At 55.2% G+C, this 57671-nt stretch carries 49 protein-coding genes, 1 pseudogene and 1 other annotated feature (2 of these 51 cut by a window edge); of the genes and pseudogenes, 35 read left to right on the forward strand and 15 right to left on the reverse strand.

Annotation, left to right across the window (positions count from 1 at the left end):
• The 9 genes from gspK to BLU11_RS06965 all read left to right on the forward strand — a co-directional run.
• Nucleotides 1-441 carry the 3' end of a type II secretion system minor pseudopilin GspK gene (gspK, locus tag BLU11_RS06925; protein ID WP_157718591.1) on the forward strand. It extends 519 nt beyond the left edge of the window, so the window shows 441 of its 960 coding nt (coding positions 520-960); the start codon falls outside the window, past its left edge; it ends in the stop codon at nt 439-441.
• Entirely contained in the window at nt 438-1655 is a 1218-nt protein-coding gene (gene gspL, locus BLU11_RS06930) for a type II secretion system protein GspL (RefSeq protein WP_090272661.1), read from the forward strand. The genes gspK and gspL overlap by 4 nt, the downstream gene beginning before the upstream one ends.
• A complete protein-coding gene (gene gspM, locus BLU11_RS06935) occupies nt 1652-2194 on the forward strand; it encodes a type II secretion system protein GspM (RefSeq protein WP_090272662.1) in 543 nt (180 codons plus the stop codon). Before gspL ends, gspM begins: the two co-directional genes overlap by 4 nt.
• Entirely contained in the window at nt 2191-4842 is a 2652-nt protein-coding gene (gene gspD, locus BLU11_RS06940) for a type II secretion system secretin GspD (RefSeq protein ID WP_090272663.1), read from the forward strand. Before gspM ends, gspD begins: the two co-directional genes overlap by 4 nt.
• A gap of 5 nt (nt 4843-4847) precedes the next feature.
• Nucleotides 4848-6296, forward strand: a complete 1449-nt coding sequence (gene gspE, locus BLU11_RS06945) for a type II secretion system ATPase GspE (RefSeq protein WP_090276305.1) — start codon at nt 4848-4850, stop codon at nt 6294-6296.
• A gap of 5 nt (nt 6297-6301) precedes the next feature.
• Complete coding sequence (gene gspF / locus BLU11_RS06950; RefSeq protein ID WP_090272664.1) at nt 6302-7504, forward strand: type II secretion system inner membrane protein GspF; 1203 nt, start codon at nt 6302-6304, stop codon at nt 7502-7504.
• 41 nt (nt 7505-7545) lie between these two features.
• Entirely contained in the window at nt 7546-7848 is a 303-nt protein-coding gene (locus BLU11_RS19220; protein WP_157718593.1) for a hypothetical protein, read from the forward strand.
• A gap of 375 nt (nt 7849-8223) precedes the next feature.
• Complete coding sequence (locus tag BLU11_RS19800; protein ID WP_197674261.1) at nt 8224-8604, forward strand: MarR family winged helix-turn-helix transcriptional regulator; 381 nt, start codon at nt 8224-8226, stop codon at nt 8602-8604.
• A 165-nt stretch (nt 8605-8769) separates the two neighbouring features.
• A complete protein-coding gene (locus BLU11_RS06965) occupies nt 8770-9645 on the forward strand; it encodes an alpha/beta hydrolase (RefSeq protein ID WP_090272667.1) in 876 nt (291 codons plus the stop codon).
• A 20-nt stretch (nt 9646-9665) separates the two neighbouring features.
• On the opposite strand, the gene BLU11_RS06970 is transcribed toward BLU11_RS06965, so the two are convergent.
• Both BLU11_RS06970 and BLU11_RS06975 read right to left on the reverse strand, forming a co-directional pair.
• Entirely contained in the window at nt 9666-10088 is a 423-nt protein-coding gene (locus BLU11_RS06970) for a hypothetical protein (protein ID WP_090272668.1), read from the reverse strand.
• Between the two features lie 236 nt (nt 10089-10324).
• Nucleotides 10325-11538 (reverse strand): IS3 family transposase gene (locus BLU11_RS06975; RefSeq protein ID WP_090272669.1). Its coding sequence is split into 2 segments (ribosomal slippage): nt 10325-11262 and nt 11262-11538, totalling 1215 coding nucleotides; the frame shifts between segments, so codons are not numbered across the junction.
• Nucleotides 11153-11269 (reverse strand) — a sequence feature (AL1L pseudoknot). (Overlaps the previous gene by 117 nt.)
• Before the next feature lie 124 nt (nt 11539-11662).
• Here BLU11_RS06975 and BLU11_RS06980 point away from each other — a divergent pair.
• From BLU11_RS06980 to BLU11_RS07030, 11 genes and pseudogenes are all read left to right on the forward strand, one after another.
• Nucleotides 11663-11878: a hypothetical protein gene (locus BLU11_RS06980; RefSeq protein ID WP_090272670.1), complete on the forward strand. Its 216-nt coding sequence runs from the start codon at nt 11663-11665 to the stop codon at nt 11876-11878.
• A 335-nt stretch (nt 11879-12213) separates the two neighbouring features.
• Nucleotides 12214-13095: a LysR substrate-binding domain-containing protein gene (locus BLU11_RS06985; RefSeq protein ID WP_090272671.1), complete on the forward strand. Its 882-nt coding sequence runs from the start codon at nt 12214-12216 to the stop codon at nt 13093-13095.
• A gap of 87 nt (nt 13096-13182) precedes the next feature.
• Nucleotides 13183-13478 (forward strand): annotated as a pseudogene (locus BLU11_RS06990) (TrbG/VirB9 family P-type conjugative transfer protein); the annotation flags it as partial.
• Between the two features lie 2 nt (nt 13479-13480).
• Nucleotides 13481-13753 carry a hypothetical protein gene (locus tag BLU11_RS06995; RefSeq protein ID WP_090272672.1) on the forward strand — a complete coding sequence of 91 codons (273 nt, stop codon included), beginning with the start codon at nt 13481-13483 and terminating at the stop codon, nt 13751-13753.
• Nucleotides 13754-14066: 313 nt separating this feature from the next.
• Complete coding sequence (radC, locus tag BLU11_RS07000; RefSeq protein ID WP_090272673.1) at nt 14067-14564, forward strand: RadC family protein; 498 nt, start codon at nt 14067-14069, stop codon at nt 14562-14564.
• Between the two features lie 253 nt (nt 14565-14817).
• On the forward strand, nt 14818-15390 hold the full coding sequence (locus BLU11_RS19805; RefSeq protein WP_090272674.1) for a disulfide bond formation protein B: 573 nt from the start codon (nt 14818-14820) through the stop codon (nt 15388-15390).
• 287 nt (nt 15391-15677) lie between these two features.
• On the forward strand, nt 15678-16100 hold the full coding sequence (locus tag BLU11_RS07010) for a TIGR03757 family integrating conjugative element protein (RefSeq protein WP_090272675.1): 423 nt from the start codon (nt 15678-15680) through the stop codon (nt 16098-16100).
• A complete protein-coding gene (locus tag BLU11_RS07015; RefSeq protein WP_090272676.1) occupies nt 16097-17047 on the forward strand; it encodes a TIGR03756 family integrating conjugative element protein in 951 nt (316 codons plus the stop codon). The genes BLU11_RS07010 and BLU11_RS07015 overlap by 4 nt, the downstream gene beginning before the upstream one ends.
• Nucleotides 17048-17054: 7 nt before the next feature.
• Nucleotides 17055-18446, forward strand: a complete 1392-nt coding sequence (locus BLU11_RS07020) for an integrating conjugative element protein (RefSeq protein ID WP_197674262.1) — start codon at nt 17055-17057, stop codon at nt 18444-18446.
• Nucleotides 18443-18787: a hypothetical protein gene (locus tag BLU11_RS07025; RefSeq protein WP_090272677.1), complete on the forward strand. Its 345-nt coding sequence runs from the start codon at nt 18443-18445 to the stop codon at nt 18785-18787. The genes BLU11_RS07020 and BLU11_RS07025 overlap by 4 nt, the downstream gene beginning before the upstream one ends.
• A 13-nt stretch (nt 18788-18800) precedes the next feature.
• Nucleotides 18801-20321: a conjugal transfer protein TraG N-terminal domain-containing protein gene (locus BLU11_RS07030; RefSeq protein ID WP_090272678.1), complete on the forward strand. Its 1521-nt coding sequence runs from the start codon at nt 18801-18803 to the stop codon at nt 20319-20321.
• 8 nt (nt 20322-20329) lie between these two features.
• Here BLU11_RS07030 and BLU11_RS07035 read toward each other — a convergent pair whose 3' ends face one another.
• From BLU11_RS07035 to BLU11_RS07050, 4 genes are all read right to left on the reverse strand, one after another.
• Nucleotides 20330-20701: a DUF3742 family protein gene (locus tag BLU11_RS07035; RefSeq protein ID WP_090272679.1), complete on the reverse strand. Its 372-nt coding sequence runs from the start codon at nt 20699-20701 to the stop codon at nt 20330-20332.
• Nucleotides 20702-20728: 27 nt separating this feature from the next.
• Nucleotides 20729-21187 carry a type II toxin-antitoxin system YhaV family toxin gene (locus BLU11_RS07040; RefSeq protein ID WP_090272680.1) on the reverse strand — a complete coding sequence of 153 codons (459 nt, stop codon included), beginning with the start codon at nt 21185-21187 and terminating at the stop codon, nt 20729-20731.
• Complete coding sequence (locus BLU11_RS07045; protein WP_090272681.1) at nt 21187-21504, reverse strand: type II toxin-antitoxin system PrlF family antitoxin; 318 nt, start codon at nt 21502-21504, stop codon at nt 21187-21189. The genes BLU11_RS07040 and BLU11_RS07045 overlap by 1 nt, the downstream gene beginning before the upstream one ends.
• 304 nt (nt 21505-21808) lie before the next feature.
• The gene (locus tag BLU11_RS07050) at nt 21809-22024 is read right to left on the reverse strand and encodes an RHS domain-containing protein (protein ID WP_090272682.1); all 216 of its coding nucleotides are present in this window, start codon (nt 22022-22024) and stop codon (nt 21809-21811) included.
• 26 nt (nt 22025-22050) lie between these two features.
• Between BLU11_RS07050 and BLU11_RS07055 the strand changes: the two genes are divergently transcribed.
• Nucleotides 22051-22263 carry a hypothetical protein gene (locus tag BLU11_RS07055; RefSeq protein ID WP_090272683.1) on the forward strand — a complete coding sequence of 71 codons (213 nt, stop codon included), beginning with the start codon at nt 22051-22053 and terminating at the stop codon, nt 22261-22263.
• A 413-nt stretch (nt 22264-22676) separates the two neighbouring features.
• Here the strand turns inward: BLU11_RS07055 and BLU11_RS07065 are convergent, their stop codons facing one another.
• The 3 genes from BLU11_RS07065 to BLU11_RS07075 form a co-directional block, all read right to left on the reverse strand.
• Entirely contained in the window at nt 22677-27170 is a 4494-nt protein-coding gene (locus BLU11_RS07065) for an RHS repeat-associated core domain-containing protein (RefSeq protein WP_157718597.1), read from the reverse strand.
• 75 nt (nt 27171-27245) lie between these two features.
• The gene (locus tag BLU11_RS07070; protein WP_090272686.1) at nt 27246-30080 is read right to left on the reverse strand and encodes an FG-GAP-like repeat-containing protein; all 2835 of its coding nucleotides are present in this window, start codon (nt 30078-30080) and stop codon (nt 27246-27248) included.
• A gap of 170 nt (nt 30081-30250) precedes the next feature.
• Entirely contained in the window at nt 30251-33076 is a 2826-nt protein-coding gene (locus tag BLU11_RS07075) for an FG-GAP-like repeat-containing protein (RefSeq protein WP_090272687.1), read from the reverse strand.
• A gap of 203 nt (nt 33077-33279) precedes the next feature.
• Here BLU11_RS07075 and BLU11_RS07080 point away from each other — a divergent pair, with 203 nt between their 5' ends.
• From BLU11_RS07080 to BLU11_RS07135, 12 genes are all read left to right on the forward strand, one after another.
• Nucleotides 33280-35703, forward strand: coding sequence for a secretin N-terminal domain-containing protein (locus tag BLU11_RS07080; RefSeq protein WP_090272688.1), 2424 nt, complete (start codon nt 33280-33282; stop codon nt 35701-35703).
• Nucleotides 35700-36155 carry a type II secretion system protein gene (locus BLU11_RS07085; RefSeq protein ID WP_090272689.1) on the forward strand — a complete coding sequence of 152 codons (456 nt, stop codon included), beginning with the start codon at nt 35700-35702 and terminating at the stop codon, nt 36153-36155. Before BLU11_RS07080 ends, BLU11_RS07085 begins: the two co-directional genes overlap by 4 nt.
• 2 nt (nt 36156-36157) lie before the next feature.
• Nucleotides 36158-36535 carry a type II secretion system protein gene (locus BLU11_RS07090; protein WP_269433240.1) on the forward strand — a complete coding sequence of 126 codons (378 nt, stop codon included), beginning with the start codon at nt 36158-36160 and terminating at the stop codon, nt 36533-36535.
• On the forward strand, nt 36510-36992 hold the full coding sequence (locus tag BLU11_RS07095) for a hypothetical protein (RefSeq protein ID WP_172828676.1): 483 nt from the start codon (nt 36510-36512) through the stop codon (nt 36990-36992). Before BLU11_RS07090 ends, BLU11_RS07095 begins: the two co-directional genes overlap by 26 nt.
• Complete coding sequence (gene gspG / locus BLU11_RS07100) at nt 36989-37405, forward strand: type II secretion system major pseudopilin GspG (protein WP_090272692.1); 417 nt, start codon at nt 36989-36991, stop codon at nt 37403-37405. Before BLU11_RS07095 ends, gspG begins: the two co-directional genes overlap by 4 nt.
• Entirely contained in the window at nt 37386-38606 is a 1221-nt protein-coding gene (locus tag BLU11_RS07105) for a type II secretion system F family protein (protein WP_172828677.1), read from the forward strand. The genes gspG and BLU11_RS07105 overlap by 20 nt, the downstream gene beginning before the upstream one ends.
• Nucleotides 38603-40264, forward strand: a complete 1662-nt coding sequence (locus BLU11_RS07110; RefSeq protein WP_197674263.1) for a GspE/PulE family protein — start codon at nt 38603-38605, stop codon at nt 40262-40264. Before BLU11_RS07105 ends, BLU11_RS07110 begins: the two co-directional genes overlap by 4 nt.
• 151 nt (nt 40265-40415) lie before the next feature.
• Nucleotides 40416-40982, forward strand: coding sequence for a hypothetical protein (locus BLU11_RS07115; protein ID WP_157718603.1), 567 nt, complete (start codon nt 40416-40418; stop codon nt 40980-40982).
• A 212-nt stretch (nt 40983-41194) separates the two neighbouring features.
• Entirely contained in the window at nt 41195-41515 is a 321-nt protein-coding gene (locus BLU11_RS07120) for a hypothetical protein (protein WP_157718605.1), read from the forward strand.
• Nucleotides 41505-42059, forward strand: coding sequence for a hypothetical protein (locus BLU11_RS07125; RefSeq protein ID WP_090272696.1), 555 nt, complete (start codon nt 41505-41507; stop codon nt 42057-42059). Before BLU11_RS07120 ends, BLU11_RS07125 begins: the two co-directional genes overlap by 11 nt.
• The gene (locus BLU11_RS07130; protein ID WP_090272697.1) at nt 42056-42559 is read left to right on the forward strand and encodes a hypothetical protein; all 504 of its coding nucleotides are present in this window, start codon (nt 42056-42058) and stop codon (nt 42557-42559) included. The genes BLU11_RS07125 and BLU11_RS07130 overlap by 4 nt, the downstream gene beginning before the upstream one ends.
• Entirely contained in the window at nt 42546-42995 is a 450-nt protein-coding gene (locus BLU11_RS07135) for a type II secretion system protein (protein WP_157718607.1), read from the forward strand. The genes BLU11_RS07130 and BLU11_RS07135 overlap by 14 nt, the downstream gene beginning before the upstream one ends.
• Before the next feature lie 166 nt (nt 42996-43161).
• Here BLU11_RS07135 and BLU11_RS19225 read toward each other — a convergent pair whose 3' ends face one another.
• From BLU11_RS19225 to BLU11_RS07150, 5 genes are all read right to left on the reverse strand, one after another.
• Nucleotides 43162-43377: a hypothetical protein gene (locus BLU11_RS19225; protein WP_157718609.1), complete on the reverse strand. Its 216-nt coding sequence runs from the start codon at nt 43375-43377 to the stop codon at nt 43162-43164.
• A gap of 80 nt (nt 43378-43457) precedes the next feature.
• Nucleotides 43458-43886, reverse strand: a complete 429-nt coding sequence (locus BLU11_RS07140) for a hypothetical protein (RefSeq protein WP_090272699.1) — start codon at nt 43884-43886, stop codon at nt 43458-43460.
• 379 nt (nt 43887-44265) lie between these two features.
• A complete protein-coding gene (locus tag BLU11_RS19230; RefSeq protein ID WP_157718611.1) occupies nt 44266-44835 on the reverse strand; it encodes a hypothetical protein in 570 nt (189 codons plus the stop codon).
• Nucleotides 44816-49363: an RHS repeat-associated core domain-containing protein gene (locus BLU11_RS07145; RefSeq protein ID WP_157718613.1), complete on the reverse strand. Its 4548-nt coding sequence runs from the start codon at nt 49361-49363 to the stop codon at nt 44816-44818. The genes BLU11_RS19230 and BLU11_RS07145 overlap by 20 nt, the downstream gene beginning before the upstream one ends.
• 75 nt (nt 49364-49438) lie before the next feature.
• On the reverse strand, nt 49439-52303 hold the full coding sequence (locus BLU11_RS07150) for a SpvB/TcaC N-terminal domain-containing protein (RefSeq protein WP_172828678.1): 2865 nt from the start codon (nt 52301-52303) through the stop codon (nt 49439-49441).
• A gap of 444 nt (nt 52304-52747) precedes the next feature.
• Between BLU11_RS07150 and mobH the strand changes: the two genes are divergently transcribed.
• Together mobH and BLU11_RS07160 are read left to right on the forward strand one after the other, a co-directional pair.
• Entirely contained in the window at nt 52748-54610 is a 1863-nt protein-coding gene (gene mobH, locus BLU11_RS07155; RefSeq protein WP_090272702.1) for a MobH family relaxase, read from the forward strand.
• Nucleotides 54611-54986: 376 nt separating this feature from the next.
• Complete coding sequence (locus BLU11_RS07160; protein WP_090272703.1) at nt 54987-55910, forward strand: LysR family transcriptional regulator; 924 nt, start codon at nt 54987-54989, stop codon at nt 55908-55910.
• Nucleotides 55911-57367: 1457 nt separating this feature from the next.
• Here BLU11_RS07160 and BLU11_RS07175 read toward each other — a convergent pair.
• Nucleotides 57368-57671, reverse strand: the 3' portion of a protein-coding gene (locus BLU11_RS07175) for a nitroreductase family protein (RefSeq protein WP_090272706.1). 545 nt of this gene lie beyond the right edge of the window; the window shows 304 of its 849 coding nt (coding positions 546-849); the start codon falls outside the window, past its right edge; it ends in the stop codon at nt 57368-57370.

Genomic DNA, 57671 nt, shown 5'->3' on the forward strand with positions numbered 1-57671 from the left:
TTAAGCGGTTTGCCCATCACAGATCAGGGCCCGCGGCTGCGCGTCATCGAGGACTTGCTCGGTACCCCTGGCCTTAATGCCGCCACCGTGACGCTGCTGCGCCCCTTCGTCACCATCTTGCCGCAACGCACCTGGATCAACTCCAACACGGCCAGGGCTGAAGTGCTTGCCGCACGGGTGCCCGGTTTATCGCTTGATCGCGCCCGGGCCATGTTGCAGGCCCGTGACAGTGGCCAGTGGTTCATCAACCGCGGCGATTTCGCCAACCGATTGCAAATACCCGATCTTGACGAAAGCGCTGTACTGATTGGTATTACCAGCCAATGGTTCCGCCTCTCTAATGCCTTGCAGATGCCACGTACTACGTTGGTCATGCAGGCGCTGATACATGACAGTAAAGAGGCGCTGCCGCAAATAGTCTGGCGTCGGGAGGGCGTATGAGCACCCAGCACGTTGATCTACTACGGCTGTTGCTGCCGCCATTGCGCGAAGCACCCTGGACGCAGATCAATTGCGTCTGGCGCACGGCTGAAGGCCGCTGGCACAGTGCGACACATGAAAGCCTTGCAGAGTTGAAGCGCCATTATCAGCCCAAACGCCTGGAGGCCTGTCTGCATCCCGTTGATCTTTCCATGGCCGAGCTGGCGTTGCCGCCGTTGCCGGTCAAGCGTCAACGGGTTGCCGTCTTGAGTGCCCTCGAGTTGCTGGCATTGGATGCACCGGAGAGTCTTTCGATCGGCTTTGGTCGGCGCGGCGACGACGGTAAAATGCCGGTCAGTTGGACTGCAGCCAGTAACGTGCAGAGGGTGTGGGAAGCCTTGCACCAGCATGGCCTTGCGGTACAGGCACTGTTGCCGGCACCGGCTTTTCTCCCGGTACCCGATAATGAGGGTGGCGAACGCAACGCCAGTGCTGCCTTGCACGACGGCTGGATAATCGTGCGTACCGGCACCGACCGGGGGTTCATGCACCCGTTGCCCCCCGGCGAGCACAGCGCAACCGCTGTCGAAGCCCGGCTGTCTCAGTTGCTGGAAGAGCCGCTGACGCTGCACTGGACTGGTGAGGGTGCGTTACCCTGGACTGGCGGCGACTGGCCATGGTCATTGCCCACCGGCAAGCGTACCTCCACTGAGCCCGATGTGCGTTGGCTGCGTCCCGCCATCGGCTGGGGTACGGCAGCGGTGGCGGTGTGGTTGTTGGGCCTGAATTTGTATGCTGGGCAGGTCACTGCTGAGGGTCAGGGCATTGCCCGCAGTATGTCCGCACAGGTTAAAGCGGCCTTTCCTGAAGTCAGTATCGTTATCAATCCGTTACAACAGGCGCGGCAGATGCGCGATGCCCGCCAGAGTGGTGATGGCGTCGTGGACGAACCGGCATTTCCTGCCCTGGCGCGGGCGACAGCCACCTTGCTCACTCAGGCCGATGGCCAGGTGCAACGTCTGGACTATCGCAATGGCCGGATGGAGATTCAGTGGCGCGAAGGGGCCGCGCTCCGACCGGCTGAATTACAGGCGCTGCAAACCCAGGCTCTGGAACGTGGACTCAGTGTGCAGCCTAAAGGCGGGGGTATTCAGTTGCAGGTGGACACCGAACAGGCCGATCCAGCTGACAGCATAGCTCCACTCAACGTTGCCCCTTCGGTAGCTCTGCAATGAAGGCCCCTCTGACCGCGCTGCAACCCACCCTGGAGCGGATGCGGGGGCGCTGGCTGGCATTGTCAGCCAAGGAGCGCAAACAGATCTTCGCGATGGTTGCTGTGGTGGGTTTGGCCATCGTCTGGTTGACGCTGGTCAAACCGGCTCTGGATACCCTTGCACACTGGGAGGATGAACTGCCGCGCCTGCGCACCCAGGCTAATACCCTGCAGTCGGTTTTAGCCGATGTCGGGGCGCACTCCATGGCCGCTTCGACCACGCAGACACCAGCCGAGCAATTGCGTGCGAGTCTGGATCATGCTGGCTTCGCTGATGCCTACCTGATCGATCAGCGCGAAAATACCTTGCATATCGATTTCCAGCAGCCAACCGACGCCGCACAACTGCTGGTCTGGTTGCTCAGTACCTCGGCGTCCCCCGGGATGACCGTGCAACAACTCACCTTGCAACGGCTGGATGAAGGTGGATCGCAACACCCACCAGGTCTCGTCCGAGCACAGGTGGTCATGGCAACGGAACAGACAGGGACTGGTTCATGAAGCAATCTACGTTAGCAGTAGCTGTTCGACGCCATACCTTGATTGGCTGCCTGGCCCTGGTGGGGTGTGCTACTACCAGTGAGGAGCAGCCGTTGTATCGCGAAGGTACTTACGTACCCAGCAGTACGCTTGAAGATGATCGTCGCTCGCAGGCCCAGACGCGGTCAGCCATCCCGGAAAAGCCGCTGTCTGACCGGGTTTCGGAGCATGTCACTCGCCCAGTGGGGCAGCGCTCGCCACGCGCCGGCCCTTCACTGGCTGGTCAACCGCAAACCGCCATGGAAGACCAGGCCGTACTGAATTTCATCGACTCGGATATTCAGTCAGTCATTACTGGATTGTCGCGTTTCCTTGGCCGCAATTTTCTCATCGATCCACGCGTCAAGGGCAATATCACGCTGGTCTCCGAGGGCGAAATACCCGCCGATACCGCCTACGATATGCTGGTCTCTGCATTGCGTATGCGGGGCTTTACCATCGTTGATGTTGGCGATGTCAGCCGCGTCGTGCCGGTGGCCGACGCCAGGATTCAGGGCGGCGCAGTCAATGCCGATCAGCCCGGTGGCGGTATTGCCACGCGCACCTTCCAGCTCGACTATGAAAGTGCCGAATCACTGGTTGATGTTCTTAAACCGATGATCGCTCCGGAAAACAGCATTCAGGCCTACGCTGCCAATAACACCCTGGTTGTCACTGACTACATCGACAACCTGGAACGCATCGCCCATATCATCGACAGTATTGACACGCCTACCTCGCTCGACACCGATGTGGTGAAAGTGCATAACGGCGTTGCGGTGGATATTGCCGGGTTGGCCGGCGAGCTACTGCAGGGCGAAAATACGAATGCCAGCAACATCACCGTGTTGGCTGATCCACGATCCAATAGCGTGATCATCCGCTCCAGCAGTCCTGCGCGTACCGCATTGGCGCGTGATCTCATCATCAAACTCGACAACGCCCAGGACGACCCCGGCAATCTCCATGTCGTGTACTTGCGTAACGCCCAGGCCACCTATCTGTCAGAAGTGCTGCGTGGTCTGCTCACCGGTGATAGCGCCGGGCAGAGCGCCTTTGGCAGTGGCACCGACTCTGCCCGAGCCGCGCTGGGTGGGGGAGGGATGATGGGCGGTGCGAGTAGTTCCAGCAATAGCAGCACGGCTGCCCAACCCGCTGCCAGCGGTGGCGTAGGTAACAGCCAGCGCTTCGGCGCCAATGCCAGTGGTGCGCAGCAGGGCATTCCGGGGAGTATTGATGGCGGTACGGCCTTCTCAGCCAATGGCGTTACGGTACAGGCTGACGCCACCACCAATACCCTGATCATTTCGGCTCCCGAACCCATGTACCGCAGCCTGCGGCGGGTGATCGACCTGCTTGATCAGCGCCGTGCTCAGGTACTGGTTGAGAGTCTTATCGTCGAGGTCAATGAGAACAATTCGGCCGAACTGGGTATTCAGTGGATGAAGAACAATGGTCGCTTCATCGGTGGTGCCAATCTCGGTGGCTCCGGCTTGAACATGAATGCCAGCAACACGCTTGATCTCCTGCCTTCCGGTCTCAACCTGGGCGTTGTCGATGGCACCATCAACATTCCCGGTGTCGGTGAAATCATGAACCTGGAAGTGCTCGCCCGCGCTTTGCAAACAGACGGTGGCGCCAACATTCTCTCCACGCCTAACATCCTGACCCTGGATAACGAGGAGGCGAGCATCATGGTTGGCAAGACCGTTCCCTTCGTCTCAGGCAGCTATGTCACCAGCGGCAGCAGCAGCGACAACCCGTTCCAGACTGTCGAGCGCGAGGATGTAGGGCTCCAGCTCAATATCCGCCCGCAGATCTCCGAGGGTGGCACGGTCAAACTCGACATCTATCAGGAAGTATCGAGTCTGGACATGACTGGCCTCAACATCGGCGGCATCGTCACCAACAAACGTGCTCTGGACACCAGCGTGCTGCTCGACGATGGACAGATCATGGTGCTCGGCGGGCTGCTGGAAGACAGTGTTTCCACTACTACCAACTCGGTGCCCTTGCTCGGCTCCATTCCCGGACTGGGCCACCTGTTCCGCTATGAAAATCGGGATCGGGTCAAAACCAACCTGATGATCTTCCTTCGGCCATACGTCATTCGCGATGCCGAGGCCAGCCGGGGGTTGACCCAGGATCGTTATGACTTCATGCGCATACAGCAAAGCCGTGCCCAACCCGGTAAGCATCCGCTGCTGCCGGATATCAACGCACCGATTCTGCCGCCGACCGGCGTTCCGGTTGCCGGTGAGGTGGATCTGCGTCCGCAGCAATGGCCCATCACCCGAGAACAGAATGCGCCTGCTACCGAAACCCGTAGCCAGGTACGGCAATTACCAGGGCAGAGCGTCAGTATCACTACCGACCTGGCTGCGCTCCATGCCACCCCCGATAACAACAAAACCGTGTTGCAGATAGCTGACGTCGCCAGTGAGGAAGAGGCGGTGGCTATCACCCAGCGCGTGCGCAGCAATGACTTGCCGGCCTACATTGTGCGCAGCATGAGCGGCAGCCGTTTTGCGGTACGTGTTGAGCTACCGCGTGATGCTGCCAATCTGGATGCCTCCACCGGTGTATTGCGGGCAATGGGCTATCAGCCGGAAATCGTGGTGGCGCCATGACCAGAATGAGCAGTCTTCTGCCCCATGGCTGGGCGCGCAGCCAGCGCATTGTTGCCTGTCGTGATGCAGGGGAGGACGCGGAGGGCGCCGTACTCCGCTTGGCTGTGAGCGCCCGCACGCCCGGCTGGGCCGTCGCTGAAGCCCAGCGCCAGACCGGTATCCATCTGCTGCGTGATATGGCTGAAGAGGAGCTGGATGCACTGCTCGCCGCCACTTACGCCGAAGGCGGTGATGCTGCCGCTCTGGTCGGCGCTGCCGAGTCGGAAGTTGATCTGGAACGCCTGATGCAGGACATTCCTGCGGTCACCGACCTGCTCGATGCCAAGGATGACGCGCCGGTCATTCGCATGATCAACGCGTTGCTGACCCAGGCCGCCCGGGAGGGGGCCAGTGACGTCCATTTTGAAGTGTTCGAGACCGAATCGGTGGTGCGTTATCGGGTGGATGGCACTCTGCGTGACGTTGTATCACCGCGCAAGGCGTTGCATGCGGCGCTGATCTCGCGGATCAAGATCATGTCCGAGCTTGATATCGCTGAGAAACGTATTCCCCAGGATGGTCGCATTACCTTGCGCGTTGGTGGTCGACCCATCGACGTGCGGGTGTCCACGGTACCCACGGTGCATGGCGAGCGTGCGGTGTTACGTCTATTGGAGAAGGATGCTGGTCGTCTACAGCTGAAAAAACTCGGTCTGGCACCGGATACGCTGGAGGCGCTCACCCGGCTGATCCGACAGCCCCACGGCATTGTGCTGGTTACCGGGCCTACCGGTAGCGGTAAAACGACGACCCTATATGCCGCCATTGGCCAGCTTGACCGCAGCACCAGTAATATCCTCACAGTTGAGGACCCGGTTGAATACGATCTGCCCGGCATCAACCAGATACCTGTGCATACAAAGATTGGCATGACTTTCGGCGCCGCCTTGCGTGCTGCCCTGCGTCAGGACCCGGATAACATCATGATCGGTGAGATTCGTGACCTGGAAACCGCGCAGATCGCGGTCCAGTCTTCGCTCACCGGTCACGGCGTACTGGCCTCGCTGCACACCAACGATGCTATTTCTGCCGTCACCCGACTGACTGATATGGGGATCGAGCCCTTTCTGCTGTCCTCTTCGCTGCTCGGGGTACTCGCCCAGCGTCTGGTGCGCTGCTTGTGCCCACAATGCAAACGCGCCGAGCCGCAGCCTGACGGCAGTACCCATTATGAGCCAGTAGGTTGTCCGCATTGCAACCAGTCCGGCTACAAGGGTCGAACGGGGATTCATGAGCTTTTCGTCATCGATGACGAGGTGCGCCGTATCATCCACGCGGGTGGTGATGAGCAGGCCATGCGCGTCGTTGCGCGCCAGCATGGTATGCGCTCGATGCGTGAAGATGGTCAACGCTGGATTGCCGCCGGGATCACCACGGCGGAAGAGATCCTGCGTGTCACCCGCGACGAGGGGTAGCAGACATGGCTCGCTTTCAGTTTGAAGCCGCAGACGCACTCGGCCAGATCCAGTCCGGTAGCATCGACGCGGAATCACCGCGCACGGCCCGCGCCCAACTGCGTGAGCGGGGGCTTACCCCTTTGGGCGTTCAGGAAACCGCATCCGCCAACAGTCTGTCGCGCTTCGGCCCAAAAATCACCGCCGCGGACCTGTGCTGGGCAACCCGCGAGCTGGCCAGCTTGCTCGGGGCTCGCCTGCCGTTGGAATCGGCGTTGCTGGCAACTATCGAACAGGCGGAACGCAAGGTGGTCGCTGACGCGCTGAGCGTGGTCTGCAACCATGTTCGCGAAGGCATGCGGCTGGCGGACGCTCTTGGTGAGCGGCCCAGAGACTTTCCGCCAATCTATCGCGCCCTGGTCAGCGCTGGCGAAGACTCCGGTGACCTGGCACGTGTGATGGAGAGTCTGGCTGACTATCTTGAGAGCAGCGACAATCTGCGCAGCAAAATGCTTACTGCGTTCATTTATCCAGGCGTTGTTGCCTTCGTGTCCGTCTGTATTGTCATTTTCATGTTGGGCTACGTCGTGCCGCAGGTGGTCAGCGCCTTCTCCCAGGCCCGGCAGGATCTGCCGGCGCTCACCCAGATCATGATCTCGGCCAGCGATTATGTCCGGGATTGGGGGTGGCTCACCGGCCTGCTGATAGGGGCCGCCTTCGGCGTCTGGCGCTGGTCATTGCGCGATGACGCGTTACGCCTGCGTTGGCACACCACTCAACTGCGCATTCCCACCATCGGCAGATATATACAAGGCGTGAATACTGCCCGCTTTGCTTCCACCCTGGCCATCCTCATGGATGCCGGCGTGCCGCTGCTGCGCTCGCTGGAGGCCGCGCGACAGACCATGGGCAATGAGTGTCTCAAGCAATGCGTTGCTGACACCACCGCACGGGTGAAGGAGGGCGCAGCCCTGGCGTCGTCACTCAAGGTGCAGAAGGTTTTCCCGTCCAACCTCATCCATCTGGTTGCCAGCGGGGAGAAAACCGGTGCATTGGCACCGATGTTGGATCGCGCTGCGGCCAACCTCTCACGCGACCTCGAGCGCCGCGCGACACGCCTGACCGCGATGCTTGAACCCTTGATGATTCTCGGCATGGGCGGCGTTGTGATGATGATTGTGCTGGCGGTGCTGCTGCCGATCATGGAGATAAACCAGATGGTGCAGTGAGAAGATATAGATGCGTAACCACACTTCAGGAGTCAACTGCCATGCAAGCATGCTGTACCCGCCATGTAGTAATGGCTCTGGTTCTCGCAACCGGATTTGCCCTGACAGGTTGCGTGTCGGACTCACACACGGCGAGCGATGCGATTCTGCCGCCGAATGATCGAGCGTACTCCGAATCGAAACAAACTAGCGAAGATGTCGAACTGCAGCGCCTGACCAGGGAGCTCACGCCCGTTGCGCCAGCCAGCATACCCGACGATGTGCCGACCTCCGAGCATGAGCATATTATCCGTCAGCCTCCCAACAAGGCCGGACTCGTGGTTCCCTGTCAGCAACAGTGCTAAAAGCCGTAAATTATCAACCTGGATCGGCCACCCGTCCCGCATGGCGCACGGTTAGATGCGCCAGTCTCTCATTTTTTTGACACCGCCATTTCATTGAGTGTCCGCCTGATGTCGTCCGCTCGATCATCTGATATCTCGCAGGCTGACTGAATCTGATCGGGCACAGCCCAGATAACATCACGCAGCGCTTCTGCTTGAGTATGCGGGTAACGCTGAGCCGCCGAGATTTCTGGTGAGGCCGGATAGCGGCGTAATCAAGGAAGGGGCGATGATATTGACCCTTGTTTTTATATGGTGTAAATACACTATATGAACATTTCAACGGCTCCAATCTATTCTGTTGTCGCTCGGGACTGCTTGTGTCGTAAGGCACGGATGGCAGACCGTACAATAGTTCGTGCTTACGACGAGGCGCTACGACCCAGTGGCCTCAGAATTACACAATTTACGCTGCTGGTAGCCATTGGGTATGGAGCGCCGGGATCTATCAGCGAACTCGCCGATTGGTTGGCTATGGAGCGGACTACTCTGACTCGAAATCTTAAGCTGCTAGAGAAGGAGGAACTCGTTACAACGCGTGCGGGAGTCCACCATCGATCCCGGGTTGCCGAGTTGACCGAGTATGGGAGAGCAAAGCTTGAACAGGCATATCCTCTGTGGCAGGCAGTTCAATCCGAGTATCAAGCACGTCTCGGAGATGAAGACTGGCGCCAAAGCCACATAACATTGACCAGGTTGGCAACGGACAAGCACTGACAAGGTCGGTAAGGCATTTGTCATCGAAAATGTGGGGCATCGTTGCCCCCTTTTTTAGGTCTTATGGTGTAGGTACACCAATGCGGGGAAGCATCATGCGAAACCTCACGCTGGCTTCACCTATTCATTTTGATGTGGAAAACGGGCACTTCATAGGAGCGACACATGAATATCAAGGCGTTAGGAGCCAATATCAGAATGGCTACGGTGGGGGCACTTTCTACTGTTTTTCCAAGCTATTTCGCGGCCTTGGGCGCTCAAGCTTTCCTCCGGCCGCGTACTAATAACAGTACGCGCCATTGGGAGTCGGAATTTGATGGATTCAAACGCAGCGATATCTGTGTCGAAGGGCAAAGAGTACCTTTTTGGATTAAAGGGACTGGTCCAATGGTCTTGCTTGTCCATGGATGGGAGCGAGATCACTTCGCGATGGGAGGTTTTGTGGGACCACTACTCAGCGCTGGCTACACAGTAGCTGCATTGGACCTGCCAGCGCATGGTGAAGGGAGCGGAGATAGTGCACCGCTTCCTTTGCTTGCCAAGTCGATTGCAGAAGTAGCGGGGAGGCTCAATCGCCCTTGCGCCATTGTGGCTCACTCCATCGGGGCTGCGATGACGGCGCTGGCCATTGAGACATATGGACTCAAGCCTGATTGCGTAGCGCTGGTATCTGCCCCTCGTACGGCAAAAGACTATGCAATGGCGCAAGCCAGACGCCAAGGGCTCAGCAGCGATGCGGTACGGCAGATGACCAATCAAATCACCGAGGTGCTTGGTGAACCCTTGGAGCGCTATCGCGTCGACCGAGCGCTAGCATCCTTGGATATGCCGATTCTTCTGGTGCATGCAAAGGATGACGCAATTGTTCCACTGGCCGATGCCTTGGAGAACCTGCAATCATCCTCGGCTCGATCACTCTGGTTGCCTTCTGGGGGGCACAATCGGATTCTGGGCGACAGGCACATGATTGATGCGGTACTGGAGTGGATTAACTGGCCATTGCAGGACCCGCCTGCTGCAGGGGCGCGTGAAATAGCATGAAGAAGGGCTGCCTCTCATGCTCAATGGCGCGCACACCAGCGGGCCAGTAGCGCATGATCCGGTGTAAAGCCATGTTTGTCGGGTGGTGCGCCCGCTTCTGCCATCTCTATCACGCCAGCGAGCAAGTTACCTATGCTGTCTTCTGGCTGGATGGATTCGAGATCCTCTTCAATTTCAGCAAAGGAGGGCGGCTCAAAGAGAAGATACTGTTTGCCAGAAAACCAGCGGTACAACAGGTTGTACCTGACAAGGCCCTCCAGATGCTGTTGCTTTGGAACGGAATATAGGATCTGCCACACCAGAGCGCGGAACGCAATCAGTCTCAGCATGACTTTGTCATCTTTGGCTGCGAACTCATCCTCTTCGTCATAGAACGCTTCCCACAAATAGCAGTCCACGTTGGTGTCGATATGCCAACGAACCATTGCCAAGGGGTGGTTCATGGAGATCCTCGATAAAAATGGTGCAATTTTTGTCATCACTGCATCATGAGGGACTATCAAGTTCCCTGCTTTATCATCAGAGTCGACCAAAACAGCTTCATCTCTCGCCGCCTCGACCTTTTCATCAACATATTATTCTACTTATTACAGTGATATGAAATCCGACATTCACTTAAGTTCGCATGCGGAGTTAGATTTGAATCGTACCGGGTTTTATGGAGGCCATTTCGTTTAAGTCAGGCCGCCATGGTCTGACCGGATTGTTGCTGGTAGAAGTTTGCCTCAGCTTCTGCCGGGGGTATATACCCAATCGAGCTCAGCAACCGCTGGTGGTTGTACCAGTGAACCCATTTCAAAGTGGCGATTTCCACGGCTTCGCGACTACGCCAGGATTGCCGATAGATCAGCTCCGCTTTGTATAACCCGTTGATGGTTTCAGCCAAAGCGTTGTCATAGCTATCGCCTTTGCTGCCTACAGAGGGCTCTATGCCGGCCTCAGCGAGACGCTCGGTGTATCGGATGGAGACGTATTGGCTACCCCTGTCGCTATGGTGTATCAGGCCGTCCATGCGGCTCGGCTGTCGAGCGTGCAGCGCTTGCTCCAGGGCATCCAGAACGAAGTCTGTTCGCATGCTGTTGCTCACCCGCCAGCCAACGATACGCCGGGCAAATACATCGACCACGAAGGCGACGTAGAGCCAGCCTTGCCACGTTGAAACATAAGTAAAGTCGGACACCCATAGCTGATTGGGTCGATCCGCATGGAACTGGCGTTGGACCCTATCCAGCGGACAAATCGCGTTCTCATTCGGGATGGTGGTGCGGATCACATGACCGCGACGAACGCCCTGCAGGCCCAGTTGACGCATCAGCCGCTGTACCGTGCAGCGAGCAATATCAATGCCCTCACGCTTGAGTTGCTTCCAGACTTTCACGACGCCATAGCACTGCATATTGTCATCCCAGACTCGCTGGATTTTATCGCTCAACAGCTCGTCCTGTTTGGCACGAGCGCTTCGCAGTTCGGGTTGACGGGCTTTGGCTGCATGCACGTAATAACCGGACGGAGCGATCTGGATTACCCGACAGATCGACTCGACTCCGTAGCGGTCACGGTACTCGTCAACGAAGGCGTTCAGGGTTTGTTGCGGCGGTCGAGCTCCGCCTGGGCAAAATACGCACTGGCCAGGCGCAGAATCTCGTTCGCTTTGCGCAGTTCCCGGTTCTCGCGTTCCAGAGCCTTGATGCGTTCTCGTTCCTCGGTCGTCTGGCCGGGGCGGTGGCCAATATCAGTGCGTATCCAGCCATGCAGCGTCTGGGGGACACAGCCGATCTTGGGCGCAATGGATTCGATGGCTGCCCATTCGGAGGGGTAGTCCTTCAGGTTCTCCAGAACCATGCGCACAGCACGTTCACGGACTTCAGGGGAATAGCTATTAGATTTCTTCATGCCTCATTCTCTCAAGAGTTGAGGCCTCCACGAAACCCGGTGCGATTCAGATTGGCTCTCAGCCTTTTGTGGGGCTGAATCAAATAAAAGCGCGGTTCCCGCGCCTGACAATGGAGGTTCACCCATGAATACAACCACCATCCGCAAACCCGCTGTGGCGCTCACTGTAACGTTAGATACAAACACGCTCGAAGTGCTGTCGCGGTACCGTCACGCACGGTCAGCATGCCACCTTGTTGGCTCTGGTACGGATGTATGGGAAGAGTTGTATGCAGTCTTCGAGAGCGCCGGAGCGGAGCTAGCCAGTAAAATTGATGCCTTGGTTGCTGGTAAGCTATGAGCCGAGCCTACTCATCTTGCACTATGTCAATTGCTCCCGAATATGCTCCAGGAGAATCTATCACTTACCTAAGCAAAAAAATCTGCGCGCTCATTTAACAGAAGCATTACACAAGCAGCTGTATGGTCAAGGCGGGATTGTAGTGGTCAATTAATTCCGGTCAATGTTTAAAGTTTTTCCTCCGCTTGTGCCGGTGCACTGCCATCATTCAAGGCATGGACCGCGCCTGGCTGTTATATCCCATGGTAAGCTCGACGATGCGTAGTAAGACGCATATTTTATCGCACCAAGCTGTCTCAAGAGATCATACGATAGTAGCGGAGTAAAATTGGCTGATGTTTGAGCTCAAGCAGGTTAGGTATTTTGTAGCAGTAGCAGAAGAACTTAGCTTCAGACGCGCAGCAGATCGGCTGTGCATTACGCAGCCGCCGCTAAGCCAATGCATCAAGGCCTTGGAAGAGTCGTTGAACGTACAGCTCTTTCTGCGCAACACGCGGAGTGTGCAGCTGACCAAGGCAGGGGAAACGTTTCTTACTCAGGCCTATGGCCTGCTTGACACTGCTAACAGAAGCGTCACGATGGTGCAGCAGGCGGCGCAGGGAGAGGTGGGCACACTCCGTATCGGATACTCTGCGAGTGCTATTTTTTCCAAAGCTTTGACTTCCGCTTTGGCAGAACTATTAACAGCCAGGCCAATGCTGGAAGTCCAGTTGTGTGAGGGGAATGCCCTTGATCATATTGTCTCGCTAAGAGCAGGGCGCTTGGATGCAGCAGTATTACGGGCAGACCTTGGTGCAGAAATGCTAGGCAGGCTTCTAGTTACGAGGCTTGCTGATGAACCCCTGTATGCAGTGCTACCAAGGGGGCACTCATTGGCATCTCGTGCTTCGGTTGAGATGCATGACCTGGCAGGTGAGAGGTTATTGCTACAACCAGCAAGCCAGCGAACATTTTTGCGGCGTCAGGTGGAGTCGCTAGCGGATCGTGCGGGTCTTTCCCTGGATCGTGCGTTAGAGGTACCTGATATCAGTAGCACGCTTTGCTTTGTCAGCGCAGGCATTGGTGTGGCAATCCTGCCGGCAAGCGCAGCGTCGATTGCACACAGTTTAGTTATCGTCCCCATAGCGGATGCTGGATCTTCGCAGCCACTTATTCTCACTTACAGAGATAAGACTCCCTTGAACGATCAACTACTCTATGCACTAAGCGGACGCTGATATGCATTAACCAATGTAGAGGAGCAGGGCCGTTTACCTGGGCACATCTAGATTGGTGAGGGTGGTGTTTCAGAAGGTCATAATTATTTAGTCATTACCACCAGCCGCAGGACCTACTTGATCGCGCTGACCTCGACCGAAAAGGGGTGGATGGCATCGGTGTCTTGGGATTACCCCAAGGACCGCATGTTGGCCTTGCAACGCCAAGCGTAGGCCGCGCAGACAACCGCGCCGGTCGATACAGAGCTGTCGCTGGAGAGTATTCGCTTCCGCTCACCGTACTACAGTGGATCGGCTATTCGGCGCGGCTGAGCTGCGCCTGGGGCGACAAGAGTGACGTAGTGCGCATCGAGCGCACCGATGAGGTGGCGCGGAGGAACTGACCATGAGCCAGGATAATTCCGCTGATGCTCCGGTGCCAGACGTACCTCCCAAGGCGGCCCCGGACACCGTGACGCTACGCGCTCAACCACGTTCGGTCACGCGCCTGACGGCGCATGCTCACCGCGCTTTTTGGCGATTTGGCGGTCGCTGGTCACCGCGGTTAGTCGTGGAATACATTGGTGCCGTACTGTTCGCTCAGGAACGCACGGATGTCACGCAATATCGCAGCTTGTCAAAAACCATATTCCCACTGTGCTTTGCTTATAAAGGATAAACATGGCCGTAATATGGAAAATGTCCCAGAACATGGGATGCTGGTTGGCGCATAGTTGGCTTCAATTCGCTGACAACCGTGTTCAATTGACTTTGTTTGTTAGCCGTCCTTGACGGCAACATGCCCAGGTAGCCTGCAATCGTTGGGGCTACGGCGTGGTTTGTGCCACGTTGATTGCATACCTCGTCCGCACCGCATTCCATGCGCGGATGACCATCTGGTATTGATCGGATGGTGGATGCACCATTTTTCAACAACCTCGGAGAGCCTATCCTCCGGGGTCAGCGTCTCCGTCAATATAAGGGGACTCATTATGTCGACACTCGTTGCAGTTCAAGACAGTGCCAATCAATTCACTATGCTGGAGGCACAGCATGACGATTGGATCATCGCCCGTGCCATGGAAATCCTGGAGAATCGGGTCTTTTGTGACGGTACGCCTTTACTGAGTGCGTGCGCTGTCAAAAACTTTTTACGTGCAAAATTAGCTGATAAGCCGAATGAGGTTTTTGCAGTTTTGTTCCTGGATAACCAGCATCGGGTTCTCGCGTTCGAAGAGCTGTTCAGGGGAACCATCGATGCAGCAGTGGTATACCCCAGGGTAGTCGTCAGCGAGACACTGAAGCACAATGCCGCCGCTGTCATATTGGTTCACAACCACCCTTCGGGGGAAAGCGATCCAAGTCATGCTGACAGGCATTTAACAACCAGATTGAAAGCAGCCTTGGAACTGGTTGATGTCCGCGTTCTCGATCATTTCATCGTAGGCAAGGGCGATCCTTACTCGTTTGCAGAACAAGGGTTGCTCTGATCAGCCGTTTTTATCAGGCCTGCACATCATAATGTGAAGGCCTGATTTTTCGGTGGCAATATGAATTTTTGGTTGCAAAGGTTCGGTCTTAGCCTCTCCCAAACGTCTATTGAGTATTGGTGTGAGACAAGTATCGAGCACGACGCATCATCCCTCCCAAAAGGATACTCATGAACTCCCTGGTTTCGCTGCCGTCTGGCAATGGCCTTGATTTGGATCATGCAACTTCGTTACCTGTAAGGGGAATCGTGACATGAGGGGTAAGGAGCAGCCTATTACTTGGTATTCAGAGCGGCCGACAGTACGGGGTCGATTGGGGCTGCTTGTGATCGCGGCGTGCTGCCTTGGTGCTATTGGGGTGGCATTGGTATCGCAGTATGCCTTCGACATGCAACCGTGCCCTTGGTGTGTTCTGCAAAGAGCGCAGTTCCTGGCCATTGCTCTGGTCTGCGGGGTGGCGCTCATGACACAGCGCGTAGTACCGCGCTTGCTGTTCTGCAGCCTGGCCTTGCTGCTCTCGTTAGCGGGAATGGCGACAGCGCTGTGGCAGCACTTTGTAGCGAACAATGCATTTTCATGCAGTCTCAGCTTGGCTGACCGGATCATCTCCGACCTGGCTTTGGATCAACTCATGCCCGCAGTGCTCGCCCCACGAGCAGGCTGTGCCGATGGCGCAGTCGAGCTGATGGGTGTTGCTTATGAGTCTGGAGCCTGGCGCTGTTCTGCATCATTGCAGGCGTGCTTGGGGCGATGGTCGTGGCGCTGTACCGCTCCGTCGGTGGCCGTGGTTTACGGTGAATGCCAATGGTCTGCCCGTCGAGTTTGAAATCACTGGAAAGCACATCAATGATTGCCCACAAGCTCCCGGCCTGGTCTTCTGACCGCCGGTGCAAGGAGCCATGCAGGTGATCTGAGCAAGGATGCGCTCTGCGCCAAGTCATACTGCACCGCGTTTTGAACTGCTTATCTGTCGCGGCCACCGCGAGCGCTAACGTGTCTACTTTCTTCTTCGGTTGTGTGATCAAAGCGGTTGCACGGATGCCGTATTGTTTATCGCCCGACGAGTTGTTCTGGTGCCGAATAGCGCCATAAGTAACTCCACGGTGTTTCAACATGGCCATCTTCTCTGTTTTACCCCTGATCGTTGTCAGCCTGTTTGCAGTGCTCTCCACCTCACATGCCCATGCAACGGGTTTGATCGTGGTGACTGATAGCTTGCATCCGATACAGGCTCCCGCCGGTGCGCGGGTCATCATGCTGGATGCGCCTGCACGGATCGAAGCTGAGCTGGATGTCGGCCTTTCGGGTGGTGCTTCACGCAGCGCGGCTATCGTGCGGCGACGCTTGGGGGAGGGAGGTGAGGCGCTCCAATACCGTATCGCCAAGGCATATCAGGATGTAGTGGACGCCTGGAGCCTGGGCATTACCGCTATTCCGGCTGTCGTCGTTGACCAACGCTATGTGATCTACGGCGAGGCTAATGTAACCCAAGCCATTGCACGGATTGAAGCCCATAGACAGGGGCTGACACAATGAGTGGTCGACAGATCAAGACGCCTCTACGCTTGCGCCTGGGGGTTGCTGTTGCACTGCTGTGTTCGACTGCACCGAGCATGGCCCTTAACACCGGCACTATTGTGTCATCCGCCCTGTCACCTGATTGTCTCGAATACAGGGTCGTGGGGATCTGTTACTGGCTCCGCTGCTCCTTGTCAGGGTGCAGCGTTCGGACGTCCGTCAAGGTTCGCCATTATGTACCGGACGCTGTGGTGTCGAGCTACTCGAACACTGGCGAAAACCCCTGGGGCGAAATTCGCACGATGAGCCTGCCGAACCCTACCGCCCAGGCGGGGGGAGATGGCACATCGAACCTTGATCACGAGAACAATCTCGCCAAGTTCAAGAATGCGGACGTGATCGGCCATCCGGGCGGCGAGCTGTTCAATCAATTCTCTTCGTCGTTCGGTTACAGCTGCCAGGGAGTTGGCACGGCATTCATGCCCTATTTGCTGAGCACGCTGGATACCCCTGCCTGGCGCTACAACATGCCCGAAGCGGTATATCCCGAGGCGCTAATTCCTGGTCAGCGCGAAGTGGGCTCGCGCAGTGGCATGAGCCTGTGGGGAAGCGTTTACCCACGGGGCGGTTTCCTTCACCAGAGCGATGACTACAAGGCCGGGGCGGTGGTGGCGCAGCGTGCTGGTGACATCGTAACCCGCCGTGGTCAGCCGCATGTCTATCAGCCCGTGCTGGCCAGCGCACGGGACGGTTACTGGCCGGCGGGTGCCTTGATGGAAACCGACCCTTCAACGGGCAAGTGGCAGGAGCTGACGCCGCGTGCGTCTTCCTCTTGCATGGTGTTCCCCCATGACGAAACGCTCACCCAGGCCCGCCGGGGCGACTATGCATGGGCATTGTGGCGACCGTATAGCTGCTGCCAGCGCCGGGGCCAGACCTTCCTTGGCAGCGTGGATTTCAACTGAGGTCGCCATGATGAATCATCGTCCTGACAACCTTGTTTCACTCCGCTGTTGGCGTCCCGCTGTGTTGGCGGTCTCGTTGGCTATGGCCAGCAGTCTGGTTCTGGCACAAAGCGGTGGCTTCCAGTATAGCGGCAGTGTGATCGGTGATGAGGTCATGTATTCGATCGGTGGTGGTAATGCCGTTTCAATGAGTGGTGCGGCGGGTATGCGCTCGATTGGTGTGGGTGTCGGTTGGAACAGCAACCTAATCTGCGGCGACATGAGCATCAGTACGACGATCCAGAATCAGCTCAACGGGGTTACCAATGGATTTCAGCACATCATGGGCGATGTTATCCAGAACGCGACGAGCGCGGTTGCGTCGCTGCGAGGGCTGATCATTCAACGTGCTGATCCAGGGCTGTATAACATTCTGGTCAACGGCGTGTTGCAGGCGCGGCTGGATTTTGATCGATCCAAACTTCAATGTCGCGCCATGGCCGAAAAAATGGCGGACATGGTAGGGGGGCAGATGGGCTGGAACCAACTCGCTGAAGGCATGGCGCTGCGCGAGGCAGTGGCAAGCAGCGATGCGGTCTCAGCGATCGAACAGGCCGAAACCCGCCGCGGCAATGATGGAGTTCCATGGGTTGGAGGCAGCAACGCTGGCGGTACGAGTCAAGCCCCGATCAAGGTGGTGGGTGACGTTACGCGGGCCGGCTATAACCTGGTCAATGGGCGCGGGGTCGCCGACAACTCACCCGTCAATCCGGCGGGTTGCGCCAGTCTTGCCTGCCAGACCTGGTCGTCGCCTGATGCGGCAGTCCAGTGGGCAACCCGTGTGCTGGGTGAGCAGGAGCAGCGTACCTGCGAGTCCTGCATCAAGACCCAGACCGTGCCTGGAGTAGGATTAACGCCCCTGATCCAGGAAGAGTACGACACCAGACTGCAGGTTCTGCAGGAGCTGGTCTCGGGGGCTCGCAATACTACTTTCGAGAATTTGCACGAAGCCGGCAGTGCATCGCTGCCGATCACGCGTGGCGTGATAGAAGCGCTTCGCGATGAGCCCGATCAGGATATCCTGGCAAGCCGGCTTGCCTCTGAGGTTGCGCTGTCTTCTGTACTGGAGAAAGCGTTGTTGCTGCAGCGCACGCTGCTGACTGGCAAGAAGGAGCCCAATGTCGCTGCTAATGAGCTCGCCATTGAAGCCGTGAACCGCGAGAGCGACACGCTCGACCGGGAGATTCAGAATCTCATGACCGAAATGGAGCTGCGCCGGGAACTGGCGAATAACTCGCCCATGGCGATCATCCAGCGGCACGGCACACGCGCGGCGGGATCACGCGGCATCTACCAGGGCGACCCTGTGCCGGACCGTCTGCAGCAGTTACAGCGGCCAGCGCCTGGCAATACACCATGAATGCCGCCTGGCTACGTTGGTTGTGCAACCGGCGCGCCGCCAGGGCGCTGGTGTGGACGGTGCTGCTGCTGGCCGCTGCCGTAGCGGCCAATGTGGCGGGTATCTATTTCATGGGCAGCATTTCTGGCTGGGAGCGGTGGTTGGATGAGGTATCTGGCTTTTTTCTGTTATGGCGGCTGGGCCTCTACGCTGCAACTGCCTACGGTTGGCGGTGGATGCGCCGTCGGGTACTTGCCAGGGAGAATAGCTCCGCAACTCGGCGGCGATTGCTGCGCACGGAGATTGCAGCCGTACTGGCTCTGGTCACGCTGGAAGGCAGTCTGCTGATGCAGAACACGTAGCGGGGGCTGAACCATGACGCTGTTCACAACCGATTACCTGGAATATTACCTGACGCTGGTCGGCTGGATCGTGCATAACGGGATCTGGTCGGTGTTGGTGGCCAGCGGTGTGTTTACCATCCCGTTCATTGCTATCATCTTGCAGGAATGGCTCAAGGTCCGGGGTGAAGGGGCGGACGAGGGTAACAAGGGTCTGCTATCGGCTGCGCGTATTGAAACCCGCGTGTGGGTCGCGGTTGTTGTGGTGATATTTGCGGGCATCCCGTTTATCGATGTGGATCTCAACCGCATGCAGTATGACGATGCGCGCTCCTTGCAATGCGGTGTGAACGTACCGCAACCGTCCGATACGGGCTGGAGCCAATCCTTCACTACTCTCAACGACCAGAGTGCCAAGGTGCCCGTATGGTGGGCCTTTATGCACGCGCTATCGCGCGGTATTACCAGTGCCTCGGTGGCTGCGATCCCCTGTGGCACCGAGCTGCGTCAGATGCGCATGGAGCTTGATGCCACGCGCATAGATGACCCAGTGCTGGCACAGGAAATATCAGACTTCTCTCACGACTGCTACGGCCCGGCCCGCGCCAAACTGTTCATGAGCCGCCCGGAGCTGGATGAGGCGCAGATGCACGACGTCACCTGGATCGGTTCACGGTATTTTATGGACTCGGCGGGCTACTACGACAACTATCGCTCCCGCACTCCACGCGATGCCTGGCCGTATGACAGCAGCCGCGATGCGGGGCTGGCACAGGTACCCAGCGGGGGCGGCTATCCAACTTGCCAGCAGTGGTGGAGCGACGGCAGTAATGGCCTGCGAGGTCGATTGCTGTCCGAGGTTGACCCCAGCCTGCTTAACCGGTTGGCGGGGTGGGCGGGCTTTCTGAGTCGCAGTGAGGTGGATGACTCTGTGATTCGGGCGATCGCGGCTCCCCGCCAGCAAAAGCTGAATCAAGGGGCTGTCTACACCGACTACGGCGGACAGATCGACAAGACGCTGCCTAATGTCGTGACACGCGCAGCCAGCGACCTTGGCCTCACCATTGGTTCACTGGGTTTTTTCCCGGCAATGGATGTGGTGCGCCAGGCGCTACCGATGGTGTTGGCGTTTCTCAAAATGGCGTTAGTGATCTGCATTCCGCTGGTACTCGTCATCAGTACCTACGAACTCAAGACCGTGGTCACGGTCAGCGTGGTGCAGTTTTCACTGTTCTTCGTGGAGTTCTGGTTTCAGCTTGCCCGCTGGATCGACAGCACCATTCTGGATGCGCTGTACGGAGTAGGGTGGGGATGGAATCGGCCCGTCACCAATTTTGATCCGCTGATGGGGTTGAACAATACGTTTGGCGATATGTTGCTGAATTTTGTGATGGCGACGATGTTTTTGGTGTTGCCGGCGTTCTGGATCACCGCTTTGGCGTGGACCGGCATCCGAGTGGGGAACGTGGTTCAAGGATTGGCCAACGGCACGCGCGACGCAGGCCAAGCTGGAGGCAAAGGTTCTAGTTTTTTGATGGGCGCAGCTAAGAAATAATCAGCGGCTCAGTGATCCTCGAAGCGCGGATCTGGATCATCATTATAGTTAATGGGGTCGTAGAACAAGCTTTCACGATGATCTATCTCTTCGGCTTCACTACCGAGAAAGTCAGCATGTTCTTCCTTGGCATGGCTATCTGATAGCCATGCTGCAGTTATAGTAAATACCATTATCAAAGTGAGCCAGAATGCAGTGTAAAATAATACCAATAAGACGATCACTTTGACCGTCCATAGCAAGGCGGAGGCAGCTGTCTCCGGTAGTCCCTTGGAGGTCAGCCAGCCCGACACTCGCCGATCACCACACAAATAGCCACGCCATCTGCGACCAAGCCAATGGCCGAAGCGTTGTGCTTTGATGCGAGATGTCGTGTTCATGTTCGTCACCTGCTACATATGAGATAGCTACTCCAGTTTGCTCCAATCCTGCTTACTTGCCAGGACCAATGCGTTCCAGTCGTCCGGTGGGTTTCCGCGCCCGAGCATCTTCTCGAATACTGCATACGGGTCTGACTTGTTGCCAGATGACCGCAGGGTCTGCTCGTCGTTGACCCAAGCATATACGATGACTTTCGCCTTCGAGTCGTACCGGAAAAACAACCGGTATCGTCTTCCGAGCTTAGCCCGCCGCCAGTGGCGATAAGCCGACCCCATGGTGTTTCCCTGACGATATTCGTCCCGGGCCGGATCGCCCGGCACCACGTCAAGCATCAATTGGGCCAAGGCCCCGAAGAACTTGACGTTGGTGTTGGACCCGAAGCCCTCCGGATCTCTCTCTTGAGCACGTAGCATGGCCGTGCGCAGTTTCATCAACTGCTCGATCAGGTTGTCGTGGAACAGCAGCGTCCAGCCATGCTGTTGCATCAGATTTCCACGTCCTCATCGAAGTCATCGCTCAGGTCGACCTTGTGCCCACTAAGTTCCAGCATCGTGCGAGCCAGATCCTCTGGCAGACCGCGAATGTTCCGGCCAGTCTCAATATCGCGAGCCAGCAGGGCCAGGAACGCGGCAATGGCGGGGTCTTCATGCTCGGCATCAGCACGCGTAACGACAACTTCCCCGTCACGCAGATCAAACGCAACCTTGCCGCCGGTATCCACCCCCAGCGCCTGCCGGATGGACTTGGGCAACGTGATCTGGCCTTTGGAGGTCAGCGTGGCGACTTCATGAACGGCAAGCATGGTAATTCCCCTGGTAGCGATGCTGCCAAGGTAAGGAGTTTTCCTTACGTTGTCAATATGGGGTTCCATTACGGCCTCTGAATCTGATAAAGGACCCATCTTAGGGCAGGAGCAACCAGCCTTCTCACATCAATCCGACCGCACTCCAACCGTATTGGAGGTGGACTATCTGATGCCTATCGTCCTATATCCAAAGGCTGCAAAGGGCTAAGGGCAGAAAGGGAAGGGAATGGGGGCAAGGGGAAAGGCTCTATCCGAAAAGGCCAAAAGATTGCCTCAGGCCCTAGAATCGAACATCTAGTCATCACTGCCTTCGCTTGCCCCAGGCATCATAGGAGGAGCGCTCGAGGATCCGCCCGTGGTTGTCGGTAACCGCCACGATCGAGCCCAGATGGTCGGTATGCAGATAGCGTTCCTGGGGCTGGGCGGCGGTGATGCTGACACCGCCTTCATCGATGCGCAGGTTGTCCAGGTAGGTCAGGCTATCGCTGTTGGCCGGGCCACTGCGGCCGTAGGCCACGAAGCGCAGTTGGCCGAGCTGAGAAGATGCGTGCTGTATTGGTAGCCGGCACTGCGCTGGCCGCCCCTCGGGTAGAAATACAGGCTGCTGCCGCTTTCGTGGGCTTCGATTTCCAGGGTGTAGTGGGTGTTGTCGGCCACCTCACCCAGCAGGTGATTGAGGGTACTGGCGGCACCGCCGTTGGGGTTTTTGCTGGTGACCCGGGCGTAGAGTTTGTTGCCAGAGATATAGGCTCGTAGGTCACGATTGCCGGAACGCTGCGCCGAAGTGATCTCCTGACCAACCCGTCACATCTCCAAAAGCGCCGATGAGACGTACTTCAGAGCCCATCTGTAGCCATGGAGATGAGTGGACTGTAAACCCAAAAAAACCAATTAAGATAACAAAAAAATGAAATATAATATGGTGCCAAGAGAGAAAAGTAAAAATCTAGAAATTGGGTTCTTATTCTTCTCTAAGGCAAACCCCCAGGAGGGCATTTCCATTTTAAATCCATATATATAAGGAGCTACCAGCCAGTATAGAATGGGTGCGGGAGCTAGCGTGAAAATCACTAGCTCTACCGAATCAAACTCCCTGGTTAAAAGTCTTGAAATTAAAATAATACATAAAAGAAAAATGGTAAGAAACAATTTTTTCCTTACCTGGCTGTTTATTTGCATGTGTAACAATCCTTGCTTAAGGAAGTAGACGTGGAGTATTGGATCCCCGTGCTGGTTGCCCTTAAGGCAGCGTCATTTGTGTAGAAATTCTTCATAAAATGACTTGCTCCGTTGCCAGCAAATATTGATGTAACCCCTATTGCTGCGCCCGAATAATTTCCTGACAATAAATTATTTCCCACATCAATAAAACTAAGGGAGTCCGATGCAATTCTAAAGGGTTTCGCAGGAATAGCTGCTGCATCTATTGTTAGCCTTATTCCATAACGAAGATCAGAGGTCTCATCGCTTCGCCACCACTTCGGAACTTCATCTCGTATAATTTTAAATGGGTTCAGGGATCCCCGTGTCTCCTCCCGGAACTTTCTAATTCTTTCCAAACGCTCTTCATGAGATTCATGATTAAACCTGCGCCCAATAATGGCAATGATAGCCCCTTCCGCAAAGCTTCCACCCCCAAGCTTGGCTCCGATGCCTCCAACAATAGCAGCACCATACTGACTCCTGGTCAGGCCATTGACATCCCCGAATGCCCCAAAACTACCCGCCAGGAAGCCGGAGCGGAAGTCACCACCCGATACTACCGAGGTGACGCCTCCTCTGAGGCCATGGAGCGATACGTTGGTTAGTTTGGGAGCAAACTGCAAGTCGGCGGTGTAGCTACCTATCCAGTCAGCAACATGTGCTCCAGCATAGGCGGTTGCCCCAGAGATCGCCCCTATCCTTAACGCCTGGCTGGTACTTGCCCCGTTGGCATGAGCAACGGCAAAGCTACCGGCACCCATCACTGCAGCATAGCATTGGGGGGCCATTCCTTGACAGGCAATAATTGACCCAACAGCCACCAGCGGCTGTGCTACCGGCCCCAGCGCTCGGATGACCTTGTAGAAGGGTCTATTCAACGCATTCTGAACACTTTTCCTGATACTGTTCAACCCACTCAGCGCTTTCTTGATTCCTTTGAAGATCTTCTTCAGGAAGTATCCACTGGGATCAGTAGCACTGAGCGGGTTGTTGTGCACGTAGCTGTAGCTGTTCAGCCCTTGGGTGCTGTACAGGCCATCGATATGCGGGTCAGCGCTGATGAAGCGGGCAATGATCGGATCGTAGAGCCGGCCGTTCATGTGCACCAGGGTCATGTCATCGAGCATTTCATGCCCGGTAAAGCCGTGATGAGTGCTGAGGCTCGGCAGGATACCCAGGCCCTGGGTATCGAATGCCTGGTCGTCGCTGCCATCCAGGTTGCGCCGTTTGCCCCAGGCGTCATAGGAGGAGCGCTCCAGGATCCGGCCCTGGTTGTCGGTAACCGCCACGATCGAGCCCAGATGGTCGGTATGCAGATAGCGTTCCTGCGGATGGGCGGCGCTGATGCTGACACCGCCTTCATCGATGCGCAGGTTGTCCAGGTAGGTCAGGCTATCGCTGTTGGCCGGGCCGCTGCGGCCATAGGCAACGAAGCGCAGCTGGCCGAGTTGAGGGAGATGCGTGCTGTATTGATAGCCGGCATTGCGCTGGCCGCCCTTCGGATAGAAGTACAGGCTGCTGCCGCTTTCGTGGGCTTCGATTTCCAGGGTGTAGTGGGTATTGGTCACCTCACCCAGGAGGTGATTGAGGGTACTGGCGGTACCGCCGTTGGGGTTTTTGCTGGTCACCCGGGCGTAGAGCTTGTTGCCAGAGATATAGGCCCGTAGATCGCGGGCGCCGGTCTGGGCGGCCGCAGTGCTGCCGGCATTGTTCAGGCCAAGGGAGATCACCCGGCCGGTTCCACTGCTGCTGGCCAGGCTGACATCGACGCTGAGTTTCACGCCCTCGCTGGCAGCGTAGTAGGTGCTGCTGCGTACGAGGGGCGATTTGGCTGTCGTCCCTTCGGCTGTCTGCAGCGTGTGCAGGGTCAGCCGTTGGCCCGCCGCATCGTATTTGACGGCCCCGGCGGGGTCGGCGCTGGCGGTTGGCAGGACCAGTCCGGTGGTGTTGGCCGCAAAACTCTGGTTGAGCTTGTTAACGGCTGCCCCGGTGTTCAGCGTGACCAGCGCGGCGACGGCTTCGCCGTTGGCATACACATGATGGGTGTACTCGGTGACAGCGCCGTTGCGCTTGATCTCGAAGTGGGCGCCCGAGTCCAGCCGCGGGTTGATGTAGAGGGTAGTGGCGCCATCGGTGTGGACGTGCTTGATGCGCTGATAGTCCGCATCGTAGGCGAAGCTCTCGGTTTTGCCGGTGCTGCTGCGGCTGGTGCTCAGCGGTTTGTTGAAGGCCGTCCAGGTGAAGGTGCGGCCGCCACCGGTGCTGACGTTGCCGTTGGCATCATAGGCGTAGGTGGCATAGCTCTGGGTGCAGCTACCGGTGGCCATGGAGCTGTTGCGGCACACCTCCGCCACGGCCTGTGGGCGGTTGCTGTGATAGCGGTAGTAACCGATATCGCTCTTGTAGGTGATGTTGCCGACCTTGTCGTATTGGACGGTGCGGGCTGTCTGGCCGACCACGGTGGCGCTGGTCAGACGGTTATGCGCATCGTACTGGAAGGTTTCGGTCAGGTTGCTGCGGTGTTCGCTGCGGCTGAGCAGGTTGCCCAGAGCGTCGTGCAGGTAGCTGTCATTCTGTACGTTGTTGCGCGCGCTGTTGGTCCCGGCGGCCAGGCTGGTGAGTTGTCCGGTGAGCGGATCGTAGCTGCGCAGGGTCTGCACGCCGTTGCCGAGGGTGGTTCTGAGCAGCCGACCATGGGCATCGGCGGTGGTGGTGGCGGTGTCGCTGATCTGCCAGTAGACCCGCTGGCCATCGGCGTTCTGCACCTTGGTCAGGAAGCCGCGGCTGCTGTAGACATTGTGGTAGCTGATGCCGGTGGGGTAGGTCAGAGACTGGACACGACCGAGGCTGTCATAGCTGGTGCTCAGGGTGTAGTCCTGGCTGTCGACGCGGGTGGTGGTCTGGATCGGGCGGCCCAGGGTGTCATAGGCATGGGAACGGGTATAGCCGTTGCTGGCCGTGACCTGGGCCAGCTTGCCGATGCCCTTGGTGGCGGTGTCATATACCCACTGACTGTTGAAGTCCGGCGCCTGCCGCTGGACCATCCGGCCCAGCACGTCATAGCTGATCTGGGTGGTCTGGCCTTTGGCGTCGGTCTGGCTGATCAATTGGCCGATGCTGTTGTACTGATAACTCCAGGTACCCTGGTTGGGGTCCTGGTCGGTGAGCTTGTTGCCGGCCAGGTCGTAAGTGTATTGACGCAGCTTGCCATTGGCGTCGGTCACCTTGAGCAGGCGCCCGAGCGCATCATATTCATACAGGTTGGTGGCGGCCTCGGCAGTGCCGACCGCATCGACCACCTGTACAGGCTGACCCTGCAGACCGACATCCTCGGTGCGTTTCTGATTGAGTTCATTGGTGTAGGTGGTGCGCAACCCGCCATAGGCGATGCTGGAGACCTTGTTGTTGGGGGTGCGGATCTGAGTGGTCCGCCCGAGCAGATCGTAGGTATAGGTGGTCCACTTGATATCCGTGGCCCCCTGGAAATAGGGCTCGGCGCTGCGGGTGACTTCGCCCTGGCTATTGAACTCCTTGCGCCCGCTGATGACCCAGCGGCCATCGAGCGACTGGGTGCGGCTGTACAGCTCACGGCGCAGGCTGTCGAAGTAGGTATAACTTTCCGGGGTGATCGGCGTGCCGGCCAGATCCGGGGCGCCGCCCGGGGGCAGGGCGGTGTTGGGGTCCTTGACCACCTGGGTCTTGACCGAGAAACGGGCATGAGTCGGGCAGTTGCTGTCCCCGGCACAGTGGGCATAGGTGGTCAGGGTCTTGGTACCATCGGCGGTCATGCTGGCCACGACCCGGCCGAAGATGTCGTACTGGTTGTAACTGGTCAGGCCATTGGGACCGGTCTCGCTGAGCAGGTTGCCGGTGTTCAGGTCATAGTTGCGTGTCAGGGTGTGGCCCAGGGCGTTGGTCTGGGTGACCGGGAACAACCGCAGGGTACTGTCATAGGTGGTGGTGGAGATGACTTCGGCAACCCGTTTGGCGGGGGTGGTGCTGTAATCCGCCCGCACCCCGGTCAGGGTGACGTTACCCCAGGCGTCGCGCACATAGCGGGTCACCACCTTGAAGTCCGGCTTGTTGGGTTCGCTGATTTCCTGGGCCACCGCCCCGGTGTTGCTGTCGTACACCGTCTTGGACACCTTGGTGAGGGTGGAGCTGCCCTGGGTGTGAGTGATGGTGGCGGTATCGAGCTGGTTGGTTCGCCAGCGCACCAGATCCGGCGCGTAGTAGGTGTTCTGGTTGAGCGTGGTCATGCTCTCGACCACCCCGTCGGCGCGGCGTGCCTGCTGGGTGATCAGTACCCGGGTGGCATTGCCATAGGCATCGTAGGTGGTCTCCAGGGTTTTGGTCTGGTGCGCGGTGGCGGTATTGACCTCGATCCAGGCAGCCTGGGCAGGCAAGAACCAGCCCAGCGACAATGCAACCAGTACCGCGCGACCTATCATCCCTGTCATGGTGCCCATCCTTCGTTCGTCGTGTTGTTATAAGCTGTTGTAAATTGTTTAAGTTGTATCCGTTCGGGGCCCTGCCTACAGAGCAGGTTCCCAGGTATGTTCGGTGGTCTTGGTTATGTGCGGTCGGTAGACCTTGCGATCGGCTGTGGTGCCGGTTTCGGTGACTGACCAGTCGCTCACTTCTTGGGATATTACATAGCATGGGGTATAAACATACATTACATTTATGCAACGCTGTGATTGCGTCTTGTATATACTTCCAGTTAACGGAAAGTCTTGGCGGTATTCCGTGTAATGCATATACTCGTGAAGCTCCGTAATATTTGGATTTATTGATTTAGAGCGATATGATTTCGTCCATTTAAAACCGAGTGAACCGTGGTCGGCATGGATGCGGTATTCACCATAAGAATATTTAGTCGATTCTAGATCACCGATACCATCAGGAGCGCGTATAAATTGGACAATGCTTAAAGGTACTTGTAAGTCTACAATAGGATAAGCTGAGCCGTATCCTTTGGTATAGGAGGAGTTTGCCAATGTGGTGTATTTAATCTCAGTGCTGCCTAAATCATCCTCGAAAGCCAGAATCCGATTAACGTTCTCGGCTTGGCCCTGGCTTATAACAATGCCTTCAGGGCTGAAGCCTAGTAAGTCCACCGTACCGTTACCACGGTCGGTTATGATCCGTTCGTCCTTATCGGTCCAGTTGCCATTTTCTTTGGTGAAGCCGTTAGCTAGACACTCCTCGGCACCTAATGAAGTACCAAGGGAGGGACGAAATTTAGTACAGGCTCCGTCATAAATGATGAGGTCGCCACGTCCGTCCAGATTGACATTGGCCAGGCTATAATTCGCTGCCAGACGCTCCGCACGCACATCAAGAAGGATCGGATCATTACCACGATGTGTAAATGAGTCATCAACTCCAAATTTTACCTGATGAGGGGGTTTAAAATTGCGGCCGGTGTTTTTTGAAAAATAGATATCCGGGGATCTTCCTAGAGACTCCATCGGGATGCCTATGGCCCAGTTATCATTGGCTCTCCTAACGCGATGGCTAATACCGACGATATCAGGCAAACCATCTCCGTCAAAATCATTCAGAAAGCGTGGGTGAATGCTTTGAGTAGCCCAGCGGCTTGTTGTCACAGTGAAAGGCAAGGGGAAGCCGTTACCCGGCTGGAGTTCAATATCTTGAGTATGCGTTGTATTGGTAGGATAATAGTCATCAATCCATAATTCTGGAATTATAAATCCAGAGGTAGATGATAACGCCACCGCAACCCCATCTTTCCCAAACCCCACAATATCATCCCGCCCATCCCCATTCATATCAGCCATCATGCGAGGATATTTGTTGTTCTCCGTCCACCCAGAGTTACGAGTAAAGGTGCTGGTGATGTTCGAGTAGGCTGGGGACGCTTGGAAGCTGGTACGGGTATTCAGAGCTACGGCCACCGAGGCATTGGCAAAGCCCACCATATCCAGTAACCCATCACCATCCACATCGGCCAGCATCCGTGGGTGGGTGTTCTGGTTAGCCCAGCCGGCATTGGTACCATAGCCGCTGAGCCATAGGGTTTGAGGAGCAAAACCATTGCCGGTGGACAAGGCGACATAAATACCGGTAGAGGCAAACCCGACAATATCTGCCAACCCATCGCCATTGATGTCCACGACCATGCGCGGGCTGGTACTGTCGCTGGCCCACCTGCCGCCTGCAGCTGCACTACCGAAATAGCTCAGTTTCTTAGCCGGCGCACTGAACCCTGACGCTGTGCCAAAGGCCACATAGACCCCGTCATTGAAGAACCCGACTATATCCAGACGTCCATCACCGTTTACGTCGGCCAGTTCTCGCGGATGCACATCTTGAGTTCCCCATCCTTGATTGGCGCCAAAGGCAGCCAGGATTGTCTGGGGATCACTGGTGCGCTTGCCGCTGACAGGATGTTTGGCCTGCCCGTATTCACTCTCAACTTTCAAGCAATTGATGGTCGAGCCATCCGGGCAGTACTCCACCTTGGTCAGGTTGGACAGCTGGGCGTCTGAGGTGCTGTAGTGTAACTGATAGCGGGCCGGGTTGGCGTTATTGGTGATGCCGGACAGGCGGCGCTTGATTGTGGCACTGACGCCGCCGCCGACATAGACCGGCAAATGATCGGGACGCTCGGTGGCCGCTGCCCAGGTCAGAGTAAGTGTGCGTGCTGGTGTAGTGCCTGCGTTGGTATTACCGGCATAACTGATGGTCTGTGGATACAGCATGCCGGAATCAAGCAGATAACTGACGGTGTAATAATTGGTAAAACGATCACTGACCTTGCTCAAGGCCCACACGGTGGGGACCGCGGTACTGGTGCCGGCCGGAGTAATAGCGCGGCGGCTGTTAGCTGTATAGCCATACTCCATGACCTGGCCATCCTGGGTTCTGACCTCGAACCAGGCAGTGGTAGTGGAGAAGGCCCCTTTACCGACAATCTTCAGACCGCTATCGATTTGGGTACGGTACTCGGCATTATTAGCGCCGTAGGTGCCATTGACCAGAATCAGCCGTTGCCCGTCTAAACACAGGCGGTCATTGCCATTGAACTGCAGGACACCGTCATCGATTCCGTCAATGGTCTTGACCCGAGGGCAGCGACTCAGTTGCGATAAGCCGCCTAAGGACCAGCCCATACCCATGGGACCGTTGCCCGCCTGACTGGAATATTGCAACGCTAGCGAGGGCTTGATACTGCCAGGAGGCGTCAACAATGGTAGTTGATAACTGGCTGCACCACTGGCGGTCACAGAGAGCTCACCGGTCAGCGAGGCGCCGGGTGGGGCTGAGGCCAAGGCTGGAATGCTGAAGCTCAGAAAGGTATATAGACACACTTTCCCGATCGATATGGCTTTTTCCTGGCTCATGTTACGTCCCTGTAAATAGCAAAGATAAGGCAATAGTAGACTGAAAAAAATAAAAAACAATAAAATACAAACTGTACGTAAAAGTGTGTGAACTTCCTCTCATTATATTGCATGTCAACTATGCTCAGCCTTGTCGTTGAGACAACTGGGACTCGGTCCCGCTATGCAGCTCAAGAGCTCTCAGGGTCCCATGTATGTTCGGTGGTCTTTATAATCTGGGGCCTATAAACCTTTCGGTCAGGCGTAGCGCCGGTCTCGGCAACTGACCAGTCGCTCACTTCCTGGCCGAGCGTCTGACAGCCACTCCAGGGAATATGTACCCGGTTGCTGCAGTGTTGACTCTGGGTACGAAACAGACTGCCGGTCAGCGGGTAGGTCTGCAGGAGTTCGCTGTGGCTCAGCGCACCGCTGCTCTGATCCAAGGTTTCCAGCCAGCGAAAGCCGAGCGAACCATGATCGAAATGCGAACGCAGGTCACCATAGCGGTAGTGGATCTTGCTGGTTCCACCAAGCCCATCGAGACTCGCCACCGACTTGACCACAGCCATGGGGATCTGCACTTCAGCTACCGGGAAGACTGATCCAGTGCCCTTGGTGTAGACCTCGTTATCAATCAGGGTCGAGTAGGTGATCTGGGATTCGCTCAGATCATCCTTGAAAGCGACGATCTGGTTGGGGGTTTTGGCTTGGCCATAGCTGACCACTACGCCGGCGGGGCTGAAACCCAGTACATCGACCGCACCATCGCCATCGATGTCTGCGATGATGCGTTCGTCCTTGTCGGTCCAGTTGCCGTTCTCTTGAGTGAAGCCATTGACCAGGCATTGTTCATCACCTAGTTCAATGCCTGAAGGGCCGTTGAGCACAGGGCGAAAGAGGGTGCAGGGACCTTTGTACGTTATTATATCTGGTTGGTTATCTTGACTTGTATCGGACAGTGAGTAACTGGAAACTAGCGATTTTATTTTTTTACTTGTCAAATCAGGGCTGGTTGTGTAAAAGATTTCTTCCCCCCTTGGTGCTATGATCTCAGGGCTTGAGAGTGCATGGCCGAAGTTGATAGAAACATGGACTCCGGGTTCCTCCCAGACCTTATCGAAGTGGTGCCTGAGCACCGGTCCGCCGCCGCCAAGTCTAATTTCTGTAGTATGACGATATATTCCATACTTGAGTCCAAGTATGTCGGGTAGGCCGTCTTTATTAAGGTCATAAAGGTACCTTGGGTTTGAAGATTGATAACCCCAATCTTCTACATCAAAAAGTTTTTTAATGGGAGAAGAATCCGGAGTGGTGTAAAAATCATCTAGCTCCTGAAAGGAACGCGGCTGAAAGCCATTAAGCCATCTTGCCGGCTGTAAAAATCCAGTTGTACTGGCTAACGCCACCATCACCCCTTCATTCCCAAACCCCACGATATCGTCGCGCCCATCCCCATTCATATCGGCCATCATGCGAGGATATTTGTTGTTCTCCGTCCACCCGGAGTTGCGCGTAAATGTGCTGGTAATATTCGAGTAGGCAGGCGATGGTTGAAAGCTGGTGCGCTTGTTCAATGCCACGGCCACCGAGGCATTGGCAAAGCCCACCATATCCAGTAGCCCATCACCATCCACATCGGCGAGCATGCGTGGATGGGTGTTCTGATTGGCCCAGCCGGCATTGGTGCCATAACCGCTCAGCCACAGGGTCTGTGGGGCAAAACCGTTGCCGGTGGACAAGGCGACATACACCCCAGTAGAGGCAAAACCGACGATATCTGCCAGCCCATCGCCATTAATATCCGCCACCATTCGGGGGCTAGTACTGTCACTCGCCCAACCACCCCCAACACTGGAACTACCGAAATAGCTCAGTTTCTTGACCGGTGCACTGAACCCTGACGCCGTGCCAAAGGCCACATAGATCCCGTCATTGAAAAACCCCACAATGTCCAGACGACCATCACCATTTACGTCGGCTAGTTCACGTGGGTGCTTGTCTTGGTCTCCCCAACCCTGGTTGGTGCCAAAGGCTGCCAGAATGGTCTGCGGGTCACTGGTGTATTTGCCGGTGGTGGGGTGCTTGGCCAACCCGTATTCACTTTCCACCTTCAGGCAGTTGGTCGTCGAGCCGTCCGGGCAGTACTCTACCTTGGTCAGGTTGGACAGCTGGGCGTCGGAGGTGCTGTAGTAGAGGCGATAGCGGGCCGGGTTGGCGTTGTTGGAGATGCTGGACAGGCGACGCTTGATCGTGGCGCTGACACCACCGCCGACATAGACCGGCAAATGATCGGGACGCTCGGTGGCCGCTGCCCAGGTCAAGGTAAGTGTTCGGGCTGGTGTAGTGCCTGCGTTGGTATTGCCGGCATAACTGATGGTCTGTGGATACAGCATGCCGGAATCAAGCAGATAACTGACGGTGTAATAATTGGTAAAACGATCACTGACCTTGCTCAAGGCCCACACAGTGGGTACAGCGGTGCTGCTACCCGTTGGCGTAATGGCTCGGCGGCTGTTGGCCGTGCTGCCGTATTCCATGACCTGACCATCCTGGGTTCTGACCTCGAACCAGGCACTGGTGCTGGCATAAGCGCCTTTGCCCACGATTTTCAAGCCACTGTCGATTTGGGTACGGTACTCGGCATTATTAGCGCCGTAGGTGCCATCGACCAGAATCAGACGTTGCCCGTCTAAACACAGGCGGTCATTACCATTGAACTGCAGGGCACCGTCATCGATTCCGTCAATGGTCTTGACCCGAGGGCAGCGGCTCAGTTGCGACAGTCCGCCCAGAGACCAGCCCATGCCCAGCGGGCCGTTGCCGGCCTGGCTGGAGTACTGTAAGGAGAGGGTAGGCTTGAGAGTACCCGGAGGCGTCAGCAGCGGTAATTGATAACTGGTAGCGCCATTGGGGGTAACAGACAGCTCGCCGGTCAGCGAGGCGCCGGGCGGGGCTGAGGCATAACCTACTGCGGGTGTGATGATGGCGATAAAAATAGAAGCTATCCACTTTTTCACTGCAAATCTTCCTTGACTAAAAATGCTTTTAGATGAGAATAAGTATCAGTTATTCTGCATGGGAATAATTGAAACGCAAGGATAATTTTTTAGTTCTGTAGTGGACAGAGACAAGCTAGAAAGGAAGGGAAATTTTGACTCCTTCCTTGCCATCCTTCGTAGGCTCAATACAATAGGTCTATCAATTCATACGGAAGCAAGCAATGAGTCAAGGACGATATTCGCTCGCGTTGCGAGCGAAGGGCAAGCTATCAAGACCCGTTCGTGCAGGTGTGCTGATTCTGCTTGTTTCTTGCCTGTCAGCTTGTAGTAGTACGCCCAAGGATATTGACCGTGCTGGGCAATTGGCAGCCGCAGGGGATTACGAGGCGGCGGTTCAAGCGTTACGCGAGCAATACCAACAGCACCCCGAGAACCTTATCTATCGTGGTGCGCTCATCAGGACGACCAACCTCAGTCTGGCGGCATTGAATAGCCAGGCCGAGTCTACCTTGAACCATGGCCAGGTAAATCAAGCTCGTGTGCTGTACCAGCGCGCCCTGGGGATCGACAGCCAAAACCGTCGTGCACTTGATGGTTTGAGACGTATTGAACAAGCACAGAGACAGCAGCAGTGGTTGCTGCGGGCAGAGGCGGCGCTTGAGCAAGATGATAGAGCTGCCGCCGGCCAGTATGTACGGCAGATTCTTTCAGAAAACCCCAACCATGAACGCGCTCAAACGATTCGCCGCCAAGTGCGGGAGCACAGCCAGATGGCACAGTTGCAGCCGGAGATCAAAAGCCCTGAGCTAAATCAGCTTGTGTCTCTGGAACTCAGGGATACCGGGCTGAAGGATGCATTGATGCTGTTGTCTCAAAGCGCCAGGTTGAACTTTATTCTGGATCAGGATGTTGAGCCTGACACGCCTGTGACGCTCTTCGTCACCGAGGCGCGAATTGAAGATGTGTTGGAGTTTATCTTCCAGACGTATGCGCTGGAGAAGAAGGTTCTGAATGCTAAGACTCTATTGATTTATCCAGCCAATTCGGAGAAGAAAGCCCGTTATGCCGACCTCTATACACGGACTTTCTACGCCTCGCATGCAGCCCCAGATCGGCTGGCTGACCTCTTGAGAAGTGTTTTGCAGCCTGCAGATATGCATATAGATGAAATATCCCGCTCGTTGGTTATCCGGGATACTCCTGAAGTGCTTGAGGCTGCAGAGCGGTTAATTGAGCTCCACGACACTGCTCCCGCTGAGGTGTTGCTGGACGTAGAGATATTGGAAGTATCTACAGATGTGATGTCCAATCTGGGTATCGAGTACCCGGGCAGCATTTCCGTATCGGTAGAAGGACAGGCAACCACTCCCGGGGTGCTGCGCTGGAGCGAGCTAGGCGATATCAACTCCGACTCGTTCACTTTGGGGGTTGGAGATCCTTTGGCTGTTTTCAATTTGCGCAATACGATTGGTAGCGGCAACATCCTGGCGAAGCCGCAGATTCGGGTAAAAAATCGGGAACAGGCTGATATCCTGATCGGCGATAAGGTACCGGTCATTACATCAACCCTGAATCAGACATCGGGTTTCGAGTCACAGTCAGTGACCTACCTTGATGTGGGGATCAAGCTGGAAGTTGAACCAGAAATATTTCCCGGCAATGAGGTCTCCATGAAGGTCATGCTCGAGGTTAGCAATATCGCTCGAGAAATCGTTGGGGATTCAGGTCTGCGGGCTTATCAGGTAGGTACTCGCACCGCCAACACCACATTGCAGTTGCGTGATGGGGAGACTCAGATTCTTGCTGGCCTGATCAAGAACGAAGAAATAAACAGCCAAAGTCGGGTACCGGGGCTAGGAGCCATTCCCGGTCTGGGGCGTCTGTTTACCAATGACAATAAATCACACGTTAAGTCGGAGTTGGTGTTATTGATCACGCCGCGGATAGTCAGAAACGTTCTGCTTCCTGATGCCTATGCCAGCACTTTTTATACCGGCACCAAAGACCGTTTAGCTCTTACGCCGCCCGCCCTGGGTTCGCAGGCCAGCTTTCACCAGGAAAGGCCTGAACAGACGGTCGCGGTTAAAGAGAGCTCTATTGCAGAAGACAATCGCTCTCCCGCTATTGCCGAGCAAAGAATGCAGTCCGCTGAGTCTGGAGAGCCAACGGCTTTGAGTCTCCCAGATCCGGTGGCTGCGGCAGAATCCCCAAGCTCCGTACTCAGTCTGGCGGGCCCTGGCGCTATCGATGGTGGTCAACCTTTCAATGTGATCCTGGCCATGGATGCCAATGATCAAACCGTCACTCGGTTTAGTCTCGGGTTCGACGAAACGCTGTTGGAGTTGCTATCCGTTACGCCTGTGGTCGCGGCGGAAGATCTGACCTACCAGTCTCATGAGGGGCGTATAGATTTCACGCTGCTTCCGTCCGGACTCGAAAGCTCCAACAATGTACTGGCAACCATAAGCCTTCAAACACACGATACGAATCAGCAACACAATACGCAGTTGATTGTCTCCGCCGAGGCTGCTCCAGGTCAGGATATTGGCACGGCCATGACCCAACATGCATTACAAATCTTCCCTGCGTCCATTGATGACATGGTGCTGGAGGAGGATGCTTACGCGGAAGATCTGGCACCATGAAGCACCAGAACGGTGGATTCAGTTTTATCGAGCTTATGATTGTGCTCAGTGTACTGGGAATAATGGCTGGTCTACTTTTCCCCCTCGCGGAGGTTGCGATGACGCGGCAGAAGGAAGCGGCATTGAAGCAGGCCTTGAAAGATATCCGGGAAGCGCTTGATGAGTATCGTCTGGTTACTCAGTCGGGGCTTTTCGAGTCGCATACGGAGTCGGGTTATCCGGCCCGTCTCGAACAGTTGACGGAGCGCCATGGATTTTCAGGCAGGGTGTTCTTACGGGCAATACCAGCAGACCCTTTTTATGTGGGGGAAGCAACCAGCGCATCCAACACCTGGCGATTCAGAGCCTTCCAAAGCCCGCCTGATAACCCGCAGTCGGGGCAGGATATTTTCGATGTGCTGTCCACATCAGACCAGCTTGGCAGCAATGGACTGCCTTATTCGGAATGGTAGCCATGATAGGACGACGGCAACAAGGCTTCACCATGATTGAGCTGATGGTGGCACTGGCGGTGATTGCACTTCTGTTGACGCTGGTTGCACCAGGTTATCTGAATCAAGAAGCCAGGGCGCGGGAAGAAGCCCTTCGTTACAACCTGCATATGCTGCGTAAAACCTTGGATGATTTTCATGCGGATAAAGGACGTTACCCTGAAAAGCTGGATGACCTGCTCAGCAACAAGTACCTGCGGGCGATACCACCTGATCCGATGACCGGGAGAAATGACAGCTGGAAGTTGATAGCGGCGGAAGGCAACCAGGCGGGGATCTACGATATAAAAAGCACGGCTCAAGGGCAGGCCCTGGATGGAACGCGCTATGTCGACTGGTAGTGCTTCGCTCAAAGCCCAACAAGGTGTGACTTTTTTATGGGCGTTGCTGTTGCTGGTTGTTCTGAGTTTGGGGTTGGGGCGTTTACTGGAGATTCAGAGCACACGCACCCAGAGAGCAATGGAGGCAGAGCTGTTATGGATTGGCGAGCAGTACCGACGGGCTATAGAACGGTATTACCAGTCTTCTCCGGGTGAGGTGAAACAATTGCCGTACAAGTTGGACGATCTGCTACAGGATCCTCGCCTGCTGACGTTGACGCGGCATTTGCGAGAGCTCTATGCCGATCCCATGACTGACCAGCCCTTTATGGAAATACACGACCATAGAGGAATGCTGATAGGGGTACGCAGTACCTCGACCCGCCAGCCAATCAAGGCCGGCGGTTTCTCCCCTCACTATGCACATTTTGCCAAGGCGACAGGTTATCACCAATGGGAATTCATTTTTCTACCATGAAGCGAAATGCTGTACAGAGCGGCTTCACTTTGCTCGAGCTGTTAGTCGTTATCGTGATAATCGGGCTGCTGGCTGGCATCGTCGCGCCCAACCTGTTCCGACAGCTTGGTAGTTCCGAGATAACCACTGCCCGCGCGCAGATGGATGCGTTGGTCAAGGCGCTCGACCAGTACCGCCTGGAACTCGGTCATTACCCTTCTACCCACCAGGGACTTGACGCGCTGGTGCGCCCGCCTGCAGGCGAGAGCCGTTGGCGTGGCCCCTACCTGCGCAAGGAGGTGCCACTCGACCCCTGGGGTACGCCCTATGTATTTCAATCTCCAGGGCCGGATGGCCAGGATTTTCTGCTTATTTCTCTCGGCAAGGACCGTATGCCGGGTGGAGATGGCGATAATGCGGATATTCAATGGTGAATCCATGGCACGTTACAGGGTAGATAAGCTATTGCCCGGTGGCCAAGTCACCCGGGAGCTGCTGGAGGCGGAAAGCGAGCAGGCATTGCTGCGCAGGGCGGAGGAGGAAGGGTGGAACGCGATCCACATACACCCAATGGGAGAAAGATTCAGCCTATCGTTCGGTAGCTTCGGTAAGCCTTCGCTGATGCTGCTCAGCCATGAATTGAAAACCCTATTGGAAGCCGGCTTATCGCTCATGGAAGTCCTGACAGCGCTGGCCGAGCGCGAGAGTCATCCTGCCCAGAGAGCCGTTCTGGAAGAGTTGCAGCATCGAGTCAGGCAGGGCGAAAGCCTATCTGATGCTATGTCTCACCAACCCGACAGTTTTCCACCGCTGTTTGTCGCCACCATTCGCTCTGGAGAGCGTACAGGCGACTTGCCACGTGTCATTGGACGCTACCTGGATTACAGCGGGCAACTGGACGAACTCAAGCGCAAGCTATTGAGCGCTATCACCTATCCGATACTGCTATTGGTGGCTGGCACGGCGGTCGTGCTGTTCTTGCTTGTTTACCTAGTGCCTCGTTTCAGTGTCATCTATGAGCAGGTTGGTACCGACTTGTCCCTGCCAGCCCGGACGCTGTTGCAGTGGGGCGTATGGGCCAAGGACAACCCGTTTTTGCTTGCAGCCGGTCTACTGGCTATTCCTATCCTGACCATTGCGGCATGGCGCAACGTGGCGGTACGCGCCCGCATCACGCAGTCGCTGATAAGTAGTCGGTGGGTAGGCAGGCATTGGCAAAGCTTCAATGTAAGCCGTTACTGCCGATCGCTGTCTCTACTTGCAGGAGGCGGCATTCCCCTGCCTGAGGCCATGCGCCTGGCAGGAGGTTTATTGCCCGCTTTGCTGCAGGAGCGTTTGCACCTGGCAATAGAACGCATTCAGCACGGTCAGCGGCTTAGCGATGCACTGTCAGGCAGCCAACTAATGACGCCTATCGCCCTGCGTCTACTAAGGGCTGGAGAACGCAGTAGCGATGTGCCGAGTATGTTGGAGCAGGCGGCTGACTTTCATGATCGCGAGCTGGCCCATTTGTTTGAGCGGTTGAGTAAGCTGATCGAGCCGCTGCTGATGCTGTTTATCGGCCTATTGATTGGTGGCATTGTAGTGATGATGTACCTACCGATCTTTGAACTGGCAGGGAGCCTGCGCCCATGACCTCATTGTCCCAGCTGGTTGATGAGGCCATGCAAGGTGTGCCGGTAGTACCGGGCGTGTCGCCCGTGGCCCAGTTGATCAAACAGACCGATCTGCCTGAAGAGCAATTACTGGAAGAGGTTGGCCGACGCGCGGGGTTTCGTGTGCTTTATCCTGCCCAGATGGATGATTGCACCCCCGCATTCGATGCCATACCGCTACAGGACTGTTTGGGAAAAGAGTTGTTGCCTTTGTACGATGATCATGACCGGTTGCTCATCGTGCTTTGCGATCCTTATCGCCCGTTCCTGCACGAATGGCTGACAGAGTCGCTTGGACCACGTGCTTTTGAAATTGCCTTGAGTACGAGAGCAAACATCCAGACTTTCATGGCCAGCTGGGGCGAAAGCCATCGGTTGTCCCAGGATGTCACGAGTGCCTCCCTCGATACTGGGCGGTTGCCCGCGCTGACACTCACCGTTGCCTCGCTGAAGGAAGAGCATCCAGCGGTGCGCGGTCTGAACGCTATTTTGCTCGATGCAATGAATAGCCGGGCCAGTGATGTCCATCTTGAAAATACCCAATCGGGATTACTGGTTCGACTGCGTCTGGACGGTGTGCTGGTGATGGTCAACACCTTTACAGGGCGAGAGCTGGCGGAGCAGATTGTCTCGCGTATCAAGGTGCTGGCTGAATTGGACATTTCTGAACAGCGCATCCCCCAGGATGGCCGCTGTCGAGCGATCATCAATGAGCGCGATGTGGATATCCGCGTATCCATCATGCCTGGTCTATTCGGTGAAGATGCCGTGCTGCGCTTGCTCGACCGCAGTCACCTGACAGGTGAGGATGCGGAGTTATCCCTTGAACGGCTTGGCTTTGATGACGAGTCGCGTCTGATGTTGCGCAAGATCGCTCGCCAACCCTATGGCATGTTGTTGGTTACTGGACCGACTGGCTCGGGCAAGACCACTACGTTGTATTCGCTGATAGGCGAAGTGCGTACCAGCGAAGAAAAGATCATCACCATCGAAGACCCGGTGGAATACCAGCTGGAAGGGGTTTTGCAGATTCCTGTCAATGAAGCCAAGGGGCTAACCTTCGCCCGTGGTCTGCGCTCTATACTTCGTCATGACCCTGACGCCATCATGGTCGGAGAAATACGCGACCCAGAAACCGCTACCATCTCCATTCAAGCGGCGCTGACTGGCCATACTGTCTTCACCAGCGTGCATGCCAACAGTATTCTCGATGTCATCCAGCGGTTCCGCCATATGGGTATAGATGCCTACGCCATGACTTCCGCTCTGAACGGTGTCGTGGCTCAACGGCTGCTGCGCCGCATTTGTACGCACTGTGCCACAGCTTGGCATCCTGATGCGGCCTCCCTCAAGGAGCTGGGGCTGATCGACGAGGTCGACGTAAGCACGGATTACCGTCAGGCCAAAGGCTGCAGTCAATGTCGTGGAACGGGATATCGGGGGCGCATGGCGATTGCCGAGTTTATGATCCTTGATGATGAAATAAGAGAGTTGATAGTGTCCCAGGCCCCTATATCGCGACTCAAGGAGAAGGTACGTCAGCGTGGAACTCGATTCCTTAGGGAAACGGCGTTGGAGTGTGCAGCCCGAGGACTGACGACACTTCAGGAGGTGGCCCGTGTTACCTTCGCGGAATAAAGCAGAGGCTCTGCGAGTCTATCTGTCAGCCACGCAGCTCTGCCCGGCGCTAGCCAGTAGCTTGCCTGTAGTAGGACTGGAGGGTGGGGCGTCAGCCGAGCAGTGTGCCCGCTGGTTGCAGCAAACTGCCGCACAACTATCAGGCAAGCCATTGCAGGTGCAGCTGTGCGGGGCATTGACCACTATCTTCTGTATGCCTTTTTCTGCGGCCATGGATACGCCAGCGGCGGTCCAACGCATGGCGGGTGGATATGCTCGGCATGCGCTGGGTGATGTCGCACCGAGCGATTACGTGGTGATTGAGCCGCTGAGTTATGGTCAACCTGCGCTGATTCTGGGGTTGGATCCATCATTAGCAAATCTGGCGTCCAACCAACGGCTGCAGCGAATGGAGCCATACGCCATAGCGGCATGGAATCGTTACTGTAATGCACTTACAGAGCACTGCTGGCTCGCCGTCGTGGAACCGGCGACCATCACCTTGCTGTATAAGCACGGCGTCTGTATTCATGATGTATTCATTCGCCGTCTGGCTCCAGCTTCGAATAGTGTCGCGGCGATCCAGGCTCTGATTCGCCAACAATTTCACCGACCGGCGGATGCTGCTTATCTGATTGATGAGTTCGGGCTGATTCCGGTAGGTGAACCACTGGGCTCGTTGGAGCGTCTCAGCCCAACTCAGCCGGTCTTTTCATTCGTAGCGAATAAGCCGTCATGATGTGCCCACAGCAATACCGCGCCCACTTCCTTAATACCAGGTATGTTCCGCCTGGTATCTGGATTGCGCTTGCAATCTTTGTGGGTATGGCTGTCGTACAGACTACTTGGCTGTGGCACCGTAGCCAGCAGGTCGGTGCTCTGCAGGTGCAATTGCAGAGTCTTGAGTTGCTACCCAGTCAAGGGTCACGCCATGCGCAACCTGACCCGATCATGCAACAATCCTATCGGGAACTTCTGGATATCTCGACGCAGCTTACGCTTCCTGTGCATATCTGGATGGCTTGTCTGCAGCCGCCCGCCCAGGTACCCGTGCGCATCACCAGTTTTGACTGGAATGCCGCCACTGACGTCATCGACATGCGTATGAACGTCTATCATCGCACTGAGTTTGCCGATTATCTCCAAGCTCTTGCTGAACAAAAATATCCTTGCTCGGCCAGTCTGCGACAGGAAGAGCGTACCCAAGAGGGCGGTTATCAGCTCAGCTTGAGATTGTACTCCCTGCACAAGGAAGCTGCCGGTGAAAGATAACCTGATCTCCAGTCTGCATCGTTGGCGTTGGACCTTTGCTTATCGGTTTGCTTCTCTGAGTAAACTGGCAAAGACGATACTATTTATCATCCTGACGGGTCAGGTTTTGCTGCTTGCGGGATTAGTCAGCCTTGAACGTCATGTTGTAGAGCTGCGACAGATGGTGGAGCTGAGCCAGGTGGCAGCCGACAACCCGGTTGCCAATACTGAGGTGGATTACAGAGATATACTCAATCGGTTTAATACTTTTTTGCCTGAGGCCGGAGCGCTTACTCACATCACCACGTCGTTGCACGCTGTTGCCAACGAGGCCGGGGTTACGCTTAATACATTGGGCAGCCAAATGATTGTCGGCCAACCCGCCAGCATTGTTCAACGTCAGGCTTTGCGGTTGCAACTGGCGGGTGAGCACGGCAGCGTTGAGCGCTTTATTCTCTTGGCCTTACTCGAGAATGACGCATTGTTGCTCCGACGTTGGGCCTATCAGACCGGTACAGCTGCTGCTACCAGTACCATCGACTTTGAACTGGTAGTCAAGCCATGATTTCTCGCAAGCTGATAGCGTTGCTGATTACCAGTGCGGCACTGGCTTGGCTCACCAGCCGGCCAGAACCTGCGTCGATACCTGCAGTGACGCTACCTACTAAGCAGCACCCCGGCCAGGCATCACCGCCGCTACAGGCTCAGCCGGTTCCCGAGCGGGAACCATGGCGGCGTGCTATCGAGCTGCCTGCAGTAGAATTTGTACCGGAGCCTGAACCCGAACCTGTCTTCGAACCGGTGCCGATGCCTATCATGGTTTCACCGCCACCACCCCCTCCACCGCCTAGCGCACCGCCATTGCCGGTCCAGTATCTAGGACAACTGCAGCATGCTGGTAAGGTGATGCTGTATATCCGCTATCAAGACCGTGCCCAGAGCATTGCCGCAGGAGAGCAATTGGATAACCTGTATCGCTTGGATCGGATCGCTCAAGATTACGCTGTGTTCCGCTACCTGCCCATGGATGTTCAACAGGAATTGCACTGGAATGCCGAGCCTTAGGTTTATGCATGCCCGTGGCTTTACCTACATCGAAATGCTCGCCTCGCTGGCGATTATCAGTTTGATCGCCAGTATCAGTTTCCCGCTCTGGACTCTCCAGCAAGAGCGGGAGAAAGAGCAAGATCTACGTCTGGCTCTGCGTGAAATCCGAACCGCTATTGACACCTACAAGCACGCTTATGATGAGCATCGCATTGAGCAACGTGAGGGCTCATACGGCTATCCCAAGAGTTTGGGAGAGCTTGTGGAAGGTGTGGTAGATGTATCTACTCCGGATAGGCGAAAATTATATTTTTTGCGCAGAATCCCCTTGAATCCGTATATGGCCGCAGATGTGCCGCGGGACGAGCACTGGATACCATTGGGCTATCGAGAGCAGGGCAAAGAGCAGCGGGGCAGGGATGAGCTGTTTGATATAAAGGCTGTAGTCCCGTAGTTAACTCATCTGGGTATTCCCTCACTGTGCTCAGGCATTCCAGCCCGTCGATATGCGGATCGGCGCTGATAAACCGCGCAATGATCGGATCGTAGAGCCTTCCGTTCATGTTCACCAAGGCCATGTCGTCGAGCATTTTCTGCCCGGTAAAGCCATGGTGGGGTGCTCAGGCTTGGCAGGATGCCCAAGCCCTGGTTATCGAATGCTTGGTCATCGCTGCCATCCAGGCCTGAGAAGTGGCAAAACTGGAGCCCATGATGGATTGGAAGCAGTATGTGGCCGCGCCAATGGCCCCATGGCTCTGGTGACTTGGCCTACGGGCTTCATCACCGCTGAACACGCTCTTGACCGCTTTCTTGACCTCGCCGCCGATTTTCTTCACCAGTTTCTCCAGGGAATACCCACTGGGATCGATGGCATTATATAGGGAGGTGATTTAGTCGTTGTGTCGCTGTTAAAGAACTAGTCGATCCAACCCTCTCCCTGTAAGCTAATCGTATCAATACCGGGCTCGACTTTTTCTTCAGTGATGTGAAAATGAGCTTTTCCATCCAAGAATTCATGCACAGGACCTGAGAAAAGATCTCTAGCATTGTTTTCTCGCTGTTCGCAGTCTGAACCGTACTGCAGATATACTTCAGACCCATTTTTCTGGAATGCCAAGCCAGATAACAATTCTCCTGAATGCTCAGCTTCTTGATAATCCAAAATCAAGTCCATCAAAGTATTCATTGTCTTTACCCTTTCGATTCCATCAACATCCCAAGATATTGCCACCTTGACAATGCAGTCAGAACGGCTGTAAAGCGCTATCTCCTCAGTGTCTGCGCAGCCGGAAATGGAAAGCATGACAGCTATTATTAAAATTTTTAACTTTGCAAATTCTTTCATGGGCGTAAATTTACCTGAATGTAGCTTACTGCAGAGTTGTCATGCACTAAGTTCTGAACTGGAACCCATACTCTCCATCTATATGGATAGACTCCCCGCCAAAAAATCAAGTGATGATATTGTTTGGTTGAGCAATATGGTTGGGGAGGTGCGGGATCAAGGCCCACCATAATTTTCCATCTGGGCCAATATTGTCATGCTCCACATGAAAATAGAAATTGTCTGCCGCACCACCACAGCCCGAAAAAGACTCAATGAGTCTCAGAAACCCAATTTTCTTTATATCAATAAGGTAGAGGAGCTCGATATAGCCCTCAAGGACTCCGTCGGAATGAGAGTTGACTCCTCTGGTCGCCGTATAGAACTAAGGTTGTGAAGGTTAAGATTTATATATATACCATCCTTGCTTCTTGGATGGGGTGAAACCTCTATCTCCTAACTCTTCATTTGTCAATGCGCCGGGGAGGGAAAGAGTCCAACTTGTTATATAAACTATGCTTTCCAAATGACCAGAAACAGATAGCCCTGATGCGTGCATGACAAAAGATACTGTTGACAAGGGATTTTCCTTATAATCACCTCTTCTTCCACAAGAAACTGATAGTGCACCGACTTTTTCTAGCTTCTCTTTTATCAATTTTATGGCTGCATCCAACTCTTTTGAAGAGTGCACGTTTTTATAGTAGCTGGTGGGCTCATCCTTTGAGGATACTCTATTTATTTCAGCGTTTTTTTCGCAAATACCCACAACGGACTGCAACTCGGGAAGCATGATATCTATGGTTTCCTCTAGATTTCTTGGAGGAACCTCTTTTATTTTTTCCTCATTCAACGCCTCGTTGAAGATTTTCCAACTTTTCTTATTCTGGGGCTCCTCGCAGCCGGACATAGTCATCAAAGAAATTATGATGAATAAAAATAGCATTCGATTAATAGTTTTTATCTGCATAATCCCAGCCTCTCATAATGTTGATTGAATCACCTGGGTTGTCTCCCCATGTAAACCCACTCCTGGTTGTTAGGCGACTAACGGGGTCTGGGAAAAGATATCCGCCATAAGTCCTAGACAAGAGTCCTGTGGCGATTGCTAGGTGGCGAGAATTACCTCCGCCTTGCTTTGTAACCTGGTAAAGCCCTGCCCCATACAAGCTGCCTTCAAGATTGAACCCATGGGCTCTTGCTACAATTCCGAAGTGCATATTTCCAAAATCATCCAATCGAGCAGGGGAAATCCCGGCTGCGATTAAATTTGCATTATTTTTATAGTCCCAATCTCCGCCAGTGGCCACTTTTCCTAGCCACTCTCTAGTAGATATGCTGGCAGCATTCTTGACGTTATGGTCGATATCAATCCCCCCAGCCGAAAGAATATCACCATACTTTCTTTCAAAAGCTTTTCGGGAGTGTCTTCTCTCATTGAACTCATGCCCAACAATGGCAACAACGGCACCTTCCGCGAAATTCCCGCCTCCCAGCTTAGCACCGATACCTCCAAACAGCCCCGCCCCAAAATGATTATTGGTCAGGCCATTGACATCCCCGAATGCCCCAAAGCTACCCGCCAGAAAGCCCGAACGGAAGTCACCACCCGATACCACCGAGGTAATTCCACCTCTGACTCCATGCATTCCAACATTCGCGATGGCACTATTAGCGTTGCTACCTATCCAGTGCGCTGCATGTGCACCGGCATAGGCAGTGGCCCCTGTTAACGCTCCTATTCGCAATGATTGATTGAAACTAGCCCCGTGAGCATGGGCCACAGCAAAACCACCTCCTCCCATCATGGCAGCCATACATGCAGCTGCTGCAGGTCCAGGACAAATATAAAACGAAGCGATAGCCACCAGCGGCTGAGCCAATGGTCCCATGGCTCTGATGACTTTTCCTACTGGCTTCATCACCGCCTTGAACACACTTTTTACTGCTTTCTTGACCCCGCCGACAATTTTCTTCACCAGTTTTTTCAGGAAGTATCCACTGGGATCAGTAGCACTGAGCGGGTTGTTATGCACGTAGCTGTAGCTGTTCAGTCCCTGGGTGCTGTACAGCCCATCGATATGCGGGTCAGCGCTGATGAACCGCGCAATGACCGGGTCATACAGTCGCCCATTCATGTGCACCAGGGTCATGTCGTCGAGCATTTCATGCCCGGTAAAGCCGTGATGAGTGCTCAGGCTCGGCAGGATACCTAGGCCCTGATCATCGAACTGCTGGTCATCGAGGCCGGTCAACAGCCGGCGCTTGCCCCACGCATCATAGGAGGAGCGCTCGAGGATCCGGCCCTGGTTGTCGGTAACCGCCACGATCGAGCCCAGATGGTCGGTATGCAGATAGCGTTCCTGCGGATGGGCGGCGCTGATGCTGACACCGCCTTCATCGATGCGCAGGTTGTCCAGGTAGGTCAGGCTATCGCTGTTGGCCGGGCCACTGCGGCCATAGGCCACGAAGCGCAGTTGGCCGAGCTGAGGGATATGCGTGCTGTATTGATAGCCGGCACTGCGCTGGCCGCCCTTCGGATAGAAGTACAGGCTGCTGCCGCTTTCGTGGGCTTCGATTTCCAGGGTGTAGTGGGTATTGGTCACCTCACCCAGGAGGTGATTGAGGGTACTGGCGGTACCGCCGTTGGGGTTTTTGCTGGTCACCCGGGCGTAGAGCTTGTTGCCAGAGATATAGGCCCGTAGATCGCGGGCGCCGGTCTGGGCGGCCGCAGTGCTGCCGGCATTGTTCAGGCCAAGGGAGATCACCCGGCCGGTTCCACTGCTGCTGGCCAGGCTGACATCGACGCTGAGTTTCACGCCCTCGCTGGCAGCGTAGTAGGTGCTGCTGCGTACGAGGGGCGATTTGGCTGTCGTCCCTTCGGCTGTCTGCAGCGTGTGCAGGGTCAGCCGTTGGCCCGCCGCATCGTATTTGACGGCCCCGGCGGGGTCGGCGCTGGCGGTTGGCAGGACCAGTCCGGTGGTGTTGGCCGCAAAACTCTGGTTGAGCTTGTTAACGGCTGCCCCGGTGTTCAGCGTGACCAGCGCGGCGACGGCTTCGCCGTTGGCATACACATGATGGGTGTACTCGGTGACAGCGCCGTTGCGCTTGATCTCGAAGTGGGCGCCCGAGTCCAGCCGCGGGTTGATGTAGAGGGTAGTGGCGCCATCGGTGTGGACGTGCTTGATGCGCTGATAGTCCGCATCGTAGGCGAAGCTCTCGGTTTTGCCGGTGCTGCTGCGGCTGGTGCTCAGCGGTTTGTTGAAGGCCGTCCAGGTGAAGGTGCGGCCGCCACCGGTGCTGACGTTGCCGTTGGCATCATAGGCGTAGGTGGCATAGCTCTGGGTGCAGCTACCGGTGGCCATGGAGCTGTTGCGGCACACCTCCGCCACGGCCTGTGGGCGGTTGCTGTGATAGCGGTAGTAACCGATATCGCTCTTGTAGGTGATGTTGCCGACCTTGTCGTATTGGACGGTGCGGGCTGTCTGGCCGACCACGGTGGCGCTGGTCAGACGGTTATGCGCATCGTACTGGAAGGTTTCGGTCAGGTTGCTGCGGTGTTCGCTGCGGCTGAGCAGGTTGCCCAGAGCGTCGTGCAGGTAGCTGTCATTCTGTACGTTGTTGCGCGCGCTGTTGGTCCCGGCGGCCAGGCTGGTGAGTTGTCCGGTGAGCGGATCGTAGCTGCGCAGGGTCTGCACGCCGTTGCCGAGGGTGGTTCTGAGCAGCCGACCATGGGCATCGGCGGTGGTGGTGGCGGTGTCGCTGATCTGCCAGTAGACCCGCTGGCCATCGGCGTTCTGCACCTTGGTCAGGAAGCCGCGGCTGCTGTAGACATTGTGGTAGCTGATGCCGGTGGGGTAGGTCAGAGACTGGACACGACCGAGGCTGTCATAGCTGGTGCTCAGGGTGTAGTCCTGGCTGTCGACGCGGGTGGTGGTCTGGATCGGGCGGCCCAGGGTGTCATAGGCATGGGAACGGGTATAGCCGTTGCTGGCCGTGACCTGGGCCAGCTTGCCGATGCCCTTGGTGGCGGTGTCATATACCCACTGACTGTTGAAGTCCGGCGCCTGCCGCTGGACCATCCGGCCCAGCACGTCATAGCTGATCTGGGTGGTCTGGCCTTTGGCGTCGGTCTGGCTGATCAATTGGCCGATGCTGTTGTACTGATAACTCCAGGTACCCTGGTTGGGGTCCTGGTCGGTGAGCTTGTTGCCGGCCAGGTCGTAAGTGTATTGACGCAGCTTGCCATTGGCGTCGGTCACCTTGAGCAGGCGCCCGAGCGCATCATATTCATACAGGTTGGTGGCGGCCTCGGCAGTGCCGACCGCATCGACCACCTGTACAGGCTGACCCTGCAGACCGACATCCTCGGTGCGTTTCTGATTGAGTTCATTGGTGTAGGTGGTGCGCAACCCGCCATAGGCGATGCTGGAGACCTTGTTGTTGGGGGTGCGGATCTGAGTGGTCCGCCCGAGCAGATCGTAGGTATAGGTGGTCCACTTGATATCCGTGGCCCCCTGGAAATAGGGCTCGGCGCTGCGGGTGACTTCGCCCTGGCTATTGAACTCCTTGCGCCCGCTGATGACCCAGCGGCCATCGAGCGACTGGGTGCGGCTGTACAGCTCACGGCGCAGGCTGTCGAAGTAGGTATAACTTTCCGGGGTGATCGGCGTGCCGGCCAGATCCGGGGCGCCGCCCGGGGGCAGGGCGGTGTTGGGGTCCTTGACCACCTGGGTCTTGACCGAGAAACGGGCATGAGTCGGGCAGTTGCTGTCCCCGGCACAGTGGGCATAGGTGGTCAGGGTCTTGGTACCATCGGCGGTCATGCTGGCCACGACCCGGCCGAAGATGTCGTACTGGTTGTAACTGGTCAGGCCATTGGGACCGGTCTCGCTGAGCAGGTTGCCGGTGTTCAGGTCATAGTTGCGTGTCAGGGTGTGGCCCAGGGCGTTGGTCTGGGTGACCGGGAACAACCGCAGGGTACTGTCATAGGTGGTGGTGGAGATGACTTCGGCAACCCGTTTGGCGGGGGTGGTGCTGTAATCCGCCCGCACCCCGGTCAGGGTGACGTTACCCCAGGCGTCGCGCACATAGCGGGTCACCACCTTGAAGTCCGGCTTGTTGGGTTCGCTGATTTCCTGGGCCACCGCCCCGGTGTTGCTGTCGTACACCGTCTTGGACACCTTGGTGAGGGTGGAGCTGCCCTGGGTGTGAGTGATGGTGGCGGTATCGAGCTGGTTGGTTCGCCAGCGCACCAGATCCGGCGCGTAGTAGGTGTTCTGGTTGAGCGTGGTCATGCTCTCGACCACCCCGTCGGCGCGGCGTGCCTGCTGGGTGATCAGTACCCGGGTGGCATTGCCATAGGCATCGTAGGTGGTCTCCAGGGTTTTGGTCTGGTGCGCGGTGGCGGTATTGACCTCGATCCAGGCAGCCTGGGCAGGCAAGAACCAGCCCAGCGACAATGCAACCAGTACCGCGCGACCTATCATCCCTGTCATGGTGCCCATCCTTCGTTCGTCGTGTTGTTATAAGCTGTTGTAAATTGTTTAAGTTGTATCCGTTCGGGGCCCTGCCTACAGAGCAGGTTCCCAGGTATGTTCGGTGGTCTTGGTTATGTGCGGTCGGTAGACCTTGCGATCGGCTGTGGTGCCGGTTTCGGTGACTGACCAGTCGCTGACTTCCTGTGATATAACCTGGCATTCAACGGGAGGCGGATCATTGGGATCCATACCCAATGGAGCGCAAAGCTGAGCCTGGGTGCGATGCAGGGAGCCGGTTAGAGGGAACGATTGATGAAACTCACTGCGCTTGAGAATACTTGCGGGCTGCCCCCACATGTCGTATTTATCTATCTGGCTCTGTTCTTCCACCCACCTGAAACCGAGCGAACCATAATCAAAGTGTGTTCGTAGCTCGCCATAAGAATAGCTTATTGATCTAGAGCGACCTAACCCATCAGGTACGACCATGGACCGAACGACGGATATCCCTCCTGCAATATCTGCAATAGGGAAAGTTGATCCTGTGCCTCTCGAGTAGCTAAGAAGCTGTGGAAGGGGAGAGTACGAAATAGTTGAAGTTTCGAGGTCTGTTTTAAAGGAAAGTATCCTGCCAGGGTTTTCCGAAAGGTTTCGCCCAGCTCTGACCCCATCCGGAGAAAATCCTATGACACTGTATCTTTCTCCACTTTCGTTGCTGGCAAACTCGACTCCGTTCATGTCTAGAATAGATGAGTTGAAAGTATCACTTCCCAGCAATATTAGAGAGCCGGACTGAAAGCCAAGAAAGTCTACTTTGGATGGTGAGAATCTGTTTTGCAGCACTATATCCGCCATCCCATCACCGTTATAGTCATGTAAACCCCGGAAAGCTCTAGAGGACTCTCGTGCTAGGGCCGAAACCAGATCGTCATCAGTGGGCTCGCTCATGGGATAGAGGGCAACGGGAGGTATTTCTTGTGTTCCGGTTGAAATAGGTACCAAGGAATTCCCGGTGTTTAGAAACACGGATATATTGAAAGTGCCATAGTGGTTTGGCCGGCTTTCACTGCGCTGTCCCATAAAAACCCTCGGCACATGGAAGTCATCGCATGGGCCGTCGGAGCCTGTGTTGGGCCTCGTAATGAACTTTGAGTCGAATCCGATTACATCCGGCAACCCATCACCGTTGACATCCGCAAGCATTCTTGGCGAGGCTGTTTGACTACCCCAAGATATTATTCGGCCACAGCCTCTAGCGCGATATCGACCCCATTTCTCAGAGCTCCATTTCGTCGGAGTGTCAAAACTGCTTCCAGTTGATAACGCAACCCATGCTCCATTAACATCAAATCCAACAATATCTGCTTTCCCATCACCATTCATATCTTCCAGCATACGCGGAGTCAAATCGTTACTGCTCCAACCGGCGTCACCGGTGAAAGCCGTTAGGGTGGAGAATGCTGGAGCACTCTCGAAGCGCGTCCTTTTGTTTAACGCCACAATAACTCGGCTTTTTGAGAAGCCAACGATGTCAGGTAGCCCATCACCGTCAACATCAGCCAACCCCCTGAGGTGGGAGTCTTGATGTTTCCATCCAGATCCCGTTCCGAAGTCGCTAAACCATCGTGTGGGGCTGTTGAAGCCACTACCGTTTGCGAGCGCGACCATGACTCCCGTCGAGGAAAAACCTACAATATCGTCCTTGCCATCCCCATTGACATCTACCACCAATCGAGGGAATTCCTCATTGTTTCTCCATCCTTTCGATGTTCCAAAGTCACTTAATTTCTTGTCTGGTGAATAAAATGAACTCCCATGTACACTGGGTAATGAAACATAAACACCGTCGCTGGCGAAGCCAACAATAGCTAATTTTCCATTGCCATTAATGTCCGCAAGTTCTCTTGGGTGTATACTTTGACTGCTCCAGCCTTGGCTTGCTCCGAAATTTGCTAGCACCCTAGTGAAGTCCGATATTCGTTTGCCTGTGGCTGGGTCTTTACCGTGCCCATATTGATTTTCAAGGTTCAAACAATTGATGAGTGATCCGTTTGGGCAATATTCTATTTTAGATATTGTTGACAAACTTGCATCGGACTGAGTGTAGCTGATCCGATAACGTGCTGAATTGACACTATTACTGACTCCGGCCAGCCGATAACGAACCTGAGCGCTGACACCTCCACCCACATAGACAGGGATAATGTCTGGCCTAGGCGTAGACGGTGCCCAGTCTAGCGTAATGGTACGAAATGAATTTTTGCCTGAAACCGTATTCCCCGCATAATTGATAGTCTGTGGGTACAGCATGCCCGAATCTGACAAGTAGTTAATATCGTAATAGTTGGTAAAACGGTCAGTAACCCTGCTCAGAGCCCAGACGGTGGGAATGACCGTGCTGGTACCCGCCGGGGTGATGCCTCTGCGACTGTTGGCTGTCTGGCCATACTGCATGACCTGCCCGTCTTGTGTCCTGATCTCAAACGCGGCTGTATTGCTGGAGAAAGCGCCCTTGCCGACAATCTTCAGGCCGCTGTCGATTTGGGTACGGTACTCTGCGTTATTGCCACCATAGATGCCGCTGACCAGTATCAGACGCTGGCCATCCAAACATAGTCGATCATTGTTGTTGAATTGCAGGACGCCATCATCTACCCCGTCGATCGCCTTGACCCGCGGGCATCGACTTAGCTGTGAGAAACCTCCGAGCGACCACCCCAAACCCAGCGGACCATTGCCGGCCTGGCTGGAATATTGTAATGAGAGGTTGGGTGGGAAGTGAGATGGGGGGATCAACAGTGGTAGATGATAGCTTGCAGCGCCACTGGGAGTGACTGTTAATTCGCCGGTTAGGGAAGTGCCAGGTAGGGCGGCCGCATATGCCAGTGACGAAACGCTGAAAAGGATTAAGGCACAGACAGATACCAGCCCACACAGGGGTTCTTTTTTTCTGGTCATTGTTACATCCATGTAGGCAATATTTTTTGAATATTAAAATTAGTAGCGCTCCAATAATAGTGAAATTTTCATTTCATATTTATTTCATTTTTTATATTTAGCAGTCTAATTAAATTCACTAAAAACGTGCCCATTCCCTTTGCTTAACAAATAGCGAAACTTCTGATTAGGCTTGGATATCTTGCTCCCCTCGCAAGATTTCGGTGTGGCGATGTATCTGACACAATCCTGCCTGAAAGAAGCAAGGTCTCCGGAACAGAAAGCGTAAAAAACCGCTTGGTGCCGTGCCATATACATTGTCGCGTTCATTCGCGGCCCTGGCCTATACCAAAGCTTTTAGTGAGGGCCAAAAGGGTCGGAAAGGGAATAATGGAACTGAAGGGGAAAGGCTCTATCCGAAGGCCAAAAGGTTGCCCCCGGCCCTACCCACTATGGGATGTCGCCATGCTTTCGCTGTTCCAGCGCAAAAGGAAACCGTCGGCCATCGAGATCACCTCACCTCCGATAGCTGAACTGCCCAGTGGGCTGATTCAACCTGAGTCGGCTACTGCACTGCTCGCTACGGCACGCAGACAGCGTCTGCTGGAACATATCTGGCAACGCACCTCGCTCTCCCGCATACAGTTTGCCAAGCTGTATCTGGCGCCTCTGGAGCGCTACGCAGAACTGGTTCAGCAATTTCCCGCCTCCGAGGCGCATCATCATGCCTACCATGGGGGCATGCTGGATCATGGTCTGGAGATTGTTGCCTTTGCCCTCAAGCTGAAGCAATCACATCTGTTGCCTGTTGGTGCTGCTCCCGAGGATCAATCCGCACAGGCCGAAGCCTGGACAGCCGCCATAGCCTATGCCGCCTTGCTCCATGACATTGGCAAGATAGCGGTGGATCTTCATGTGGAATACACCGACGGCGGTATTTGGCACCCGTGGCATGGCCCAGTGCGGCGTCCGTACCGCTTTCGCTACCGTAAGGATCGTGAGTACCGGCTGCATGGCGCCGCTACCGGGCTGCTCTATACCCGTGTACTCGATTGTGACACTCTGGATTGGCTCAGCAACTATCCCGAACTATGGTCGTCGCTGCTGTATGTGCTGGCCGGCCAATACGAACACGCGGGCGTGCTCGGTGAGCTGATCATCAAAGCCGATCAGGCGTCGGTGGCCCAAGCGCTGGGGGGTGATCCGACCAAGGCCATGGCTGCCCCCAAGCATGCTCTTCAGCGCAAACTGCTCGAAGGCCTGCGTTACCTGCTGCGCGATGAGCTGAAACTCAATCAGCCCCAGGCTTCGGACGGGTGGTTTACCGAAGATGCACTTTGGCTGGTCAGTAAAACCGTCTCGGATAAGCTGCGTGCGCACCTGCTTTCGCAGGGAATCGAGGGCATCCCCGCCAACAATACCGCCGTCTTTGATGTGTTGCAGGATCACGGCATCCTGCAGCCCACACCAGGTGGCAAGGCGATCTGGAAAGCCAAGGTGACCAGTGAGGCCGGTTGGTCGCACGCCTTCACCTTTCTGCGTCTGGCGCCTGCATTGGTCTGGGAGGCGGAGGAGCGGCCTGATCCCTATGCCGGAACCGTGGTACCACAACAAGAGGAGGCGGGCACAGATAGCTCCGATTCCCAGGCTATTTCGAGCACCACTGCAGTGCTACTACCGCAGGAAGGTGCGCAATCCCTGCCATCCACTCTATCCAGCACACCACCTGCTCCCGTTATAGATGACGTAGATGCTCTGTTGAGTTTATTCGAGGCGGATGCCACGCCGATCAGTGAGGCGGTATCAGAGCAGGCGAGGACGCAGCCGCCTGATGCCATTCCGAGTAATCAACCAGCTCGGCCTGTTCCAATCGAAGATGCTCGACCAGCCGAGTTGCCGTCGGGGGAGCATTTTATAGCCTGGCTGCGTCAGGGCATCCAAGCACGCAAGCTGATCATCAATGATGCACGGGCGCTGGTGCATACCGTGGCCGATACTGCCTACCTCGTCAGCCCGGGGATATTCCAGCGTTATGCGCAGGAATATCTGCAGGTCAAAACGCTGGCAAAGCAGGAGGGCTTATCTGAGTGGCGGTGGGTACAGAAGCGATTCGAGCGGCTTCAACTGCACCGCAAGCACCCAAGCGGCCTGAATATATGGATATGTGTGGTCTCGGGACCGCGAAAATCCAGGCAGCTTCACGGCTATCTGTTGAACGAGGCGTCCGTGCTATTCGAGTTGGCTCCCACCAACAACCCTTATCTGGCTCTGAAAGCGGAATCGAACGTGAATAACGCACCTGGCTCTATCGATGCTTTAAGTGGTTAATCGTTTTTTACAGGATTTATCTGGTAAAAATCTAAAAGTGACATATGAGTAACATGGTTAATGTTACGTAACATTTTTTCGGAAACGATAAAAACAGCTGAAAATGGAAGGTATACAGCAAATGTTGCGTAACATTTTTCATTGGTTTGTAATATATATAGCGAAGCTCTCTTGTTAGGCTTCCGGTGTTAGCCTTTTGTTTAATATCAGATGAAATTCGAATTATACTATCTTGGGGCGTGAAGGTTTCTGTCGCGAGTCAAATTCGCTGATTATAACGGTTAGTGAGTATTCGCCCGCTATCGGAGTCGTGAGCGAGCGCGCTGCTGGCCAGTATTGGTCCAATACTAACCCTAAAAATAGAATTGGAGACCCCATGGATCTGCGGCATCTGCGGTGTTTTTTGGTGGTAGCCGAGGAGCTGCATTTCACACGTGCGGCGAAAAGGCTGCACATTGAGCCATCACCGCTATCGCGCACCATAAAAGAGCTTGAAACAGAGCTGGGTGTCGTGCTGTTAAAACGTGACCGTCACAGCACTCGTTTAACGCATCCGGGTAAGGTGCTTATGCAGGAAGTTAAGCATGTATTCATGGCCCTGGAGCATGCAAAACAAAGCGTGATGGCCGCGGCGTCTGGCTATCGCAGTACATTGCGAATCGCATTGTCTGACGGTGCGGCTCTGCCTCAACTGGCGCCGGTTCTCGCACGCTGCCGGGAAGAGGTACCGGATGTAGACGTTCGGATAACTGAAGTACCGCTGTCAACTCAATTGCGTGGACTGCGTGATAACACTTTTGATGCGGGATTCTCTCGCTCAGCGGATGTGGGAGATTCGATTATTGCACGACCGGTCTGGAGCGATCCCTTGGTGATTGCCGTACCGATACGGCACCCCCTTTTGGTTCATGCTGAGATTCCCTTGTCGGAGCTGCTTCGCCATCCGCTGGTATTATGCCATCCGGAAATCTATACGGGATGTAGCCACCAGCTCAATCAAATTTTGCGTCGGGGTGACACTGAACCCATGGTCATAGAGCATGTGACTTCCATGGATATGATGCTGGCATTGGTCGCGGCTGGATACGGTGTGGGATTTACCACATTGTCGCATGTTGCGATGGGCCAGTATCCAGACATTGTGGCGCGACCGCTGGATATAGAGGACTCTGCACTCATTACGTATTTACTGAGGCCTGACACTATGCAATCCTCGCAATTGGAAGGGTTTGTCGCGCGGGTACTGAACAGTGTTGAGGATTCAGTGCCATTGGTATCCGGAGTAAACCGGTCTTTATAGATGTCTACCTCTATGCCTAAAAACGGCCGCAGATCTTATCGCATTTCAGAGTAAAACAGACACGCAAGGTTTTCGTTGTTAGGTCTAAAAAGCCAAGAATGCGAACATTCTCACAAATAACATATGAAGCCTCTAGTTAGGCACTTTGGTCGCTTGCTACACATCTTGTTACGGGATAGTTTTGCGGTCTGAGTGAGCGTTTATCTAATGATATCTGTGCCAAGGATTGCCAATGACAGATGAACGACCCGGGAAGCAGGTCGAGCATTGCCCAGCACGCGGATTCAGCTAGCCCCCAACAGCATTCTGATCGGTAGCCAGCAGGTGCCTTTATCACCGGGAATGGCGGTCAGAGCGGAGGTGAAGACAGGCAGGCGTAAAGTTATCGAATACTTCTTGAGCCCGTTGCGAAAGTATGTGAACGAAAGTCTTGTGGAACGGTGACAGTTGGTAAAAATGTGTTCTCATGCTTTATTTTTAGGTCACAGGGATCTGATGTGCTTAGACTGAGTTCGATTAGGGGGGGGCATATTCCGGGTTTTATAAAAAGTGTTCTCTATTTTTATCTTTGATTTTTTTGTACTTTATTTAATGGCAATAAAAGATCGGGATATATCTCCAGAGTATGAAGCTGAGCTTGAACATGTCACTCATAACGGTAGATCAAACATGCATCTGGCTTTTAATGGTCGCCGCTATAGCCCAATCACGCGCCTATGGTCAAACAATGAGCAGAGAGAGATGTATTATAGCTTGCAGAAAGGGGACTTGCTCATGGTTAGAGTTGATGAGTCAAACAAGGTTGTTTCATTGAGGTATCGTGGAGAGTATTTGCTTAGCTTGGATGATTATCTCCAGTGGAAGAGTTCTTCTCGAAAGCTGTGGGCAACGTCCTCGTTCTTCTTTCTAACTCTGTTCCTCATGCTGCGGCGCTTTGAATGTAAAAGGAATATATCATGAATAACATGTAACTCGGAGTTTATTGCCGCCAACGTGAAGACTGGCGTTTGGGAATATAAAGTTATAGAGGATATGTATGACGATGATGGCCGAGTTTATGCGGACCTGGCTGGCGTCGTTGGGAGGATTGCGAATGCAGTAAACGAGACCGGGTTAACCGTGAAGTTTGGCTTGTCGCACACTAGGGCGCTCGAAAAGCTCTTCATTGGGTATTCTGGTGCGTAACTGCACACGGCAGACCAACCAAGTACATTAATGTTGACCACTTCTTGTACCCGACTTGACCAGTAGATGGCAGAGACGCTATGGGCAGAGATCAGAAGCGGTCACCAGCGTGAATGGATGAACTATTGGATCTGCTCCAAGACTTAGCCTTGCTTTAGCTTCATACTAAGAACAATAGTCATACTCGAAGTTCTACTCTCATGAGAAAGAGATCCTGCGCGGTCTGACGTGAGAACAGCCCTTTACAAGCGCTGAATTGAAGCGGATGGGTTCTAGAGCAGCTTGAAGCCTTTCTCTACCACCATCTCGCGCAACTCTTTACGACCGCCCAGATACTCCATGCTCGTCATAGAGTTGTGCAGGGCACCCTTCCAGGTCTTGGGCGACATTTTTTGTTGGATGCGGAAGTCCTGACTCGCTTGCTCATAGCCTTCCACGTAGTCGCGGTAGTCTTCTTGATTGTAGCGATTGTAATGCAGTACCACCGGCTGCGCAGGACGCGGACGGATAGCACTGGTGCGGCTTGGGTCAGGACGCCCCAGAGCCATGCCGAAGGTGACGAAGGCGTGCTCGGGC

The sequence above is a fragment of the Halopseudomonas litoralis genome, from assembly GCF_900105005.1.
In the GTDB taxonomy this organism is placed as follows: Bacteria; Pseudomonadota; Gammaproteobacteria; order Pseudomonadales; family Pseudomonadaceae; genus Halopseudomonas; species Halopseudomonas litoralis.

Excerpts from the sequence above, each read along its gene's own strand:
- BLU11_RS07010 (WP_090272675.1), top strand. The coding sequence starts at position 15,678 with ATGGCCATCTTCTCTGTTTTACCCCTGATCGTTGTCAGCCTGTTTGCA.
- BLU11_RS07070 (WP_090272686.1), bottom strand. The coding sequence starts at position 30,080 with ATGAGCCAGGAAAAAGCCATATCGATCGGGAAAGTGTGTCTATATACC.
- BLU11_RS07015 (WP_090272676.1), top strand. The coding sequence starts at position 16,097 with ATGAGTGGTCGACAGATCAAGACGCCTCTACGCTTGCGCCTGGGGGTT.
- gspE (WP_090276305.1), top strand. The coding sequence starts at position 4,848 with ATGAGCAGTCTTCTGCCCCATGGCTGGGCGCGCAGCCAGCGCATTGTT.
- BLU11_RS07105 (WP_172828677.1), top strand. The coding sequence starts at position 37,386 with ATGCGGATATTCAATGGTGAATCCATGGCACGTTACAGGGTAGATAAG.
- BLU11_RS06980 (WP_090272670.1), top strand. The coding sequence starts at position 11,663 with ATGAATACAACCACCATCCGCAAACCCGCTGTGGCGCTCACTGTAACG.
- gspG (WP_090272692.1), top strand. The coding sequence starts at position 36,989 with ATGAAGCGAAATGCTGTACAGAGCGGCTTCACTTTGCTCGAGCTGTTA.
- BLU11_RS07080 (WP_090272688.1), top strand. The coding sequence starts at position 33,280 with ATGAGTCAAGGACGATATTCGCTCGCGTTGCGAGCGAAGGGCAAGCTA.
- BLU11_RS07130 (WP_090272697.1), top strand. The coding sequence starts at position 42,056 with ATGATTTCTCGCAAGCTGATAGCGTTGCTGATTACCAGTGCGGCACTG.
- BLU11_RS07110 (WP_197674263.1), top strand. The coding sequence starts at position 38,603 with ATGACCTCATTGTCCCAGCTGGTTGATGAGGCCATGCAAGGTGTGCCG.
- gspL (WP_090272661.1), top strand. The coding sequence starts at position 438 with ATGAGCACCCAGCACGTTGATCTACTACGGCTGTTGCTGCCGCCATTG.
- BLU11_RS19220 (WP_157718593.1), top strand. The coding sequence starts at position 7,546 with ATGCAAGCATGCTGTACCCGCCATGTAGTAATGGCTCTGGTTCTCGCA.
- BLU11_RS07160 (WP_090272703.1), top strand. The coding sequence starts at position 54,987 with ATGGATCTGCGGCATCTGCGGTGTTTTTTGGTGGTAGCCGAGGAGCTG.
- BLU11_RS07085 (WP_090272689.1), top strand. The coding sequence starts at position 35,700 with ATGAAGCACCAGAACGGTGGATTCAGTTTTATCGAGCTTATGATTGTG.
- BLU11_RS07135 (WP_157718607.1), top strand. The coding sequence starts at position 42,546 with ATGCCGAGCCTTAGGTTTATGCATGCCCGTGGCTTTACCTACATCGAA.
- BLU11_RS07065 (WP_157718597.1), bottom strand. The coding sequence starts at position 27,170 with ATGACAGGGATGATAGGTCGCGCGGTACTGGTTGCATTGTCGCTGGGC.
- gspM (WP_090272662.1), top strand. The coding sequence starts at position 1,652 with ATGAAGGCCCCTCTGACCGCGCTGCAACCCACCCTGGAGCGGATGCGG.
- BLU11_RS07045 (WP_090272681.1), bottom strand. The coding sequence starts at position 21,504 with ATGCTTGCCGTTCATGAAGTCGCCACGCTGACCTCCAAAGGCCAGATC.
- BLU11_RS06965 (WP_090272667.1), top strand. The coding sequence starts at position 8,770 with ATGAATATCAAGGCGTTAGGAGCCAATATCAGAATGGCTACGGTGGGG.
- BLU11_RS07040 (WP_090272680.1), bottom strand. The coding sequence starts at position 21,187 with ATGCAACAGCATGGCTGGACGCTGCTGTTCCACGACAACCTGATCGAG.
- radC (WP_090272673.1), top strand. The coding sequence starts at position 14,067 with ATGTCGACACTCGTTGCAGTTCAAGACAGTGCCAATCAATTCACTATG.
- BLU11_RS06970 (WP_090272668.1), bottom strand. The coding sequence starts at position 10,088 with ATGAACCACCCCTTGGCAATGGTTCGTTGGCATATCGACACCAACGTG.
- BLU11_RS07035 (WP_090272679.1), bottom strand. The coding sequence starts at position 20,701 with ATGAACACGACATCTCGCATCAAAGCACAACGCTTCGGCCATTGGCTT.
- BLU11_RS07090 (WP_269433240.1), top strand. The coding sequence starts at position 36,158 with ATGATAGGACGACGGCAACAAGGCTTCACCATGATTGAGCTGATGGTG.
- gspD (WP_090272663.1), top strand. The coding sequence starts at position 2,191 with ATGAAGCAATCTACGTTAGCAGTAGCTGTTCGACGCCATACCTTGATT.
- BLU11_RS19800 (WP_197674261.1), top strand. The coding sequence starts at position 8,224 with ATGGCAGACCGTACAATAGTTCGTGCTTACGACGAGGCGCTACGACCC.
- mobH (WP_090272702.1), top strand. The coding sequence starts at position 52,748 with ATGCTTTCGCTGTTCCAGCGCAAAAGGAAACCGTCGGCCATCGAGATC.
- BLU11_RS07150 (WP_172828678.1), bottom strand. The coding sequence starts at position 52,303 with ATGACCAGAAAAAAAGAACCCCTGTGTGGGCTGGTATCTGTCTGTGCC.
- BLU11_RS07025 (WP_090272677.1), top strand. The coding sequence starts at position 18,443 with ATGAATGCCGCCTGGCTACGTTGGTTGTGCAACCGGCGCGCCGCCAGG.
- BLU11_RS07055 (WP_090272683.1), top strand. The coding sequence starts at position 22,051 with ATGCGTGCTGTATTGGTAGCCGGCACTGCGCTGGCCGCCCCTCGGGTA.
- gspF (WP_090272664.1), top strand. The coding sequence starts at position 6,302 with ATGGCTCGCTTTCAGTTTGAAGCCGCAGACGCACTCGGCCAGATCCAG.
- BLU11_RS07120 (WP_157718605.1), top strand. The coding sequence starts at position 41,195 with ATGCAACAATCCTATCGGGAACTTCTGGATATCTCGACGCAGCTTACG.
- BLU11_RS07095 (WP_172828676.1), top strand. The coding sequence starts at position 36,510 with ATGGAACGCGCTATGTCGACTGGTAGTGCTTCGCTCAAAGCCCAACAA.
- BLU11_RS07140 (WP_090272699.1), bottom strand. The coding sequence starts at position 43,886 with ATGAAAGAATTTGCAAAGTTAAAAATTTTAATAATAGCTGTCATGCTT.
- BLU11_RS19230 (WP_157718611.1), bottom strand. The coding sequence starts at position 44,835 with ATGCAGATAAAAACTATTAATCGAATGCTATTTTTATTCATCATAATT.
- BLU11_RS07030 (WP_090272678.1), top strand. The coding sequence starts at position 18,801 with ATGACGCTGTTCACAACCGATTACCTGGAATATTACCTGACGCTGGTC.
- BLU11_RS06985 (WP_090272671.1), top strand. The coding sequence starts at position 12,214 with ATGTTTGAGCTCAAGCAGGTTAGGTATTTTGTAGCAGTAGCAGAAGAA.
- BLU11_RS19805 (WP_090272674.1), top strand. The coding sequence starts at position 14,818 with ATGAGGGGTAAGGAGCAGCCTATTACTTGGTATTCAGAGCGGCCGACA.
- BLU11_RS07020 (WP_197674262.1), top strand. The coding sequence starts at position 17,055 with ATGATGAATCATCGTCCTGACAACCTTGTTTCACTCCGCTGTTGGCGT.
- BLU11_RS06995 (WP_090272672.1), top strand. The coding sequence starts at position 13,481 with ATGAGCCAGGATAATTCCGCTGATGCTCCGGTGCCAGACGTACCTCCC.
- BLU11_RS07145 (WP_157718613.1), bottom strand. The coding sequence starts at position 49,363 with ATGACAGGGATGATAGGTCGCGCGGTACTGGTTGCATTGTCGCTGGGC.